The sequence below is a fragment of the Pseudomonas sp. WS 5532 genome (assembly GCF_012985445.1).
GTDB lineage: Bacteria > Pseudomonadota > Gammaproteobacteria > Pseudomonadales > Pseudomonadaceae > Aquipseudomonas > Aquipseudomonas edaphica.
Window position 1 is genome coordinate 1 of the sequence record NZ_JAAQWK010000005.1, and the last position, 55614, is coordinate 55614.

The following is a 55614-nucleotide window of genomic DNA, read 5'->3' on the forward strand; positions in this document are numbered from 1 at the left end:
TCCCGAACTCAGTAGTGAAACGATGCATCGCCGATGGTAGTGTGGGGTTTCCCCATGTGAGAGTAGGTCATCGTCAAGATTAAATTCCGAAACCCCTGATTGCTAACGCAATCAGGGGTTTTGTTTTTGGCGCTCGTTTAGGCGTAAATCTCGCTCACGAGTGGCGTTAATCACAACGCGTTCAGGCTGAGATGCCACGTAAGCCTGCTTTGCAGCCGCCTCCAGTGCTAAATCCTGTCCTTTCTATGCAATGACCTTGCGCATGGCTATCATGCGTGCCTCATTGTGAGGCGATGCTTGCATGCTGACGTTGTTAACACTTCTCAAAGATGGTCGATTCCACTCCGGAGAGGCGCTCGGTGCTGCCCTGGGTGTCAGCCGCAGTGCTGTTTGGAAGCAGCTCCAGCATCTGGAGTCTGAATTGAACCTGCCCATTCATAAAATTCGCGGCAGGGGGTACCAGCTAGCATCTCCATTGGTGTTCTTGAGTGCTGAAGAAATTCAAGAGCGCGCTCCTGCTTTGGCGTGGCCTGTTTACATCTCTGACTCCATAGACTCCACCAATGCCGAGGCTTTGCGCCTCGTCGGCACAGGTTGCGCGGCGCCATTTCTGGTGCTTGCGGAGCAGCAAACGGCGGGAAGAGGGAGGCGGGGCCGCAAGTGGGTCAGTCCGTTTGCTCAAAACCTGTATTACAGCCTCGTATTGCGCATTGACGGCGGGCTGAGGCAGTTGGAAGGGCTTAGCCTTGTCGTCGGATTGGCAGTCATGCAGGCCCTGCGTGAGTTGGGTGTCCAGGGCGCCGCCTTGAAATGGCCGAATGACGTCCTGGTTGGGCAGAAAAAAATTGCCGGTATCTTGCTGGAATTGGTTGGAGATCCCGCTGATGTTTGCCATGTTGTGCTCGGTATAGGGATCAACGTAAATATGCAGAAGGCGGCAGAGGTCGATCAGCAGTGGACGTCGGCGCAGTTGGAGACGGGCTCCCCTGTCGACCGAAATCACTTGGTCGCACGCCTTGGACTGCAGTTGCAAAGTCACCTGGAGCGACATAAGGCTTTCGGTTTTGCTGCGCTTCAGGAAGAGTGGGAGCGAAATCATTTGTGGCAGGGTAAGGCCGTATCTCTTATCGCGGGTGTTAACCAGATTGATGGTGTGGTGCTGGGTGTTGATCACCAGGGCGCGCTGCGGCTGAGTGTCGAGGGTGTCGAGAAAATATACAGCGGCGGTGAGTTAAGCCTGAGGTTGCGTGATGATTCTTGAGCTCGACTGTGGGAATAGCTTTATCAAGTGGCGTGTGCTCGATTCGCCTATGGCCAGGGCGTCCGCTGAGGGTGTTGTCGGCTCGGACCTTGAGTTGATCGAGGGCCTGAAGGCAATCCCGGGGTTGTCATTGACGCGCTGCCGCCTGGTAAGTGTTCGGGCCTCCGAAGAGACCGGGCAGTTGGTTGAGGCATTGCAGGGGGCATTTGGGGTTGTTGTGTCTTGTGCTGTCTCAGCGAGGGAGGCGGCGGGTGTACGTAACGGCTACGAAGAGTTTGAGCGTCTTGGGCTGGATCGTTGGTTGGCAATGCTCGGTGGTTTCAAGCTGGCATCAGGTGCCTGCCTGGTACTCGATTTCGGTACCGCAGCCACTGCAGACTTTATTGCTGCCGATGGTGAGCACCTTGGCGGCTTCATTTGCCCGGGAATGCCCCTCATGCGCAGCCAGTTGCGAACGCACACGCGCAAAATCCGCTACGACGATATTGCGGCAGAGCAGGCCCTGGCACGCCTCTCGCCGGGGCGGACGACTGTGGAAGCCGTTGAGCGGGGTTGTACGCTGATGCTCAGAGGGTTTGTTTTGACACAGCTTGAGTTGGCTCGGAGCTATTGGGGGAATGACTTCACGGTTTTTCTGACTGGCGGGGATGCTGACCTGGTCTCCGATGCCGTGCCTCACGCTCGTTTTGTTCCTGATCTGGTTTTTGTTGGTCTGGCGATGGCGTGCCCTTTGTCCTGAGGTATTTATGCGTTGGCTGTTTTTGCTTTTGCTCGTTCTCAATGCCTTCTATTACATCTGGCATCAACAGGAAGCCCCATTGCGTGCTAAAGATGTAACGCCACTGAGTCTCTATAAGGGCTCTCAGCAGGATATTCGCCTATTGAGTGAATCCTCTGACCCCATGGTTCGGCGCGACCGGGCAAAAGCGCCTGACGCACAAAGTACGTGTCTATACATCGGTGGTTTCGCTGATCAGCGCCAGGCCCAGTCGGTAGAGCAGCGCCTCATAAGCCTGGATATAAAGGTCAAAGTGCTTCTCCTCAATACGCCTGATGCCTCCGGCTATTGGCTTCGTGTCGCCCCTGAAAGCAGGAGGTTGGCTGAGGATCTGCCGTTTGAAAACCTTGCTAAGGAATTCAATGAGTTAAAACATAAAATAATGTTGTGCGAAGGCGTTGCAACTGTCGAATAGTTTGCATAGAATGGCGCCCGCTTCGCAGTGAAGACCTTTACGGTCTACAGCGTGAAGCGGAGGTCAACGCAGCTAACCTCATATTTTTAATGAGAAAATGCTTGACAGAAGGCCGGCGTGATGTAGAATGCCGGCTCGCTTAGGAGGGGTTCCCGAGCGGCCAAAGGGATCAGACTGTAAATCTGACGTCTACGACTTCGAAGGTTCGAATCCTTCCCCCTCCACCATTTTTAGCGTGAGCTGCAAGCTCCGCGGGTATAGTTTAGTGGTAGAACCTCAGCCTTCCAAGCTGATGATGCGGGTTCGATTCCCGCTACCCGCTCCAAGTTTGCAGGTTGTGCAATGTGTTTTGCTCTTGTAGCTCAGTTGGTAGAGCACACCCTTGGTAAGGGTGAGGTCAGCGGTTCAAATCCGCTCAAGAGCTCCATATAACAAGGCAGATATGAAAATATCTGCCTTTGTTTTAACAGCTGCCTCGGCTTGTTGGTGTTGCATTTGGCTTTGTTGCCAGGTGATTTCAGGTCTAGTGGGGTTGGTTGTTGTAAAGTCTTTTTCAGGCCTGCATAATGGTCGGCCTGATTTTGTTTTAGGTCAGTAGCTCAATTGGCAGAGCGACGGTCTCCAAAACCGTAGGTTGGGGGTTCGATTCCCTCCTGACCTGCCAGATTCACGTGGTGTGTCTGGCTTTCTTTTCACAGGATCTTCATAGATGACTCCTAAGGCTGAAGCTCAAAGCTCTCGTTTCGATCTCGTCAAGTGGCTCGCTGTGGTCGCGTTGGTGGTCGTAGGCGTTGTTGGCAATCAGTACTACTCTGCTTCGCCGATCCTGTACCGCGTACTCGCTTTGCTCGCTCTTGCTGCTGTAGCTGCCTTTGTAGGCCTGCAGACTGCCAAAGGCAAGTCTTTCGCGGTCCTGGTAAAGGAAGCTCGCACCGAAATTCGTAAAGTCGTTTGGCCGACTCGCCAAGAAACCACGCAGACCACATTGATTGTTGTGGCTGTTGTTCTGGTTATGGCGTTGCTGTTGTGGGGGCTTGATTCCCTGCTCGGCTGGCTTGTTTCCTTGATTGTTGGCTAAGGGTGTCCCGTGGCTAAGCGTTGGTACGTTGTGCATGCTTACTCGGGTTACGAGAAGCATGTTATGCGCTCTTTGCTAGAGCGCGTAAAGCTTGCAGGCATGGAAGATGGCTTCGGCGAAATTCTGGTTCCCACTGAAGAAGTGGTTGAAATGCGGAATGGTCAGAAGCGCAAAAGCGAACGCAAGTTCTTCCCTGGCTACGTGCTGGTTCAGATGGACATGAATGAAGGTACTTGGCACTTGGTCAAGGACACTCCTCGTGTCATGGGTTTCATCGGCGGTACTGCTGATAAGCCTGCTCCGATCACCGACAAAGAGGCGGAAGCAATTCTGCGTCGCGTTGCTGACGGTAGCGACAAGCCTAAGCCGAAGACGTTGTTCGAGCCGGGTGAGGTTGTTCGTGTCACAGATGGTCCGTTTGCTGATTTCAACGGCACCGTCGAAGAAGTTAACTACGAAAAGAGCCGGATCCAAGTGGCAGTGCTCATTTTCGGTCGCTCTACTCCGGTAGAGTTGGAGTTCAGCCAGGTCGAGAAGGTCTAGCTGAGCAAGCATCCCAACCCCGCAGCCTTAGGCTGTGGGGTTTTGTCGTCACTGGGATAAACGCGCAAGTAACCGGGGAGCCTTTCGAGGCGTTTGAACCCGTAATTGGAGTGCCTCATGGCCAAGAAGATTACCGCTTACATCAAGCTGCAAGTGAAGGCCGCTCAGGCCAACCCAAGTCCACCTGTCGGCCCGGCTCTGGGTCAGCACGGCGTGAACATCATGGAATTCTGCAAGGCCTTCAACGCCCGTACTCAGGGTCTTGAGCCAGGTCTGCCGACTCCAGTGATCATCACTGTATACAGCGACCGTAGCTTCACTTTCGAAACCAAGTCGACCCCGGCTTCGGTTTTGCTGAAGAAAGCTGCTGGTCTGACTAGCGGTTCCGCTCGTCCTAACACCGTTAAGGTTGGCACCGTAACTCGTGCTCAGCTGGAAGAAATCGCGAAAACCAAAAACGCGGATCTGACTGCAGCTGATATGGATGCAGCCGTGCGTACCATCGCCGGTTCTGCTCGTAGCATGGGCCTTAACGTGGAGGGTGTGTAATGGCTAAGCTGACCAAGCGCCAAAAGGCTATCGCCGGCAAAATCGAAGCAGGCAAGGCCTACAACTTTGTAGACGCCGCTGCCCTGCTGACCGAGCTGTCGACTGTCAAGTTCAGCGAGTCCGTTGACGTTGCTGTAAACCTGGGTGTTGACCCACGTAAATCCGACCAGGTCGTTCGTAGCGCTACTGTGCTGCCACACGGTACTGGCAAGACTGTACGTGTTGCTGTCTTCACCCAAGGCCCGGCAGCTGAAGCTGCTCTGGCCGCCGGCGCTGATCGCGTTGGCATGGACGACCTGGCTGCCGAAATGAAAGGCGGCGACCTGAACTACGACGTAGTTATTGCTTCCCCGGATGCAATGCGCGTTGTAGGTCAGTTGGGTCAGATCCTCGGTCCACGTGGTCTGATGCCTAACCCTAAAGTCGGCACCGTAACCCCAGACGTAGCTACCGCGGTTAAAAACGCCAAGGCTGGTCAGGTTCGTTATCGCACTGACAAAAACGGCATCATTCACACCTCCGTTGGCAAAGTCGGCTTCGATGCCGTCAAGCTGAAGGAAAACGTTGAAGCCCTGATCGCTGATCTGAAGCGTATCAAGCCAGCTTCCTCGAAAGGTATCTACGTCAAGCGCGTTACCCTGAGCACCACTATGGGCCCAGGTCTGGTCATCGACCAAGGCTCGCTGGACGTATAAGAAATACGTTGGTGCGAGAGATCGCGCCAATTGAAAAAATTGGGGTCCCTGCCTGGCGGGGGCTATCCAAGACCGTAGGCGGCGCAAGCCTTAAACCTCAAGCCTACGCAGATGGTGCTCCCGGTTCCTTACCGAATCAGACACCAAAACGACATCCGGCTTCGGCCAGATGAAACGGTAACAAGCAGGAGTTAAACCCGTGGCAATTAATCTCGAAGACAAGAAGGCCATCGTCGCTGAAGTCAACGAGGCTGCCAAAGCTGCTCTGTCCGCTGTCGTGGCTGATGCCCGTGGTGTGACAGTAGGCGCTATGACCGGACTCCGTAAAGAGGCTCGTGAAGCTGGCGTATACGTACGTGTTGTACGTAACACCCTGCTCAAGCGCGCTGTTGCTGACACTGAATACAGTGTTCTCAACGACGTGTTCACCGGCCCGACTCTGATCGCGTTCTCCAAAGATCACCCGGGTGCTGCTGCCCGTTTGTTCAAGGAATTCGCCAAGAGTCAGGATAAGTTCGAGATCAAGGCAGCTGCGTTCGAGGGCAAGTTCCTCGCAGCTAACCAAATCGACGTACTGGCAACACTGCCGACCCGTAACGAAGCTATTTCTCAGCTGATGAGCGTGATTCAAGGCGCTACCAGCAAGTTGGCTCGTACTCTGGCCGCAGTTCGCGAGCAAAAAGAAGCTGCCGCAGCCTAAGGCTGAGCACCTCCTTTCGCGTATTTTTGTTTATTTCGATGGCCGCGTAGGCCGTCCCCCAATTCAGGAAATACAGTAATGTCTATCTCCCAAGAAGATATCCTCAACGCCGTAGCTGAAATGTCGGTTCTGCAGGTTGTTGAGCTGATCAAAGCTTTCGAAGAAAAATTCGGCGTTTCCGCTGCCGCTGCTTCCGCTGGCCCAGCTGTTGCTGCTGTTGCTGCTGAAGAGCAAACCGAATTCAACGTCATGCTGCTGGAAGCTGGCGAGAAGAAAGTAAACGTGATCAAGGCAGTTCGTGAACTGACCGGTCTGGGCCTGAAAGAAGCCAAGGCTGTAGTTGACGGCGCTCCTGCCCAGGTTCTGGAAGCAGTGTCGAAAGACGCCGCTGACAAAGCTAAAGCAGTGCTGGAAGAAGCAGGCGCTAAAGTCGAGCTGAAGTAAGCATCGACCTTGCGTCTCCAGCCCAAGCGTTAAGCTGAAGGCTGATGGCTGGTGGCTCTTGCCACCGGCCTTTTTCCGTTCTTGGCTGTCGACTCGGTCGCCGCCAATTACGCGCTGTAACCACCCGATGCGGTGGTGCAAACCATGGGGTTTGCAAGATTTTCTGGCTGCTCCCGTCGGAGGGGCCAAACAAGCAGGTGACCAAGCTGGGGAACGCTGATGGCTTACTCATATACTGAGAAAAAACGTATCCGCAAGGACTTTAGCAAGTTGCCGGACGTCATGGATGTCCCGTACCTTCTGGCTATCCAGCTGGATTCGTATCGTGAATTCTTGCAGGCGGGAGCGACCAAAGATCAGTTCCGCGACGTGGGCCTGCATGCGGCCTTCAAATCCGTTTTCCCGATCATCAGCTACTCCGGCAATGCTGCGCTGGAGTACGTGGGTTATCGCCTGGGCGAACCGGCATTTGATGTCAAAGAATGCGTGTTGCGCGGTGTTACGTACGCCGTACCTTTGCGGGTAAAAGTCCGCCTGATCATTTTCGACAAAGAATCGTCGAACAAAGCGATCAAGGACATCAAAGAGCAAGAAGTCTACATGGGCGAAATCCCACTGATGACTGAAAACGGTACCTTCGTAATCAACGGTACCGAGCGTGTTATTGTTTCCCAGCTGCACCGTTCCCCGGGCGTGTTCTTCGACCACGACCGCGGCAAGACGCACAGCTCCGGTAAACTCCTGTACTCCGCGCGGATCATTCCGTACCGCGGTTCGTGGTTGGACTTCGAGTTCGACCCGAAAGACTGCGTGTTCGTGCGTATCGACCGTCGTCGCAAGCTGCCGGCCTCGGTACTGCTGCGCGCGCTCGGTTACACCACTGAGCAGGTGCTGGACGCTTTCTACACCACCAACGTATTCAGCCTGAAGGATGAAACCCTCAGCCTGGAGCTGATTGCTTCGCGTCTGCGTGGTGAAATTGCCGTTCTGGACATTCAGGACGAAAACGGCAAAGTGATCGTTGAAGCGGGTCGTCGTATTACTGCGCGCCACATCAACCAGATCGAAAAAGCCGGCATCAAGTCGCTGGAAGTGCCTCTGGACTACGTCCTGGGTCGCACCACCGCCAAGGTTATCGTTCACCCGGCTACAGGCGAAATCCTGGCTGAGTGCAACACCGAGCTGAACACCGAAATCCTGGCAAAAATCGCCAAGGCCCAGGTTGTTCGCATCGAGACCCTGTACACCAACGACATCGACTGCGGTCCGTTCATCTCCGACACACTGAAGATCGACTCCACCAGCAACCAATTGGAAGCGCTGGTCGAGATCTATCGCATGATGCGTCCTGGTGAGCCACCGACCAAAGACGCTGCCGAGACCCTGTTCAACAACCTGTTCTTCAGCCCTGAGCGTTATGACCTGTCTGCGGTCGGCCGGATGAAGTTCAACCGTCGTATCGGTCGTACCGAGATCGAAGGTTCGGGCGTGCTGTGCAAGGAAGATATCGTCGCGGTACTGAAGACTCTGGTCGACATCCGTAACGGTAAAGGCATCGTCGATGACATCGACCACCTGGGTAACCGTCGTGTTCGCTGCGTAGGCGAAATGGCCGAAAACCAGTTCCGCGTTGGCCTTGTGCGTGTTGAGCGTGCGGTCAAAGAGCGTCTGTCGATGGCTGAAAGCGAAGGCCTGATGCCGCAAGACCTGATCAACGCCAAGCCAGTGGCTGCGGCAGTGAAAGAGTTCTTCGGTTCCAGCCAGCTTTCCCAGTTCATGGACCAGAACAACCCGCTCTCCGAGATCACCCACAAGCGCCGTGTTTCTGCACTGGGCCCGGGCGGTCTGACCCGTGAGCGTGCTGGCTTTGAAGTTCGTGACGTACACCCGACGCACTACGGTCGTGTTTGCCCGATCGAAACGCCGGAAGGTCCGAACATCGGTCTGATCAACTCCCTGGCCGCTTATGCGCGCACCAACCAGTACGGCTTCCTCGAGAGCCCGTACCGCGTGGTGAAAGACGCTCTGGTCACCGACGAGATCGTATTCCTGTCCGCCATCGAAGAAGCTGATCACGTGATCGCTCAGGCTTCGGCCACGATGAACGACAAGAAAGTCCTGATCGACGAGCTGGTAGCTGTTCGTCACTTGAACGAGTTCACCGTCAAGGCGCCGGAAGACGTCACCTTGATGGACGTTTCGCCGAAGCAGGTAGTTTCGGTTGCAGCGTCGCTGATCCCGTTCCTGGAACACGATGACGCCAACCGTGCGTTGATGGGTTCCAACATGCAGCGTCAAGCTGTACCAACCCTGCGCGCTGACAAGCCGCTGGTAGGTACCGGCATGGAGCGTAACGTAGCCCGTGACTCCGGCGTTTGCGTCGTAGCCCGTCGTGGCGGCGTGATCGACTCCGTTGATGCCAGCCGTATCGTGGTTCGTGTTGCCGATGATGAAGTTGAAACTGGCGAAGCCGGTGTCGACATCTACAACCTGACCAAATACACCCGCTCGAACCAGAACACCTGCATCAACCAGCGTCCGCTGGTGAGCAAGGGTGACCGCGTTCAGCGTAGCGACATCATGGCCGACGGCCCGTCCACCGACATGGGTGAACTGGCTCTGGGTCAGAACATGCGCATCGCGTTCATGGCATGGAACGGCTTCAACTTCGAAGACTCCATCTGCCTGTCCGAGCGTGTTGTTCAAGAAGACCGTTTCACCACGATCCACATTCAGGAACTGACCTGTGTGGCACGTGATACCAAGCTTGGGCCAGAGGAAATCACTGCAGACATCCCGAACGTGGGTGAGGCTGCACTGAACAAGCTGGACGAAGCCGGTATCGTTTACGTAGGTGCTGAAGTTGGCGCAGGCGACATCCTGGTAGGTAAGGTCACTCCGAAAGGCGAGACCCAACTGACTCCGGAAGAGAAGCTGCTGCGTGCCATCTTCGGTGAAAAAGCCAGCGACGTTAAAGACACCTCCCTGCGTGTACCTACCGGTACCAAGGGTACTGTTATCGACGTACAGGTCTTCACCCGTGACGGCGTTGAGCGTGATGCTCGTGCACTGTCCATCGAGAAGACTCAACTCGACGAGATCCGCAAGGACCTGAACGAAGAGTTCCGTATCGTTGAAGGCGCGACCTTCGAACGTCTGCGTTCCGCTCTGGTAGGCCACAAGGCTGAAGGCGGCGCAGGTCTGAAGAAAGGTCAAGACATCACCGACGAAGTACTCGACGGTCTTGAGCACGGCCAGTGGTTCAAACTGCGCATGGCTGAAGATGCTCTGAACGAGCAGCTCGAGAAGGCCCAGGCCTACATCGTTGATCGCCGCCGTCTGCTGGACGACAAGTTCGAAGACAAGAAGCGCAAACTGCAGCAGGGCGATGACCTGGCTCCAGGCGTGCTGAAAATCGTCAAGGTTTACCTGGCAATCCGTCGCCGCATCCAGCCGGGCGACAAGATGGCCGGTCGTCACGGTAACAAAGGTGTGGTCTCCGTGATCATGCCGGTTGAAGACATGCCGCACGATGCCAATGGCACCCCGGTCGACGTCGTCCTCAACCCGTTGGGCGTACCTTCGCGTATGAACGTTGGTCAGATCCTCGAAACCCACCTGGGCCTCGCGGCCAAAGGTCTGGGCGAGAAGATCAACCGTATGATCGAAGAGCAGCGCAAGGTTGCTGACCTGCGTAAGTTCCTGCACGAGATCTACAACGAGATCGGCGGTCGCAACGAAGAGCTGGACACCTTCTCCGACCAGGAAATCCTGGACCTGGCGAAGAACCTGCGCGGCGGCGTTCCAATGGCTACCCCGGTGTTCGACGGTGCCAAGGAAAGCGAAATCAAGGCCATGCTGAAACTGGCAGACCTGCCGGAAAGCGGCCAGATGCAGCTGTTCGACGGCCGTACCGGCAACAAGTTTGAGCGCCCGGTTACTGTTGGCTACATGTACATGCTGAAGCTGAACCACTTGGTAGACGACAAGATGCACGCTCGTTCTACCGGTTCGTACAGCCTGGTTACCCAGCAGCCGCTGGGTGGTAAGGCTCAGTTCGGTGGTCAGCGTTTCGGGGAGATGGAGGTCTGGGCACTGGAAGCATACGGTGCTGCATACACTCTGCAAGAAATGCTCACAGTGAAGTCGGACGATGTGAACGGTCGGACCAAGATGTACAAAAACATCGTGGACGGCGATCACCGTATGGAGCCGGGCATGCCCGAGTCCTTCAACGTGTTGATCAAAGAAATTCGTTCCCTCGGCATCGATATCGATCTGGAAACCGAATAACACGTGACGCGAATCGAGAGCGGGGTTGTTTAGCCCGCTCTCTGCTCCGCCAGGAGGAAAGGCCTTGAAAGACCTACTGAATTTGCTGAAAAACCAGGGTCAAGTCGAAGAGTTCGACGCCATCCGTATTGGGTTGGCATCGCCTGAGATGATCCGTTCGTGGTCGTTCGGTGAAGTTAAAAAGCCGGAAACCATCAACTACCGTACGTTCAAACCTGAGCGTGACGGCCTGTTCTGCGCCAAGATCTTTGGCCCGGTAAAGGATTACGAGTGCCTGTGCGGTAAGTACAAGCGCTTGAAGCACCGTGGTGTGATCTGCGAGAAGTGCGGCGTTGAAGTTGCACTGGCCAAGGTTCGTCGTGAGCGCATGGCGCACATCGAACTGGCTTCGCCGGTTGCCCACATCTGGTTCCTGAAATCGCTGCCGTCCCGTATCGGCTTGCTGATGGACATGACCCTGCGTGATATCGAACGCGTTCTCTACTTCGAGAGCTATGTCGTTATCGATCCAGGCATGACCACCCTTGAAAAAGGTCAGCTGCTGAACGACGAGCAGTACTTCGAAGCGCTGGAAGAATTCGGCGACGACTTTGATGCCCGTATGGGTGCCGAGGCTGTCCGCGAACTGCTGCACGCTATCGACCTGGAGCACGAGATTGGCCGTCTGCGCGAAGAAATTCCGCAAACCAACTCCGAAACCAAGATCAAAAAGCTGTCCAAGCGTCTGAAGTTGATGGAAGCCTTCCAGGGTTCCGGCAACTTGCCAGAGTGGATGGTGCTGACCGTTCTGCCGGTTCTGCCGCCAGACCTGCGTCCGCTGGTACCGTTGGACGGTGGTCGTTTCGCGACGTCCGACCTCAACGACCTGTACCGCCGCGTGATCAACCGTAACAACCGCTTGAAGCGTCTGCTCGATCTGTCCGCTCCGGACATCATCGTGCGCAACGAAAAGCGTATGTTGCAAGAAGCTGTCGATGCCTTGCTCGACAACGGCCGTCGTGGCCGCGCTATCACCGGTTCCAACAAGCGTCCTCTGAAATCCTTGGCTGACATGATCAAGGGTAAGCAAGGTCGTTTCCGTCAGAACTTGCTCGGTAAGCGTGTTGACTACTCCGGTCGTTCGGTAATTACCGTAGGCCCGACCCTGCGTCTGCACCAGTGCGGTCTGCCCAAGAAGATGGCACTTGAGCTGTTCAAGCCATTCATCTTCGGCAAGCTGGAAATGCGTGGTCTCGCGACCACCATCAAAGCGGCCAAGAAAATGGTCGAGCGCGAACTGCCAGAGGTTTGGGACGTTCTCGCTGAAGTGATTCGCGAACACCCGGTTCTCCTCAACCGTGCACCGACCCTTCACCGTCTGGGTATCCAGGCGTTTGAACCAGTACTGATCGAAGGTAAGGCTATCCAGCTGCACCCTCTGGTCTGTGCTGCGTACAACGCCGACTTCGACGGCGACCAAATGGCCGTGCACGTACCGCTGACACTGGAAGCCCAGTTGGAAGCGCGCGCGTTGATGATGTCGACCAACAACATTCTGTCGCCAGCCAACGGTGAGCCAATCATCGTTCCGTCGCAGGACGTTGTATTGGGTCTGTACTACATGACTCGTGAAGCGATCAACGCCAAAGGTGAAGGTCGTGTGTTCGCTGACCTGCAAGAAGTTGACCGTGTGTTCCGTGCCGGCGAAGCCGCACTGCACGCCAAGGTCAAAGTGCGGATCAACGAAACCGTCAACGACCGTGATGGCGGCAGCGTGAGCGGCACCCGTATTGTCGACACCACTGTCGGCCGTGCCTTGCTGTATCAAGTTGTGCCAAAAGGCCTGTCGTACGACGTCGTCAACTTGCCGATGAAGAAAAAGGCGATCTCCAAGCTGATCAACCAGTGCTACCGCGTGGTTGGTTTGAAAGAGACCGTGATCTTCGCTGACCAGCTGATGTACACCGGCTTTGCTTATTCGACCATTTCCGGCGTTTCCATCGGTGTTAACGACTTCGTTATCCCGGATGAAAAAGCCCAGATCATCAATGCTGCAACTGATGAAGTGAAAGAAATCGAAAGCCAGTACGCCTCCGGCCTGGTAACCCAGGGCGAGAAGTACAACAAAGTGATCGACCTTTGGTCCAAGGCCAACGACGAAGTGTCGAAGGCGATGATGGCTAACCTCTCGAAAGAGAAGGTTATCGACCGTCATGGCGTAGAAGTCGATCAAGAGTCGTTCAACTCGATGTACATGATGGCCGACTCGGGTGCACGGGGTTCTGCTGCGCAGATCCGTCAGCTCGCCGGTATGCGTGGCCTGATGGCCAAGCCGGACGGCTCCATCATCGAAACGCCGATTACTGCGAACTTCCGTGAAGGTTTGAGCGTACTTCAGTACTTCATCTCCACTCACGGTGCTCGTAAGGGTCTTGCGGATACCGCGTTGAAAACGGCTAACTCCGGTTACCTGACTCGTCGTCTGGTAGACGTTGCGCAAGACTTGGTTGTGACTGAAGTTGACTGCGGCACCGAACACGGTCTGCTGATGACTCCGCACATCGAAGGCGGCGACGTTGTAGAACCGTTGGGTGAGCGCGTACTGGGTCGAGTAATTGCCCGTGACGTATTCAAGCCAGGTACCGAGGAAGTTATCGTTCCTGCTGGCACCCTGGTGGATGAAAAGTGGGTCGAGTTCATCGAACTCAACAGCATCGACGAAGTGATTGTTCGCTCGCCGATCAGCTGCGAAACCCGCTACGGCATTTGCGCCAAGTGCTACGGCCGTGACTTGGCTCGTGGTCACCAGGTGAACATCGGTGAAGCGGTTGGCGTAATTGCTGCCCAGTCCATCGGTGAGCCGGGTACCCAGCTGACCATGCGTACGTTCCACATCGGTGGTGCGGCAAGCCGGACCTCCGCAGCTGATAGCGTTCAGGTGAAGAACGGCGGTACTGTCCGTCTGCACAACCTGAAACACGTTGAGCGAGTGGATGGTTGCCTGGTTGCTGTGTCCCGTTCCGGTGAGCTGGCAATCGCTGATGACTACGGTCGTGAGCGCGAGCGTTACAAGCTGCCGTACGGTGCTGTGATCTCGGTTAAAGAAGGTGACAAGGTCGACGCTGGCGCAATCGTGGCCAAGTGGGATCCGCACACTCACCCAATCGTTACCGAAATGAAAGGTACCGTGACCTACGTGGGCATGGAAGAAGGCATCACGATCAAGCGTCAGACTGACGAATTGACCGGTATGACCAACATTGAAGTACTCGACGCGAAAGATCGTCCAGCTGCCGGTAAGGACATCCGTCCTGCCGTTAAGATGGTTGACGACAACGGCAAGGACTTGTTGCTGCCAGGCACTGACGTAATCGCTCAGTACTTCCTGCCAGCCAACGCCCTGGTCGGTGTAGCGGATGGTGCGAAGATCGCGATCGGTGATGTTATCGCGCGTATCCCGCAAGAAACTTCGAAGACTCGCGACATCACCGGTGGTCTGCCGCGTGTTGCCGACTTGTTCGAAGCTCGTCGTCCGAAAGAAGCGTCGATTCTGGCTGAAGTCAGCGGCACCATCGCGTTCGGTAAAGAGACCAAAGGCAAGCGCCGTCTGGTCATTACCCCGAACGATGGTACTGATCCGTACGAAGAGCTGATTCCGAAGTGGCGTCACCTGAACGTCTTCGAAGGCGAACAGGTAAACCGCGGCGAAGTTATCTCCGACGGCCCGAGCGATCCACACGACATCCTGCGTCTGCTGGGTGTGAGTGCGCTGGCCAAGTACATCGTTAACGAGATCCAGGACGTTTACCGTCTGCAAGGCGTGAAGATCAACGATAAGCACATCGAGACCATCCTGCGTCAGATGCTGCGTAAAGTTGAAATCGCTGAATCCGGCGATTCCAGTTTCATCAAGGGCGACCAGATGGAACTGACTCACGTACTGGTAGAAAACGAACGTCTGGGCGCGGAAGACAAATTTGTCTCCAAGTTCACTCGTGTGTTGCTGGGTATCACCAAGGCGTCGTTGTCCACTGAGTCGTTCATCTCGGCGGCCTCCTTCCAGGAGACCACTCGCGTACTGACCGAAGCAGCGGTAACCGGCAAGCGCGATTACCTGCGCGGCCTGAAAGAAAACGTAGTCGTGGGTCGTTTGATCCCGGCAGGTACCGGTTTGGCTTACCACAGCGAGCGCAAGCGCCGCCGTGATGCTGACAAGCCGCTGCGCGTAAGCGCCAGTGAAGTGGAAGCTGCACTGACCGAAGCGCTGAACTCAAGCGGTAACTGAGTTCTGCGATAAATAAGTCTGGGCCCTGGCAGCCCCATTCGTCGGATCGAGGCATTTTTGTCCCGGTTCGATGAGAGGGGAGGTCGGGGCCTTGCCTTGACTGGGGGCAAGATCCTCTTTAGACTCTTGTACCCCTAAATTTGGCGGGAATTCGTTCCTGCCATTTTGCTTTTCTTGCAAGACAATAGCGTCGCAAGACAACAGTGGAGCTAGTAGATGGCAACTATCAACCAGCTGGTACGTCAGCCGCGTAAGCGTATCGTCGAGAAATCCGACGTACCTGCGCTGCAGAACTGCCCGCAACGTCGTGGCGTATGCACTCGTGTGTATACCACCACGCCGAAAAAACCTAACTCGGCACTGCGTAAAGTATGCCGTGTGCGTCTGACCAACGGTTTCGAGGTTTCCTCGTACATCGGCGGTGAAGGCCACAACCTGCAAGAGCACAGCGTGGTACTGATCCGCGGCGGTCGTGTAAAAGACTTGCCAGGTGTTCGTTACCACACCGTACGCGGCTCCTTGGATACTTCCGGCGTTAAAGGTCGTAACCAGGGTCGTTCGAAGTACGGTACCAAGAAGCCTAAGTAGTAGCGGCTTTTTGTAAAACTGAATCATCTTATTTTCTGAGTCGATAAGAGTAAGGTCGGAGGCGTCCCGAAAGGGCACCGATTCCGAGCGAACCTGAAGACCGTTTGAGGGCTTATCCATGCCAAGAAGACGCGTAGCAGCCAAGCGCGAAGTGCTTGACGATCCAAAATACGGAAGCCAAATTCTGGCCAAGTTCATGAACCACGTGATGGAAAGCGGCAAGAAAGCCGTTGCCGAGCGTATCGTTTATGGCGCGCTGGAAAAGGTTAAAGAACGCAAGAACAGCGACCCCCTGGAAATCTTCGAGAAAGCTCTCGACGCCATCGCTCCGCTGGTCGAAGTGAAGTCGCGCCGTGTAGGCGGTGCTACTTACCAGGTTCCGGTCGAAGTTCGTCCGTCCCGTCGTAACGCTCTGGCAATGCGCTGGTTGGTAGACTTCGCCCGTAAGCGCGGCGAGAAGTCTATGGCTCTGCGTTTGGCCGGCGAGCTGTTGGACGCCGCTGAAGGTAAAGGTGCTGCTGTTAAGAAGCGTGAAGACGTGCACCGTATGGCTGAAGCTAACAAAGCTTTCTCGCACTACCGCTTCTAATCTTAGCTTCACTAATTTTGCGAGGGCTTTATGGCTCGTACTACTCCGATTAGCCGCTACCGTAACATCGGTATCGTTGCTCACGTGGATGCTGGTAAAACCACCACCACCGAGCGCGTACTGTTTTACACCGGCAAAAGTCACAAAATGGGCGAGGTGCATGACGGCGCCGCGACCACAGACTGGATGGTTCAGGAGCAGGAGCGTGGTATTACCATTACTTCTGCTGCTATTACCGCCTTCTGGAAAGGTTCCGAGAAGCAGTACAAAGACGAGCATCGCTTCAACGTAATCGATACACCAGGCCACGTAGACTTCACCATTGAAGTTGAGCGTTCCCTGCGCGTACTCGACGGCGCTGTCGTTGTGTTCTGCGGTACCTCGGGTGTTGAGCCTCAGTCGGAAACCGTATGGCGTCAAGCCAACAAGTACGGCGTTCCACGTCTTGTTTACGTAAACAAGATGGACCGTGCTGGTGCCAACTTCCTGCGCGTGATCGGTCAGATCAAACAGCGCCTGGGTCACACTCCGGTGCCAATTCAATTGGCAATCGGTTCCGAAGACAACTTCCAGGGTCAGATCGATCTGATCAACATGGAAGCTGTTTACTGGAATGACTCCGACAAAGGTATGGTTCCTGTTCGTAAGCCTATCCCTGCAGAACTGCAGGAACTGGCTGACGAGTGGCGCAACAACATGGTTGAGGCTGCGGCCGAAGCCAGCGAAGAGCTGATGAACAAGTACCTCGAGGGTGAAGAACTCACCAACGTGGAAATCAAGGCCGCTCTGCGTCAGCGTACTATCGCTGGTGAGATCGTCTTGGCTGTTTGCGGTTCCTCGTTCAAGAACAAGGGCGTTCCCCTGGTTCTCGATGCTGTGATCGACTACCTGCCTGCTCCAACCGATATTCCTGCTATCAAGGGTACCAACCCTGATAACGAGGAAGAAGAAATGGAGCGTCATGCAGACGACAGCGAGCCGTTCTCGGCCTTGGCGTTCAAGATCGCTACCGACCCATTCGTGGGTACTTTGACCTTCGTCCGTGTTTACTCGGGCGTGTTGGCATCCGGCGACGGCGTGATCAACTCGGTTAAAGGTAAGAAAGAGCGCGTGGGTCGTATGGTGCAAATGCACGCAAACGCCCGTGAAGAGATCAAGGAAGTACGCGCTGGTGACATCGCGGCCCTGATCGGCATGAAGGACGTCACCACTGGTGAGACTTTGTGCGACGCTGCCAAGCCAATCATCCTGGTTCGCATGGACTTCCCGGAGCCGGTTATTTCGGTTGCCGTAGAGCCTAAGACCAAGGATGACCAGGAAAAAATGGGTATCGCTTTGGGCAAACTTGCTCAGGAAGATCCATCTTTCCGCGTCAAGACTGATGAAGAGACTGGTCAAACGATCATCTCCGGCATGGGCGAGCTGCACCTGGACATCCTGGTTGACCGGATGCGCCGTGAGTTCAACGTCGAAGCCAACATCGGTAAGCCTCAGGTTTCCTATCGTGAGCGCATCACGAAGAACTGTGAAATCGAAGGCAAGTTCGTTCGTCAGTCCGGCGGTCGTGGTCAGTTCGGTCACTGCTGGATCCGTTTTGCTCCTGCTGACGAAGGTCAGGAAGGTCTGCAATTCGTGAACGAAGTAGTGGGTGGTGTTGTTCCTAAGGAATACATCCCTGCTATCCAGAAGGGTATCGAAGAGCAGATGAAGAACGGTGTTGTTGCCGGCTATCCGCTGATCGGCCTGAAAGCAACCGTTTTTGACGGTTCTTACCACGACGTCGACTCCAACGAGATGGCGTTTAAGGTGGCTGCTTCCATGGCAACCAAGCAACTGGCCCAGAAGGGCGGTGGTGAGTTGCTTGAGCCAATCATGGCGGTAGAAGTTGTTACACCTGAAGACTATATGGGTGATGTCATGGGCGACCTTAACCGTCGTCGCGGCATGATCTTGGGTATGGAAGACACGGTTTCCGGCAAAGTGATTCGCGCCGAGGTTCCGTTGGGTGAGATGTTCGGTTATGCGACCGACGTTCGCTCCATGTCCCAGGGTCGCGCAAGCTACTCTATGGAATTCAAAAAATACAACACAGCTCCGGCGCACATCGCTGAAACTGTATCCAAAAAACAAGGCTGATTCAGTCCTTTAGGCAAGGAGTTAATTGTCGTGGCTAAAGAAAAATTTGATCGTTCCCTACCGCACGTCAACGTTGGCACCATCGGTCACGTTGACCACGGTAAAACCACTCTGACTGCTGCTCTGACTCGCGTTTGCTCCGAAGTATTCGGTTCCGCAATCGTTGATTTCGATAAAATCGACAGCGCGCCAGAAGAAAAAGCTCGTGGTATCACCATCAACACCGCGCACGTTGAATACAACTCGCTGATCCGTCACTACGCTCACGTTGACTGCCCAGGTCACGCTGACTATGTGAAGAACATGATCACCGGTGCTGCCCAGATGGACGGCGCGATCCTGGTTTGCTCGGCCGCTGATGGTCCGATGCCACAAACCCGTGAGCACATCCTGCTGTCCCGTCAGGTAGGCGTTCCGTACATCGTGGTTTACCTGAACAAGGCCGACCTGGTAGACGACGCTGAGCTGCTGGAACTGGTTGAGATGGAAGTGCGCGATCTGCTGAGCACTTACGACTTCCCAGGCGACGACACTCCGATCATCATCGGTTCTGCTCGTATGGCTCTGGAAGGCAAAGACGACAACGAAATGGGCACCACGTCCGTTCGTAAACTGGTTGAGACTCTGGACAGCTACATCCCAGATCCAGTTCGTGTTATCGACAAGCCGTTCCTGATGCCAATCGAAGACGTATTCTCGATCTCCGGTCGCGGTACTGTTGTAACTGGTCGTATCGAGCGCGGTATCGTCAAGGTTCAAGATCCACTGGAAATCGTTGGTCTGCGTGACACTACCGTCACCACCTGCACCGGTGTTGAAATGTTCCGTAAACTGCTCGACGAAGGTCGTGCTGGCGAGAACTGCGGCGTTCTGCTGCGTGGTACCAAGCGTGACGACGTTGAGCGTGGCCAGGTTCTGGTTAAGCCAGGTTCGGTTAAGCCGCACACCAAGTTCGAAGCTGAAGTGTACGTGCTGAGCAAAGAAGAAGGCGGCCGTCACACTCCGTTCTTCAAAGGCTACCGTCCACAGTTCTACTTCCGTACTACCGACGTAACCGGTAACTGCGAACTGCCGGAAGGCGTAGAAATGGTAATGCCAGGCGACAACATCAAAATGGTTGTCACCCTGATCAAAACCATCGCTATGGAAGACGGTCTGCGTTTCGCAATCCGTGAAGGCGGCCGTACCGTTGGTGCTGGCGTTGTAGCTAAAATCATCGAGTAATTATCTCTTCTGAGATAGCTCTGATGTTTTGAAAAGGCCCCCGCTCAGCGGGGGCCTTTTTTATTGGGTTGACACCTATCAGGGCCGTCTATAGAATTGCGCCTCCTTTTAACGGGCGTATTGCGCTCGCTGGGAATAGCAGCCGGAGTCTGAAATCCAATGCAAAATCAGCAAATCCGTATCAGGTTGAAGGCTTTTGACCATCGCCTGATCGACCAATCCACCCAGGAAATCGTGGAAACCGCGAAACGTACTGGTGCTCAAGTGCGTGGTCCAATTCCACTGCCTACCCGTAAAGAGCGGTTCACCGTTCTGGTCTCCCCGCACGTCAACAAAGACGCGCGTGACCAGTACGAGATCCGTACTCATAAGCGCGTACTGGACATCGTCCAGCCAACGGATAAAACCGTTGATGCACTTATGAAGCTTGATCTGGCGGCCGGTGTGGAAGTACAGATCAGCCTCGGCTAAGACTTGGGTCTTAGTCGTGTAACGCTCTGAAATGGGCGGCCATAGCGGGTGAAAGCCCCGTACACTCATGAGGTTTACAACATGACTATTGGTGTAGTCGGTCGTAAATGCGGTATGACCCGTATTTTCACCGAAGAAGGTGTCTCCATTCCGGTCACGGTCATTGAGATCGAGCCGAATCGCGTCACCCAGTTCAAAACTGAAGAAACCGATGGCTATCGTGCAGTGCAAGTCACTGTCGGCGAGCGTCGTGCTTCGCGCGTGACTGCTGCTCAAGCAGGTCACTTCGCTAAAGCAAACGTTGCAGCTGGTCGCACTGTTATGGAGTTCCGTCTCGAAGACGGCGACTACCAGGCTGGCGATCTGATCAACGCTGAAATCTTCGCCGCTGGTCAACTGGTTGATGTAACCGGTCAGTCCAAGGGTAAAGGCTTCCAGGGTACGATCAAGCGTTGGAATTTCCGTGGCCAAGACAACACTCACGGTAACTCCGTTTCCCACCGCGTCCCGGGCTCTATTGGCCAGTGCCAGACTCCTGGTCGTGTATTCAAGGGCAAAAAAATGTCCGGTCATATGGGCGCTGAGCGCGTGACCGTGCAGTCCCTCGAAGTAGTGCGCGTCGACGCTGAACGCAATCTGTTGTTGGTCAAGGGTGCTGTTCCTGGCGCTACTGGCGGCAACCTGGTTGTACGTCCAGCGGCCAAGGCTCGCGGTTAAGGGGAAGCTGACATGCAATTAAATGTAAATGACGCTCAAGCGATCGAAGTTTCCGAACTGACATTTGGCGGCGAATTCAACGAGACGCTGGTTCACCAAGCAGTCGTGGCCTACATGGCCGGCGGCCGTCAAGGTAGCAAGCAGCAAAAGACCCGTTCCGACGTACGTGGTGGCGGTAAGCGCCCTTGGCGTCAGAAAGGTACTGGCCGTGCTCGTGCCGGTACTATCCGTAGCCCAATCTGGCGTGGCGGCGGTACCACTTTCGCAGCTCGTCCACAGGATCACACTCAGAAGCTCAACAAGAAGATGTATCGCGCAGCACTGCGCTCCATCCTTGCTGAACTCGTGCGTACTGATCGTCTGGTCGTGGTTCAAGACTTCGCTGTTGAAAGTCCAAAAACCAAAGATCTGCTGGGCAAACTGAACAACATGAGCCTGACCGACGTTTTGATCGTGTCGGAAGCTGTTGATCAGAACCTGTACCTGGCTGCTCGCAACCTGCCACACGTTGATGTACGTGACGTGCAAGGTTCCGATCCAGTTAGTCTGATCGCATACGACAAGGTGTTGATCACCGTGTCGGCCGTGAAGAAATTCGAGGAGCTGCTGGGATGAACCAGGAACGCGTATTTAAAGTTCTGCTTGGCCCGCACGTTTCCGAAAAGGCTACGGTTCTGGCTGACAAGAAAGGCCAGTTCGTTTTCAAGGTTGCAACTGACGCAACCAAGCTGGAAATCAAGAAGGCCGTCGAAAGCCTGTTCAGCGTGAAAGTAGAGCGTGTTACTACCCTGAATGTTCTGGGTAAGAGCAAGCGCACTGCTCGCGGTCTGGGCAAGCGTAATGACTGGAAGAAGGCAGTTATCTCCCTTCAGCCAGGCCAAGATCTCGATTTCAGCAGCAGTGCTGAGTAAGGAAGGGGTGCATCATGGCAATCGTTAAATGCAAACCGACTTCCCCTGGCCGCCGTTTTGTGGTCAAGGTGGTCAACCAGGAGCTGCATAAAGGCGCTCCTCACGCACCGCTGCTCGAGAAAAAATCGAAGACTGGTGGTCGTAACAACAATGGTCGTATTACCACTCGTCACATCGGTGGTGGCCATAAGCAGCATTATCGTCTGGTCGATTTCCGTCGCAACGACAAAGATGGCATCTCTGCCACTGTCGAGCGTATTGAATACGATCCAAACCGTACTGCTCACATCGCTCTGCTGCTGTACGCAGATGGCGAGCGTCGCTACATCATCGCCCCTAAAGGCGTGAGTGCTGGTGACCAGCTGATCGCAGGTGCTTTGGCACCGATCAAGCCGGGCAACGCTCTGCAACTGCGTAACATTCCAGTTGGTAGCACCGTACACGGCATCGAATTGAAGCCAGGTAAAGGCGCGCAAATCGCTCGTTCCGCTGGTGCTTCGGCTCAGCTGATCGCTCGTGAAGGTGTCTACGTGACCCTGCGTCTGCGTTCTGGTGAGATGCGTAAAGTGCTGGCTGAATGCCGCGCGACCTTGGGCGAAGTCTCGAACTCCGAGCACAGCCTGCGTTCGCTGGGTAAAGCTGGTGCCAAACGCTGGCGTGGCGTTCGCCCAACCGTTCGTGGTGTTGCCATGAACCCGGTTGACCACCCACACGGTGGTGGTGAAGGTCGTACCTCTGGTGGTCGTCATCCGGTATCGCCATGGGGCTTCCCGACTAAGGGCGCGAAGACTCGTGGTAATAAGCGTACCGACAAAATGATCGTCCGTCGTCGCAAGTAAATAGAGGGATACGACAGTGCCACGTTCTCTGAAAAAAGGTCCTTTTATTGATCTTCACCTACTGAAGAAGATCGAAGTGGCGGCGGAAAAGAACGATCGCAAACCAGTTAAGACCTGGTCGCGTCGTTCGATGATCCTGCCACAAATGGTCGGTCTGACCATCGCAGTACACAACGGTCGCCAACACGTCCCAGTTCTCGTTAACGAAGACATGGTCGGCCACAAACTGGGCGAGTTTGCCGGTACCCGCACTTATCGTGGGCACGTGGCAGACAAGAAAGCCAAGCGTTAAGGGGTTAGGAAATGGAAGTAGCCGCTAAGTTGTCGGGCGCTCGAATCTCCGCCCAGAAAGCCCGCTTGGTCGCCGACCAGATCCGCGGGAAGAAGGTGGGCGAAGCGCTCAACCTGTTGGCTTTCAGCAGTAAGAAAGCCGCCGAGATCATGAAGAAAGTGCTGGAGTCGGCCGTAGCCAACGCCGAGCATAACGAAGGCGCAGACGTTGATGACCTGAAGGTCAGCACCGTTTTCGTCAACGAAGGGCGTTCGCTGAAGCGCATCATGCCACGTGCCAAAGGCCGTGCTGATCGCATCGTCAAGCGGTCTTGCCATATCACTGTCAAGGTTGCTGACAAGTAACGGAGTCGAAGAGATGGGTCAGAAAGTACATCCCATTGGCATTCGCCTGGGAATCGTCAAGGAGCACACCTCCGTCTGGTACGCAGACGGTCGGACTTATGCGGACTATTTGTTCGCTGATCTGAAGGTGCGTGAGTATCTCCAAGACAAACTAAAAAGCGCGTCCGTAAGCCGTATCGATATCCATCGTCCGGCACAAACTGCACGTATCACCATCCACACCGCTCGTCCAGGTATCGTTATCGGGAAGAAAGGTGAAGATGTTGAGAAACTGCGTCAGGACCTGACCAAGCAAATGGGTGTGCCTGTGCACATCAATATCGAAGAGATCCGTAAGCCGGAGCTCGACGGTATGCTGGTTGCGCAGAGCGTAGCTCAGCAGCTGGAGCGTCGTGTAATGTTCCGTCGCGCTATGAAGCGCGCTGTACAGAACGCCATGCGCATTGGTGCCAAAGGCATCAAAATCCAAGTGAGCGGTCGTCTCGGCGGTGCTGAAATTGCACGTACTGAATGGTATCGCGAAGGTCGTGTGCCACTGCACACCCTGCGTGCCGACATCGACTATGCCAACTACGAAGCTCACACCACTTACGGTGTGATCGGTGTAAAGGTTTGGATCTTCAAGGGCGAAGTAATTGGTGGTCGCCAAGAAGAACTGAAACCACAAGCACCAGCGCCTCGTAAAAAAGCTGCTAAGTAAGGGGTACGCCAAATGTTGCAACCTAAGCGTACGAAGTTCCGCAAGCAGATGACAGGCCACAACCGTGGTCTGGCTCAGCGCGGTAGCAAAGTCAGCTTCGGCGAGTTCGCGCTGAAGTCTGTAGCTCGTGGTCGTCTCACCGCTCGTCAGATCGAGTCAGCGCGTCGTGCACTGACCCGTCACGTAAAACGTGGCGGCAAGATCTGGATCCGTGTATTCCCGGATAAGCCGATCTCCAAAAAGCCTCTCGAGGTTCGGATGGGTAAAGGTAAGGGTAACGTGGAATACTGGGTAGCCCAGATTCAGCCAGGCAAAGTCCTGTATGAAATCGAGGGTGTAACTGAAGAGCTGGCGCGTGAGGCTTTTGCCCTGGCTGCTGCAAAGCTGCCGCTCGCCACCGCCTTTGTTAAACGGACGGTGATGTGATGAAAGCGAATGAACTTCGTGAAAAATCCGCACAGCAGCTGAACGAGCAACTGCTCGGCCTGCTGCGCGACCAGTTCAATCTGCGTATGCAGAAAGCAACTGGCCAGTTGGGGCAGTCTCATCTGCTCTCGCAAGTTAAGCGTGACATCGCTCGCGTGAAGACTGTGCTCAACCAGCAGGCAGGTAAGTGATCATGGCTGAAGCCGAAAAGACTGTCCGTACGCTGACTGGCCGTGTTGTCAGCGACAAGATGGACAAAACCATCACCGTACTGATCGAGCGTCGCGTTAAGCACCCGATCTACGGTAAATATGTTAAGCGTTCGACTAAGCTGCACGCGCACGACGAAACCAACCAGTGCCACATCGGCGACAAAGTCACTATTCGTGAAACTCGTCCGCTGGCCAAGACCAAGTCTTGGGCACTGGTTGATGTTCTCGAACGCGCTGTGGAAGTCTAAGGACTAGGGGTCGGAGAAATTATATGATTCAGACTCAATCCATGCTCGATGTGGCCGATAACAGCGGCGCTCGCCGTGTTATGTGCATCAAGGTGCTGGGTGGCTCCCATCGTCGTTACGCTGGTATCGGTGACATCATCAAAGTTACCGTGAAGGAAGCAATTCCTCGCGGTAAAGTGAAAAAAGGCCAAGTGATGACTGCTGTTGTAGTCCGCACTCGTCACGGCGTACGCCGTGCTGATGGCTCCATTATCCGCTTTGATGGCAACGCTGCTGTTCTTCTGAACAACAAGCAAGAGCCGATCGGCACCCGTATCTTTGGGCCAGTGACCCGTGAACTTCGTACTGAGAAGTTCATGAAGATCGTCTCGCTCGCCCCAGAAGTGCTGTAAGGAGATCCGACATGCAAAAGATTCGTCGTGACGACGAGATCATCGTGATCGCCGGCAAAGACAAAGGTAAGCGCGGTAAGGTGCTTAAGGTTCTCGCTAATAACCGTCTGGTTATCGGCGGTCTGAACCTGGTTAAGCGTCATACCAAGCCTAACCCGATGTCGGGCGTACAAGGCGGTATCGTCGAAAAAGAAGCTCCACTGGACGCTTCTAACGTCGCCATTTTCAACGGCGAAACCAACAAGGCTGACCGCGTTGGTTTCAAAGTAGAAGACGGCAAGAAAATTCGTGTCTTCAAGTCGACCCAAAAAGCGGTTGATGCTTGAACACTGCTAGGTAGAAGACCATGGCACGACTAAAAGAGATTTACTGGAAAGAAATCGCACCGAAACTTAAGGAAGAACTTAAGCTTTCGAACGTGATGGAAGTTCCACGCGTTACCAAAATCACCCTGAACATGGGTCTGGGCGAAGCGGTCGGTGACAAAAAAGTCATCGAGCACGCTGTTGCTGACCTGGAAAAGATCACCGGTCAAAAAGTCGTTGTGACTTACGCTCGGAAATCCATCGCTGGCTTTAAAGTCCGTGAAGGTTGGCCGATCGGCGTCAAAGTGACTCTGCGCCGTGAGCGTATGTATGAATTCCTGGATCGTCTGCTGTCGATCTCCCTGCCTCGGGTTCGCGACTTCCGCGGCCTGAATGCCAAGTCCTTCGATGGTCGTGGTAACTACAGCATGGGCGTGAAAGAGCAGATTATCTTCCCGGAAATCGACTACGACAAGATCGATGCTCTTCGCGGTCTGGACATCACCCTGACCACCACTGCCAAGAACGATGATGAAGGTCGCGCCCTGTTGCGTGCTTTCAAATTCCCGTTCCGCAACTGATTGGAGTAGGACCATGGCCAAGATGAGCATGAAAAACCGCGAGCTGAAGCGTCAGCTCACGGTTGCCAAGTACGCCAAGAAGCGTGCAGCACTGAAAGCAATCATCGTTGATCTGAACGCAAGTCCAGAAGCGCGCTGGGAAGCTACAGTTGCTCTGCAGAAGCAGCCACGTGACGCAAGCGCTTCGCGCATGCGTAACCGCTGCCGCCTGACCGGTCGTCCACACGGCGTTTACCGCAAGTTCGGCCTCGGCCGTAACAAACTGCGTGAAGCGGCAATGCGTGGTGACGTACCAGGTCTGGTTAAAGCCAGCTGGTAAGTACTTTCAACGTCCAGGTGGGCAGAATCGCAAGATACTGACCGCCGGTGACCTTGAATCTGGATCAAGCCCCTTTTGGGGCTTGTTTCATTTCCGGAGTATGTCTAAAATACGCGGCTCGCCTGAGCCCGTGTTTTTTATGGCCGGAGATTCTCGGCGACATATGTAGCCGCAAGGCTAATTTTTTTGTATTAGGAGCGTCTAGCCCATGAGTATGCAGGACCCGTTAGCGGACATGCTAACTCGTATCCGTAATGCCCAGATGGCTGAAAAGTCCGTCGTAAGCATGCCATCTTCCAAGTTGAAGGTAGCTGTTGCCAAAGTCCTGAAAGACGAAGGCTACATTGCGGGTTATCAGATCAGCAGCGAAACCAAGCCACTGCTGTCCATCGAGCTGAAGTACTTCGAAGGCCGTTCGGTCATTGAAGAAGTGAAGCGCGTTAGCCGTCCAGGCCTGCGTCAGTACAAGTCCGCTGAAGATCTGCCGAAAGTTCGTGGCGGTCTGGGCGTGTCTATCGTCTCCACCAACAAAGGTGTGATGACGGATCGTGCTGCGCGCGCTGCCGGTGTCGGCGGCGAAGTTCTTTGCACTGTGTTCTAAGGGGGGATAAGCATGTCTCGCGTCGCTAAGAACCCCGTTAAGCTGCCAGCCGGTGTCGAAGTAAAATTCGCAGGCCAACAGCTTTCGGTGAAGGGTGCCAAGGGCACTCTTGAACTGAACATCCATTCGTCCGTTGAGATCGTTGAAGAAGCTGGTGAGCTGCGTTTCGCTGCTCGCAATGGCGATCAACAAACTCGCGCAATGGCCGGTACCACGCGTGCGTTGGTAAACAACATGGTCCAAGGCGTAAGCCAAGGCTTCGAGCGTAAGCTCCAGCTGGTCGGTGTTGGTTACAAAGCGCAAGCAAAAGGCACGGTTTTGAACCTGGCCCTTGGCTTCTCGCACCCAGTGGATTACGAACTGCCGGAAGGCATCACCGCTGAGACCCCTAGCCAAACCGATATCCTGATCAAGGGTATTGATAAGCAGCTGGTAGGTCAGGTGGCCGCTGAGATCCGCGACTTCCGTCCACCAGAGCCGTACAAAGGCAAAGGTGTGCGCTACGCGGACGAAGTCGTCCGTCGTAAAGAAGCCAAGAAGAAGTAGGGCATAGCAAATGACCGACAAAAAAGTTACTCGACTGCGTCGCGCTCGCAAAGCACGCCTGAAAATGCACGAACTCGAAGTCGTGCGTCTCTGCGTGTACCGCTCGTCGCAGCACATCTACGCCCAGGTCATCTCGGCCGACGGCAACAAAGTCCTGGCCAGCGCCTCGACTTTGGATAAAGAACTGCGTGATGGTGCCACCGGCAACATCGACGCGGCCACAAAGGTTGGCCAGCTGGTCGCTACACGTGCTAAGGCCGTGGGCGTCTCGCAAGTGGCTTTCGACCGCTCTGGCTTCAAGTACCACGGTCGCGTGAAAGCGCTGGCTGATGCTGCTCGTGAAGCTGGGCTGGAGTTCTAAGTTATGTCAAATAACGACCAAAAGCGCGACGAAGGCTACATTGAGAAGCTGGTTCAAGTTAACCGCGTAGCCAAAACCGTTAAAGGCGGCCGTATCTTCACTTTCACCGCGTTGACCGTGGTAGGTGATGGTAAAGGGCGTGTTGGCTTCGGCCGTGGCAAGTCACGTGAAGTGCCTGCCGCGATCCAGAAGGCAATGGAAGCTGCTCGTCGCAACATGATCCAAGTTGATCTGAACGGCACCACGCTGCAGTACGCAATGAAGTCCGCTCACGGCGCTTCGAAGGTGTACATGCAGCCTGCTTCTGAAGGTACCGGTATCATCGCTGGCGGCGCTATGCGTGCTGTCCTCGAGGTTGCTGGCGTTCAGAACGTTCTGGCCAAGTGCTACGGCTCGACTAACCCGGTAAACGTGGTTCACGCCACTTTCAAGGGTTTGAAAGCTATGCAATCTCCTGAGTCCATCGCTGCCAAGCGTGGTCTGACTGTCAAGGAGATCTTCTGATCATGGCTACCGTTAAAGTAACGCTGATCAAAAGCATGACCGGCCGCATCCCTAACCACAAACTGTGTGTTAAAGGTTTGGGTCTGCGTCGCATCGGTCACACTGTAGAAGTCCAGGATACTCCCGAGAATCGCGGGATGATCAACAAGGCTTACTACATGCTGCGTGTAGAGGGTTAATCGATGAAACTCAATGATCTGAGTCCAGCGCCGGGTTCCCGTCGCGAAAAGCATCGTCCGGGCCGTGGTATCGGTAGCGGTTTGGGTAAGACTGGTGGCCGTGGCCACAAAGGTCAAACCTCCCGCTCCGGTGGCACCATTGCTCCTGGCTTTGAAGGCGGTCAACAGCCGCTGCATCGTCGCCTGCCTAAGTTCGGTTTCGTATCCCTGAAAGCCATGGATCGCGCAGAAGTGCGTCTGTCCGAGCTGGCTAAAGTGGAAGGCGACATCGTTACTGTGCAGACCCTGAAAGATGCCAACGTGATCAACGTCAACGTACAACGTGTGAAAATCATGTTGTCCGGTGAAGTGACTCGCGCTGTCACTATCGGCAAGGGAATCGGCGCCACCAAAGGTGCGCGTTCGGCTATCGAAGCAGCTGGCGGCAAGTTCGAGGAATAAATGGCTAAGCAAGGTGCTCTCTCAGCGCTCGGCAAAGGCGGTATGTCTGAACTTTGGGCTCGTCTGCGTTTTCTGTTCCTGGCGATTATCGTCTACCGAATAGGCGCACACATCCCGGTTCCAGGTATCAACCCGGACCGACTCGCAGACCTGTTTCGACAGAATGAGGGGACCATTCTTAGCTTGTTCAACATGTTTTCCGGCGGCGCGCTGGAACGGATGAGCATCTTTGCATTGGGGATCATGCCGTACATTTCGGCATCGATCATCATGCAGTTGATGACCGCCGTGAGCCCGCAGCTGGAGCAGTTGAAGAAGGAAGGTGAAGCTGGCCGTCGCAAGATTAGCCAGTACACCCGCTACGGCACTGTCGTTCTCGCCCTGGTTCAAGCTATCGGCATGTCCGTTGGCCTGGCGGGGCAGGGCGTTGCGTTCACTGGTGACTTTGGCTTCTATTTCGTCGCGGTATCCACGTTTGTGGCTGGCGCGATGTTCATGATGTGGCTGGGTGAGCAGATTACTGAGCGTGGTGTTGGCAACGGTATCTCGATGTTGATTTTCGCAGGTATCGTCGCCGGTCTTCCGAGAGCAATCGGGCAGTCTTTCGAGTCTGCACGTCAGGGTGATATCAATATCTTCGCCCTGGTTGCCATCGGTGTGCTGGCAGTAGCGATTATCGGTTTTGTGGTGTTCATTGAGCGTGGCCAGCGTCGTATTGCTGTTCACTACGCCAAGCGTCAGCAGGGCCGTAAGGTCTTTGCTGCGCAGACCAGCCACTTGCCGCTGAAAGTGAATATGGCCGGTGTTATTCCGGCAATTTTCGCGAGCAGCATTTTGCTGTTTCCGGCTTCGTTGGGTACCTGGTTTGGTCAGTCTGAAAATATGGGCTGGCTGCAGGACCTCTCTCAGTCGATCGCTCCTGGTCAGCCGTTGAATATTCTGCTGTTTAGTGCAGGGATTATTTTCTTCTGCTTCTTCTATACGGCGTTGATGTTCAATCCGAAAGACGTAGCGGAAAACCTGAAGAAGTCCGGTGCCTTTATTCCGGGTATCCGTCCAGGTGAGCAGTCGGCACGCTACATTGATGGCGTTCTGACTCGTTTGACCCTGTTCGGTGCTCTATATATGACGGCCGTGTGCTTGCTTCCCCAGTTCCTGGTGGTTGCAGCAAACGTTCCGTTCTACCTTGGCGGGACCTCGTTGCTGATCGTGGTCGTGGTTGTGATGGACTTCATGTCCCAAGTACAATCGCACCTCGTTTCGCACCAGTACGAATCCCTGATGAAGAAAGCCAACCTGAAGGGCTACGGCAGCGGCATGTTGCGCTGAGTACCCCATAAGGTTCGAGGAGTTGGTGATGAAAGTTCGTGCATCGGTGAAAAAGCTGTGCCGTAACTGCAAGATTATTCGCCGCGAAGGTGTTGTTCGAGTAATTTGCAGCGCGGAACCGCGTCACAAACAGCGCCAAGGCTGAGTGTGATCCGCTTGAAGCCCGGCAGCTAGTGCGCTGCCGGGTTGATTATTTGTTATTACAGCGATATTATCTCGCGCCCTATTTCTTGGCTTCCGGGGCGTAGGTAGCTGTCAATTGGAGTCCCACTGAATGGCCCGTATTGCAGGCGTTAACATTCCAGATAACAAGCACACTGTTATCTCGCTGACCTACATCTATGGTGTTGGTCGCACTACTGCGCAGAAAATTTGCGCAGACACTGGGGTAAACCCAGCCGCAAAGATCAAAGATCTGAGCGACGAGCAGATTGAGCTGTTGCGTGGCGAAGTGGCGAAGTTCACCACTGAAGGTGACCTGCGTCGCGAAATCAACATGAAAATCAAGCGTTTGATGGACCTCGGTTGCTACCGTGGTCTGCGTCATCGTCGTGGTCTTCCAGTACGCGGTCAGCGTACCAAGACTAACGCGCGTACCCGTAAAGGTCCGCGTAAGCCGATCCGCAAGTAATCGCCCACGCGAATCGACAGGAAAATTATCATGGCAAAACCTGCTGCTCGTCCTCGTAAAAAAGTTAAAAAGACAGTGGTTGATGGCATCGCCCACATCCATGCATCTTTTAACAACACCATCGTGACCATCACCGACCGTCAAGGTAACGCGCTGTCTTGGGCTACCTCTGGTGGTTCGGGTTTCCGCGGTTCCCGCAAGTCCACCCCGTTTGCTGCTCAAGTAGCTGCTGAACGTGCTGGTCAAGCTGCGCTGGAATACGGCCTGAAAAACCTCGACGTTAACGTCAAAGGTCCAGGTCCAGGTCGTGAGTCTGCTGTCCGTGCTTTGAACGGCTGTGGCTATAAGATCGCCAGCATCACCGACGTGACGCCAATCCCGCACAACGGGTGCCGTCCGCCGAAGAAGCGCCGCGTGTAATCCAGGAGATTGTAAAGAATGGCTCGTTACATTGGTCCAAAATGCAAACTCGCTCGTCGCGAAGGCACCGATCTCTTCTTGAAGAGCGGCGTGCGCGCGATCGAATCGAAGTGCAACATTGAAGCAGCACCTGGTATCCACGGCCAACGCCGCGGTCGCCAGTCCGATTACGGCACCCAACTGCGTGAAAAGCAGAAGGTCCGTCGTATTTACGGCGTTCTCGAGCGTCAGTTCAGCGGCTACTACAAAGAAGCTGCTGGCAAGAAAGGTGCAACCGGTGAAAACCTGCTGCAACTGCTCGAATGCCGTCTGGACAACGTTGTATACCGTATGGGCTTTGGTTCGACTCGTGCCGAATCCCGTCAGCTGGTATCGCACAAATCCGTCAGCGTAAACGGCCAAACCGTTAACGTTCCGTCCTACCAGGTTCGTGCTGGTGACGTGGTCGCGATTCGCGAGAAAGCAAAAAACCAACTTCGCATTGTCCAAGCTCTCGATCTGTGTGCCCAACGTGGCCGCGTAGAATGGGTAGAAGTAGACACTGAGAAGAAGTCGGGCGTTTTCAAGAACGTTCCTGCTCGCAGTGATCTGTCCGCCGACATCAACGAAAGCCTGATTGTCGAGCTCTACTCCAAGTAAGGGCTAGAAAATAGGTGCATCCATGCAGATTTCGGTAAATGAGTTCCTGACACCCCGCCACATTGATGTGCAGGTTGTCAGTCCAACCCGCGCCAAGATCACTCTCGAGCCTCTCGAGCGTGGTTTTGGCCACACCCTGGGCAACGCGCTGCGCCGCATCCTGTTGTCCTCAATGCCCGGCTGTGCAGTAGTCGAGGCCGAGATTGACGGTGTGCTCCACGAGTACAGCGCCATCGAAGGTGTACAGGAAGACGTAATTGAAATCCTGTTGAACCTTAAAGGTCTGGCTATCAAGCTGCACGGCCGTGACGAAGTTACGCTGACCTTGTCGAAGAAGGGTTCGGGGGTGGTTACCGCTGCCGATATTCAGCTGGATCATGATGTCGAGATCGTTAATCCCGATCACGTAATCGCTAACCTGGCGTCTAACGGCGCCCTGAACATGAAGCTCACTGTAGCTCGTGGTCGTGGTTATGAACCGGCCGACTCGCGTCAGAGCGATGAAGACGAAAGCCGCAGCATTGGTCGCTTGCAGCTTGACTCTTCGTTCAGCCCGGTTCGCCGTATCGCATACGTGGTGGAAAACGCCCGTGTCGAGCAGCGTACTAACCTGGACAAGCTGGTTATTGATCTGGAAACCAACGGTACTCTGGATCCTGAAGAGGCTATCCGCCGCGCTGCAACCATTCTGCAACAGCAGTTGGCTGCGTTCGTCGACCTCAAAGGTGACAGCGAACCAGTGGTAATCGAGCAGGAAGACGAGATCGATCCGATCCTGCTTCGCCCGGTTGACGATCTGGAACTGACTGTACGTTCGGCTAACTGCCTTAAGGCGGAAAACATTTACTACATCGGCGACCTGATTCAGCGTACCGAAGTAGAACTGTTGAAGACTCCGAACCTGGGCAAGAAATCCTTGACTGAAATCAAGGACGTTCTGGCCTCCCGCGGTCTGTCCCTCGGCATGCGCCTCGACAACTGGCCGCCTGCAAGTCTTAAGAAGGACGACAAGGCGACTGCCTGATCGTCGTAATCACCGAACGTGAGTTTGGTAAGGAATGAACCATGCGTCATCGTAAAAGTGGTCGTCACCTGAGCCGTACCAGCTCGCACCGCAAGGCCATGTTTCAAAACATGGCGGTGTCGCTGTTCGAGCACGAGCTGATCAAAACTACCCTGCCGAAAGCTAAAGAACTGCGTCGCGTTGCTGAGCCGCTGATCACTTTGGCCAAGACAGACAGCCTGGCTAACCGCCGTTTGGTTTTCGACCGTACTCGTTCGAAAGCTATCGTTGGTAAGCTCTTCAACGACCTGGGCAAGCGTTACGCTACCCGTGAGGGTGGCTACCTGCGCATCCTCAAGTGCGGCTTCCGCACTGGCGACAACGCGCCTATGGCGTATGTCGAGTTGGTTGATCGTGCTACTGCCGGCGAAGCTGTAAGCGCCGAGTAAGACGACATGCTGCAACGAAGAACCGGGCCTAGTGCCCGGTTTTTTGTGGGCGATAGGAAAGTCGTCTATATTCCTCAAGTCGCTGCCGGTTCCCTTATTAATCCAAACTCTATTCGCCCTGACGGGTTATTAGTTATTTTCTATCAAAGTCCATAATTTAATGCATTTGATGGTGTCATCTTGATGGTCAATACTCCCTCCAGCCGATTAGCCGGCAGTTCTAAGCCTGACCTGAGGAAGATTGAGCATGAGTACAATTCTGACCACCGCCAGCGGCGCTCCCGTCGCAGATAACCAGAACTCCCGCACTGCCGGCCCGCGTGGGCCACTGCTCCTCGATGATTTTCATCTCATCGAGAAGCTTGCGCACTTCAACCGTGAGAACATTCCTGAGCGTCGTGTGCACGCCAAAGGCTCTGGTGCACACGGTACGTTTACAGTGACTCGGGATATTACCCAATACACCCGCGCCAAGCTGTTTGAGTCCGTAGGCAAGCAGACTCCAACGTTTCTGCGTTTTTCCACGGTGGGTGGTGAGCGTGGCTCGGCAGATACTGCGCGTGACCCGCGCGGCTTTGCCTTGAAGTTTTACACCGAGGAAGGTAACTGGGACATCGTTGGCAACAACACCCCGGTGTTCTTCATTCGCGACCCGCTCAAGTTTCCAGATTTTATCCACACCCAGAAACGGTTGCCGCAAACCAACCTCAAAAGTGCACAGATGGTCTGGGACTTCTGGTCATTGTCCCCAGAGGCGCTGCACCAGATCACCATTCTGTTCTCGGATCGTGGCACTCCAGACGGCTATCGTCACATGCACGGCTTCGGGAGCCATACCTACAGCCTTATCAACGCTAAAGGCGAGCGCCATTGGGTCAAGTGGCACTATAAAACCAAGCAAGGGATCAAAAACCTGACACCCGAGGAGGCGACACGTATCGCCGGTACCGATCCTGATTACGCGCAGCGTGACCTGTTTGATGCGATTGAGCGCGGTGACTTTCCGAAGTGGAGCGTCAACATCCAGATCATGACCGAGGCTCAGGCCGCTGCTCACTATGAAAACCCGTTCGACGTGACTAAGACCTGGTCGCAGCAGGAGTTTCCGTTGATCGAGGTGGGTGAGCTGGAGCTGAACCGTAATCCAGTGAATTACTTTGCTGAAGTCGAGCAGGCATGCTTCGGCCCAAGCAATATGGTTCCGGGTGTTGGTCTGTCGCCAGACCGTATGCTTCAAGGCCGTGTTTTCGCTTATGCGGACGCCCACCGCTATCGCGTCGGCACCAACCATCAGCAGTTGCCGATCAACTCCCCATTGAGTCCGGTCAATAACAACCAGCGCGATGGTTCCATGTCCTTTGGTTACGGTGGTGCGTCTCCTAACTATGAGCCCAACAGCGTGGCGGATACACCAAAGCAGGCGCCACAGTACGCTGAGCCGCCTCTGGCGCTGAACGGTGCTGCTGACCGTTATGATCAACGTGAAGACACGGACTACTACAGCCATGCCGGTGCGTTGTTCCGCCTGCAGGACGACGCTCAGAAAGCGCTGCTGATTAACAACATCGCCGGCGCGATGGCCGGCGTCAGCAGTGATGTGGTTCAGCGCCAGCTTCAGCACTTTTTCAAGGCTGACCCAGCTTACGGCCAGGGCATTGCAGCTGCATTGGGCGTAACGCTTAGCTGACTCTAAACGAGAAGCAGAACCGCCCTCATTCGGGCGGTTTTTGCGTTATTTTCGCTACTTTTCTCTGAATATCTTCGCTTTTCTGCCGTTTGTCCCGTGACCTTCGAGTCAGCATGGTTCAAACTACAGACTTTCAAGCAGGGAGATGTAGGGCGATGCAAGGTCACCCCGACGTAATCGATTACCTCAACACGTTGCTGACGGGCGAACTGGCAGCTCGTGACCAATATTTCATCCATTCGCGTATGTACGAAGACTGGGGCTTTACCGAGCTCTACGAGCGTATCAACCACGAAATGGAAGAAGAGGCACAGCACGCCGACGCGCTGATGCGCCGTATCCTGATGCTCGAAGGCACGCCGCGCATGCGTCCCGACGACCTGGACGTGGGCACCACGGTACCTGACATGCTCGCTGCCGACCTTCGTCTCGAGTACAAGGTGCGTGCCGCGCTCTGCAAGGGCATCGAGCTCTGTGAGCAGCACAACGACTATGTCACTCGCGAAATTCTGCGCGTGCAGTTGAATGACACCGAAGAAGATCACACCTACTGGCTTGAAAAGCAGTTGGGGCTGATAAAGTTGGTCGGTCTGGAGAATTACCTGCAATCGCAGTTCTGATTTGCGGCTGCAAAAAGGCCCCTGTCACCGCAAAGTGACAGGGGCTTTTTCATGAGCCCGATAAATCAGGCTCTGTCGCGTGCCAGCAGTGGCTTCAAGTAGTAACCAGTATGCGACTGTGGCATCTCGGAGACCTGCTCCGGCGTGCCCACCGCAATGATCTGGCCACCCTTGGAACCGCCTTCCGGTCCGAGGTCCACCAGCCAGTCGGCCGTTTTGATCACATCCAGGTTGTGTTCGATGACTACCACCGTGTTGCCGTGGTCGCGCAAGCGGTGCAAAACGTCGAGCAATTGCTGAATGTCCGCGAAGTGCAGGCCCGTGGTTGGCTCATCGAGGATATACAGGGTCTTGCCCGTGTCGCGTTTGGACAGCTCACGAGACAACTTCACCCGTTGCGCCTCGCCACCCGACAGCGTGGTCGCTGACTGCCCCAGCTTGATGTACGACAGGCCCACATCCATCAACGTCTGCAGCTTGCGCGCCAATGCTGGAACTGCGTCGAAGAACACCCGCGCTTCCTCGATGGTCATCTCGAGGGTTTCGTGGATGCTCTTGCCCTTGTACTTGATCTCCAGGGTTTCGCGGTTGTAGCGCTTGCTCTTGCAGACATCGCACGGCACGTAGATGTCCGGCAGGAAGTGCATTTCCACTTTGATCAGGCCATCGCCCTGGCAAGCTTCGCAGCGGCCACCCTTGACGTTGAACGAGAACCGGCCAGGCCCATAGCCCCGTGAGCGCGACTCTGGCACGCCGGCAAACAGTTCGCGTATCGGCGTGAACAACCCGGTATAGGTCGCAGGGTTCGAGCGGGGTGTGCGGCCAATCGGGCTTTGGTCGATATCGACCACCTTGTCCAAGTGCTCCAGGCCCTTGATGCTGTCGTGTGCAGCCGCTTCCAGGGTAGTCGCGCCGTTCAGGGCGGTGGCGCTCAGTGGGAACAGCGTGTTGTTGATCAGCGTCGATTTGCCCGAGCCGGAAACACCGGTCACGCAGGTCAGCAAGCCCAGCGGAATCTCCAGGTCGACATTGCGCAGGTTATTTCCGCGCGCGCCCTTGAGGTGCAGCGCCATTTTTTTGTTACGCGGCGTGCGCTTGGCTGGCACTTCGATTTTCACGCGACCGGACAGGTACTTGCCGGTCAACGAGTCCGGGTGAGCCATCACTTCGGCAGGCGTGCCCTCGGCGACAATATGCCCGCCATGCACACCCGCACCAGGACCAATGTCGACCACATAATCGGCCAGGCGAATCGCGTCTTCGTCGTGCTCAACCACGATCACCGTGTTGCCGATATCGCGCAGGTGTTTCAGCGTACCCAGCAGGCGATCATTGTCACGTTGGTGCAGGCCGATCGACGGCTCGTCGAGGATGTACAGAACGCCCACCAGGCCGGCACCAATCTGGCTGGCCAGGCGAATCCGCTGGGCCTCACCACCGGACAAGGTATCCGCGCTGCGATCCAGCGACAGGTAGTCCAGGCCGACGTTGACCAGGAACTGCAAGCGCTCGCGAATTTCCTTGAGAATCTTGTCGGCAATTTCCCCACGGCGGCCGGTCAGCTTGAGTACACCGAAGTATTCACAGGCATCGCCGATCGGCAGGTTGGTTACTGCCGGCAACGTCTTCTCGCCTACCCATACGTGCCGCGCCTCACGACGCAGGCGCGTGCCGCGGCAGTCGGGGCACGGCTGGGTGCTGAGGAATTTCGCCAGCTCTTCGCGTACGCTCGCCGATTCGGTCTCGCGGTAGCGCCGCTCCAGGTTGGGCACGATGCCCTCGAACGGGTGCGAGCGTTTGACGATATCGCCGCGGTCGTTCAGGTATTTGAAATCGACATTCTGCGAGCCGCTACCGTGCAGGATGACTTTCTGCTGCTCGGCTGGCAGTTGGTTGAACGGCACTTCCAGGCTGAATTTATAGTGCGACGCCAGCGACCCCAGCATCTGGAAGTAATAGACGTTGCGCCTGTCCCAGCCGCGTATGGCACCTTCCGCCAAGGTCAGGTCACCGTTGACCAGGCGCTTGATGTCGAAGAACTGCTTCACCCCCAGGCCATCGCACGTCGGGCAGGCCCCGGCCGGGTTGTTGAAGGAAAACAGCTTGGGTTCCAGCTCGCTGATCGCATGGCCGCAGATCGGGCAGGCAAAACGTGCGGAGAAGATGATCTCTTCGCCCGGTTCGTCATCCATCGGTGCGACCAGGGCAATACCATCGGCCAGCTTCAGCGCGGTCTCGAACGATTCCGCCAAACGCTGCTGCAAGTCGGCGCGTACCTTGAAGCGGTCGACCACCACATCAATCGAATGCTTCTTCTGCTTGTCGAGCTTCGGCGCTTCGTCCAGCTCATACAGCTTGCCGTTGATGCGCGCCCGCACAAAGCCCTGGGCACGCAGCTCTTCGAACACCGACAGGTGCTCACCCTTGCGCTCGCGAATCACCGGCGCCAGCAGCATCAGCTTGGCGCCTTCCGGCTGGGCCAGCACCAGGTCGACCATCTGGCTGACGGTCTGGGCTTCCAGCGGAATGTCGTGGTCCGGGCAGCGTGGAATACCTACGCGCGCATACAGCAGGCGCAGGTAGTCGTAGATTTCAGTGATGGTGCCCACGGTGGAACGCGGGTTATGGGAGGTCGACTTCTGTTCGATGGAAATCGCCGGCGACAGGCCTTCAATGGTGTCGACGTCGGGTTTTTCCATCATTGACAGGAACTGTCGCGCATAGGCCGACAGCGATTCCACATAGCGGCGCTGGCCCTCGGCATACAGCGTGTCGAACGCCAGGGACGATTTGCCCGAGCCGGACAAGCCGGTGATGACGATCAGTTTGTCCCGGGGCAGGGTCAGGTCGATGTTCTTCAGGTTGTGGGTTCTAGCCCCACGAATCAGGATCTTGTCCAAGATGGCCTCGCACGGCGGGCGTAAATAATGCGGGAGTATACGGCTAAAGACTGGATGAATATACACTGCCAAAGTGCCGGGTGCAGCCTTACATGAAAGCTGCGCGGCAAAGCGCCGCATATACCCTCTCAATCGATGGGACTGGTAGAATCGCCGCCGGTTCACACGAGGTTTTTCCATGCACGATCCCCACAGCGAACGCATGAGTAGCGGCGAGACCCGAGCAGCAAGCGGTCTGGCCCTGGTGTTCGCGTTCCGTATGCTAGGCATGTTTATGGTGTTGCCGGTGCTGGCGACCTATGGAATGGATCTCGCAGGAGCGACCCCCGCACTGATCGGCCTGGCGATTGGCGCCTATGGCCTGACCCAGGCGCTTTTTCAGATCCCGTTCGGGATCATTTCCGACCGTATCGGCCGTCGTCCCATCATCTACCTGGGGCTGATCGTGTTCGCCCTCGGCAGCGTGCTCGCGGCCCAGTCTGATTCTATTTGGGGGGTGATTGCCGGGCGCGTCCTACAGGGCGCCGGGGCGATTTCCGCAGCGGTGATGGCGCTGCTCTCGGACCTGACCCGCGAACAACACCGCACCAAGGCCATGGCCATGATCGGCATGACCATCGGCCTTTCATTCGCCGTTGCGATGGTCGTCGGCCCCTTGCTGACCCGTGCCTTCGGTTTGCACGGGCTGTTCCTCGCCACCGGCGGCATGGCGTTGTTCGGCATCGTGATCGTGGCCTTCATGGTGCCGCGCTCCACCGGCACCTTGCAGCACCGTGAGTCCGGCGTCGCACGCAAGGCATTGTTGCCGACGCTCAAGCACCCGGACCTGCTGCGCCTGGATTTAGGTATCTTCGTGTTGCACGCAATGCTGATGTGCAGCTTCGTCGCGCTGCCCCTGGCACTGGTGCAAAAAGCCGGTTTGCCCAAGGAACAGCACTGGTGGGTGTACCTCACCGCACTACTGATTTCGTTCTTCGCCATGATCCCGTTCATCATCTATGGCGAGAAGAAACGCAAAATGAAACGAGTTTTGCTCGGCGCCGTCGCGACGCTGATGCTCACTGAGCTATTCTTCTGGAAGTTCGGCGACAGCCTGCGGGCGCTGGTAATCGGCACGGTGGTGTTCTTCACCGCGTTCAACCTGCTGGAGGCTTCGCTGCCTTCGCTGATCAGTAAAGTTTCACCGGCCGGCGGCAAGGGCACGGCGATGGGGGTGTATTCCACCAGCCAGTTCCTGGGTTCTGCGCTTGGCGGCATCATGGGCGGCTGGATGTTCCAGCATGGCGGTTTGTCGGTTGTGTTCCTCGGATGCGCCGGGCTGGCTGCACTTTGGTTGGCCTTTGCTGTTACCATGCGCGAACCTCCCTATGTGACGAGCCTGCGTTTGCCGTTATCGCCAGAAGCGATCCGCGAAGCCGGTCTGGTTGAGCGCCTCAAGGCCGTTACCGGGGTTACAGATGCCGTGGTTATTGCAGAAGAAGCCGCCATCTACATCAAATTAGACACCGAATTATTGGATCGCGCGACGCTCGAGCAACTGGTCAACCCAGTGCCGACAGCGCGCCCAGCCTAGGAGAACGTTATGGCCCGTGGGGTTAACAAAGTCATATTGGTCGGTACATGCGGCCAGGATCCCGAAGTTCGCTACTTGCCTAACGGTAACGCCGTGACCAACTTGAGTCTGGCGACCAGCGAACAGTGGACCGACAAGCAGACTGGCCAGAAGGTCGAGAAAACCGAATGGCACCGTGTGTCGATGTTCGGCAAGGTGGCAGAAATCGCCGGTGAATACCTGCGCAAAGGTTCGCAGGTCTACATCGAAGGCAAACTGCAAACCCGCGAGTGGGAAAAAGACGGCATCAAGCGTTACACCACCGAAATCGTGGTGGACATGCAAGGCACCATGCAACTGCTGGGCGGCCGTCCACAGCAGGGCGACCAACAGGGCGGGGGCAATAACTACCAGCAGTCCGCTCCGACCCCACGCCAGCAGGCTCCGCGCCCGCAGCAGTCGGCTCCGCAACAGTCGCGCCAGGCACCGCCTCCACAGCAGGCCGCTCCACAGCCGGCTCCGGATTTCGACAGCTTTGATGACGATATCCCGTTCTAAGGTCCAAGGCCCGGAACGAGCAAAACCCCCGCAGGCGAAAGCCTCGGGGGTTTTTTAATGCCTGCAATCAGGCGTCCGTCGCGGCCGCTGTGACCACCATCTCCTTGAACCTGCGCAAAACCGCCGAGCTGTCACCAATACGCGTGGCCAAATGCAACGGCGCCACCAGGCTCTGGCACTCGATCAGCTCGCGATAAATAATGCCATCGCCGCGCAGCCGCTGCATGGAGGCGGGCACGATGGAGACGCCAAGCCCCGCAGCCACAAGGCTCAAGGTCGCTGTCATGCGTGGCGCCTCCTGCACCACTTGCGGGCTGAACCCCGCTTCACGGCAGGCCACCAGAATGGCGTCATACAAACCCAGCCCCACGCGACGGCGATAGAGCACGAAGGCTTCATCCGCCAGCGCCGCCAAGGGTAGGGGGCCTCCAGCGTCGAGTGCCAGCGGGTGATCGGTCGGCAGCGCCAGCAGCATCGGCTCCACCAGGATCGGTTCGTCCTGCAACTGTTGCGTGCCACTGAGCGGTGAGCGGATAAACGCGGCATCCAGTTTTTCCTGCACCAGCGCGTCCAGCAGTTCGCCGGTTCCCGCTTCCTCCAGTACCACCGAGACCCCCACAAAGGCCTCGCGAAACCGCCGCAGCACGCTGGGCACAAACGGGTGCAACGCCGCCGAGCTGGTAAAGCCGATAGCGAGTCGGCCCCGTTCACCCCGGGCGGCACGGCGCACCACGTCGGCCACACCCTCGGCCCGCGCCAGGATGTCACGCGCCTCGTCCAGCAACGCGAGGCCGGCAGTGGTTGGGCGCACGCCGCGGGGCAGGCGCTCCATCAACACCACACCCAATTGCGTTTCAAGACTTTGCAGCAAGCGTGTCAACGGCGGTTGCTGCATGCCCAGGCGTTCTGCGGCGCGGGTGATGTAGCCTTCCTCGGCAATAGCCACGAAGGCTTTAAGCTGGCGAAGCTCCAACATAAGGATACTTTCAAGGTATGGGAGTTTGCCAATCCTGGCATTTGTTCTCATGGCTCACAAGACTTAGGCTGTGGTCACCGCTAACAAAGAAGGAAAGCCGCGATGACCTGGTCTGCCAAGCAATACACGATGTTTGAACAGCAACGCACCCGCCCGGTCCGTGACTTGGTCGCGGCCATTCCCAATACCGATGTGCGTAGCGCCGTCGACCTGGGGTGCGGCCCTGGCAATTCCACTGAAGTGGTGGCCGAGCGTTTCCCGCAGGCGCACGTTACGGGCATGGACAGCTCCGACGACATGCTGGTCGACGCCCGCAAGCGTTTGCCGAAACTGAGTTTCGAGCTGGCAGACATCGCCGCCTGGAACCCAGGCCAGAAGTTCGATGTGATCCTCGCCAACGCGTCCCTGCAATGGTTACCTGACCACGCCACGCTTTATCCGCATCTGCTCGACCAACTGACACCCGGCGGCACCCTCGCCGTACAAACCCCGGACAACCTCGACGAACCTGCCCACCGGCTGGCCCGCGAAGTGGCGGCAGATGGCTCGTGGGCGGCAAAGATCGGTGCGGTCAAACACAATGAGCGGCACACCGCCAGTTACTACTACGAGCTGCTGAGCAAACATTGCAGCACCGTCGACGTGTGGCGCACCACCTATCAACACCCGCTGGCCGATCACGGGGCGGTGGTGGAGTGGTTCAAGGCTTCTGCATTGCGGCCGTTTCTTGCACCGTTGACCGATAGCGAAAAAGCCGCATTCCTACAGCAATACCAGGCGCGTATTACCCAGGCTTACCCGGCCCTGGCTGACGGCACTGTATTACTGCCTTTTCCGCGTCTGTTCATCATCGCAACCCGCTGAGGGCCGCAAACAAGCGGTGGTCATTGCGCCGCCGCTTGCGCCTTCAAGTATTCATCCGTCGACACCACGCTGGCATACCCGAAAGCCAGCGATGCCATATAAGCGCCATGCACCTGCGCCGCCGCAATCACCTGGCCATTGAATACCTGGTCGCGGGTCGCGCAGGCGTCATGAATCAGCGTGACCTGGTAGCCCAGGTCTGCCGCAGCCCGCACCACGGCGTCGATGCACATATGGCTCATGTTGCCGACCACCACCACGTCAGTGATGGCGCGTTGTTCCAGCACGGTGCGCAGGTTTGTCCCGCGAAACGCGTTCACAAAGTGCTTAAGTACCACAGGCTCATTACCCTCGTTGAGTACCTTGGCATGCAGGTGCGCGCCCTCGGAGCCTGGCGTGAAGAAGGGCGCGTCTTCGCTGGTGAACTCATGGCGCACATGGACAACGGCGTTGCCCGCCTGGCGAAACGCCTGCAGCACCTGCGCGGCCTTGTCCGCCGCGGCTTCCACGCCATCGAGCGGCCACTTGCCCTCGGGGAAGTAATCGTTCTGGATATCGATGAGGATGAGCGCTTGCTTGGCCATGGGTGTCCTTATGATGGTTGGCAGTGCCTTGCATCTTAGCTGGCCCGTCGCCATCCACGCAGCTGCTTTGATGGCGGCGTCGTGCAGAACACCGTCCGTTTAAACCCCTGTCGTGCAGAATAAAACAGGCTTTGTGCCATCGCTGTGTCAGTAACTGTTTGATTTAACGGCCATCCTCCCCAGCCTTGCCTTGGCGTGATCCATGCAACCTTCCTCGCACACACATGGCAGGATCGCCAAGGGGGACGCATGACCCCGATTCAACGCAAAAAACGCGTAGTCGCCCACTCCACAAGAGAAGGGGCGCCGCAGCATGAAGTCGAAACCAATCGCGCCCTCGCGCGCTGGCTGGCGCAGATCCTTGGGCTTAAATTCGGCGGCAGCTATGACCCGCAGTTACACGCCGGTCTCGACTTGTATGTGTTACCCACCCAAACCCTGGTCGGTCCCGACCAAGCGCGGCCGCTCAATATCAAAGGGCCGGAAGATCTGTGGGGCGGTTATGTCGATCACGCATTCATCTGTACCAAAGCGATCACCCACGGCCTGCTGAGTCCTGACGCCACGGCGCCTGAAGGCTGGTCGCCAGCGTTCTGTGAGCGTGTGCGCACGGTTGTTCTCGACGGGCTCAGCGTGTTTGCCCTTGAAGACGCATTGCCTGCCGCCACGCGCTTGCTCTACAGCGGGCCGATTCGCATGAAACCGGTGCATGCCTGTGCCGGACGCGGCCAGGAAGTTATCCACAGCCTCGACGCATTCGAGGCTTTGCTGGCGCGACCCGAAGCGGCGCAGCTGTTCAACGACGGCGTAGTGCTGGAGCAGGATCTGCACGACGTCACCACCCACAGTGTGGGCCAGAGCTTTATCGGCGATCACGTGATCAGCTACTGCGGCGAGCAATACCTCACCCAGGACGGGCACGGTGAAGAGGTTTACGGCGGCTCGACCTTGCTGGTGGTGCCCGGTGGCTATGAAGATCTGCTTGAGCTCGATTTGCCCGACGATGTGCGCGAAGCCATCCAACAAGCCCAGGTCTTCGACAGTGCCGCCGATGAGGCCTACCCTGGTTTCTATGCCTCGCGGCGCAATTACGACATTGCCCAAGGCCTGGACAGTGACGGCCAACGCCGTAGTGGCGTGCTCGAACAATCCTGGCGCATGGGTGGGGCCAGCAGCGCGGAAGTCGCCGCGCTGCAAAGCTTTATCAATAACCCCGGCCTGCGGGCGATTCATGTGTCCTCGGTAGAGACCTATGTGGACCAACCGCTGCCGGCGCACGCTATTGAGGTGTATCGCGGCCCGGCCGAAAACAGCGACTTTCTTCTCAAGTATGTGACGGTTAAATCTTATGACGGCTAGAAGCGAAAGCATTGCGATCGATATCGACGACGAACAGATGAGCGGCACCTTCCTGAGCCCAAAATCCAAAGTCCCCGGCGTTTTGTTTGTGCACGGCTGGGGCGGTAGCCAGGAACGCGATCTTGAGCGCGCCAAGGGCATCGCCGGTTTAGGCTGCGTATGCCTGACTTTCGACCTGCGCGGCCACGCCGGCACCGGCATTCCCTTGTCCCGCGTCACCCGTGAAGACAACCTGCGCGATTTGCTGGCGGCCTATGATCGGCTGCTCTCACACCCCGCCATCGACACCTCGGCCGTGGCCGTGGTGGGCACCAGTTATGGCGGCTATCTGGCGGCGATTCTCACTTCATTGCGGCCGGTACGCTGGTTGGCGCTGCGCGTGCCGGCGTTGTATCGCGACCAGGAGTGGCTCAAGCCCAAGCGCGATCTGGATAAGGCCGACCTGATGGATTACCGCAGCACCCTGGTACACGCCGAGACCAATCGCGCCCTGCATGCCTGCGCCAAGTTCAGCGGTGATGTGTTGATCGTCGAGTCGGAAACCGACGACCATGTGCCCCATGCCACCATCATGAGTTACCGCGCGGCCTGCCAGAACACCCATTCGCTGACCCATCGGATCATCGATGGCGCCGATCATTCGTTGAGCGACCCGGTGTCGCAGCAGGCCTACACCTCGATCCTGGTGGACTGGATTACCGAGATGGTGGTGGGGGAGCGGTTGAGCATTATTCAGTCACGATAGTGGGGTGCCCTTTAGGGCCTCATCGCGGGCAAGCCCGGCTCCCACACTTGGAATGTATTGCAACCTGTGGGAGCGGGCTTGCCCGCGATGGCGATCGAACTGCCGACACCGTTCACGCCGGTGTTTTCTTGACCCGCAACGCCTTGGCCTTGGCCTCCACCGCCAGGTACATCACCAACGCCACCAGCAGCGGCAAAATAAAGTAGATCGCCCGGTAGGCAATCAGCCCTGCAAGCAAACTGCCCCGCGACGCCTCATGCTGCATCAGCCCGATAAACACTGCTTCCAGCACACCGAGCCCGGCGGGGATATGGGTGATCACCCCGGCAATCGCGCTGATCAGCAACACGCCCAATACCAGCGGGTAGTCCAGCTTGGCGGGCAGCAACGTAAAGATCACCGCCGCCATCAACGACCAATTCAACGCACCGAGTGCCAGTTGCAAACAAGCCATGCGCAACGACGGCAAGTTGATCTCGATGCCTTTGATCGACCACGCGCGTTTCTTTGCAAACTGGCAGGCCGCCAGATAACCCAGGCTGGCCAGCACCAACACCACGCCAATGCCTTGCAACGCGGCGCTGCTGACCTTCCAGCCCGGCGGCATGGTCACCAACCCACTGCTGAATACCCCTCCGGCCACAGCCATATAGCCAAACCAGTTGGTGGCCAGGCTCAGCCCAAGAATCTTGGCGATATTGCTGGTGCTCACCCCGAGCCGCGAGTACAGCCGATAGCGCATGGCAATGCCGCCGACCCACGCGCTCAGGTTGAGGTTAAAGGCATAGCTGATGATCCCGACCGGCAGGATCTGCTTCCAACGCAAATCCTGGCGAATGTAGGTGCGGCCGATCAGGTCGAAGCTGGCGTAGACAAGAAAGCTGCAGAGCGTCAGCCCACCGGCGATCAGCAGCGTGCGCAGCTTGAAGGCCGCCAGCGTTTGCAGCACTTCGCTCCAGTCGATGCGCCGCGCGAGCAGGATGAACAGCACAATCAGCAGCAGAAAAAACGCGAACGTCAGCGGTTTCTTCCAGCGCTTGAACCGCGAGCCGCCGCTTTCAGTGCTCATGGGCCTGGCTCTCGAATGGCTTGAGACGCGGTTTGTGTGCTGGCAGCCAGCCCGTCAGCGCGGGGAAGTGCCGCATGACATGGAACACCAAAAAGCCCACGGTCAATCGCCATAACCACAGGCGCGGCTTGCGGTTTTCCGGCATGGTCCGGCAATGATTGCGCGCCAGTGTTTCCAGGCTTTCGTACAGCTGTTGATTGAACGCGCGATCACGAATCAGCACGTTGGCTTCCAGGTTCAGCGACAGGCTCAATGGGTCCAGGTTGCTCGAACCCACAGTGCTCCAGTCGTCATCCACCAAGGCCACTTTGCCATGCAACGGGCGCTGGCAATACTCGTGAATCACTACGCCATCCTTGAGCAAATAGTCATACAGCATGCGCGCGGCGAGCTTGGCCAGCAGCACATCGGGTTGGCCCTGCATGATCAGTTGCACCTGTACGCCACGTCGCGCGGCATTGCGGATTTCACGCAGCAGGCGATAGCCTGGGAAGAAGTAGGCGTTGGCAATCACCACGCGTTTTTGCGCCTTGCTCAAGGCGTGTATATAGGCCTCTTCGATATCATCGCGATGTTGCAGGTTATCGCGATAAATCAGGCGCACCAGGCCGTCGTCGGTGTGCGTCGGCCACAGCGATGGCCGTTGCTGGCGCCGTCGCCAGCCGCGTCGCGTGCGCACCTGGCGGCCACTTTGGGCGAGGGCGAAATGATGCAGGTCCGCCACGGCCGGGCCGCTTACCTGCACGGCATAATCCTGCTTGGCTTCGGGGCCGAAATCACCCAAGTGGTCGGCAGAAAAATTGATCCCGCCGATAAACGCCACGGCGGCGTCCACCACCACAATCTTGCGGTGCAGGCGACGGAACCAGTTGGTGCGAATGCCCACTATCTTCGCTGCCGGGTCAAACATTTGCACCGTCACCCCGGCCTCGGCCAGCTCACTGAGAAAGGCAGGGCTCAGTTCGCCGCAGCCAAAGCCATCGAGGCTGACGATCACCTTTACGCCACGCTGCGCCGCCTCAATCAGGATGCCTTGCAGCTCATTGCCAACCTTGTCTTCGAACAGAATAAAGGTCTCCAGCAAGATCTCCCGCTGCGCCCGGCGCATGGCCTCGAAGACGGCGGGAAAGTACGCCTCGCCGTTCTCCAGCAGCTCAATGCGGTTGCCCGGTTGCCAGCCGTAATCCAGGTCGCGGGCCTTGGCATCATCCGGTGGCTGGTCGGTGGCAATGTGTTCCACGGCGACATTCATAGTTCGATCTCCACCGACAGCGGCACGTGGTCTGACAGGTGAGACCAGGGCCGCGTCGTCAGCGCCCTGGGGTTATGCACCTTCAGGTTACGCACATAGATGCGATCCAAAGGCAGCAATGGCAGGCGCGCCGGAAAGGTGCGCGCCGGTTTGCCATGGGCTTCGATAAACACTTCCCTGAGCCCGCTTTGGCTCAGGTCGGCCTTGTGGCGCCAGTCATTGAAATCACCGGCGACGATCAGCGCCGCGTCAGCCGGAATCTCGGCAATGCGCTGCTCCAGCAAACGCAATTGCTGCTGGCGATGCACCTCGCGCAGGCCCAGGTGCATGCAGATCGCATGCACCTCTTGGCCGCTGCCCGGCAAGCGCAGCACGCAATGCAGCAGGCCACGGCTTTCATGGCCGCTCTGGGAGATGTCGAGGTTGTCGTAGCGGATGATCTGGAATTTGGACAGCAGCGCGTTGCCGTGGTCGCCATGCGGGTAGACCGCGTTGCGGCCGTAGGCGAACTGCGGCCAGATGCTGTCGGCGAGGAACTCATACTGCGGCATCTTCGGCCAGTCGCTGTAACGCTGCGGGTGCCGCTCATGGGTGCCGTGGATTTCCTGCAGGAACACCATGTCGGCGCCCACGCTGCGCACCGCCTCACGCAACTCGGGCAGGATGAAGCGTCGGTTCAACGCGGTGAAACCCTTATGGATATTCACCGTCAGCACGGTGAAGCGGGTGATGGCGGTGCTGGGCGTAACGGGCACCCAGTCGGCAATCGCAGCCATGATCGCTCCTGTGGATAAGTAAAGGGTGAAGCCTGTGTTATTGGCTGATGTTATTGGCTGACTGCGGGTGTTGACGGAAAGTTTCGAGTGACCTACAGGCGGTGCTGTTAACCGATCGTTCCCACGCCCCGCGTGGTAACGCAGCCCGGGACGCTCCGCGTCCCATGGACGCAGAGCGTGGGAACGATCAGCGCTCAAACCCGTCAGTTCCTTACAGACCCTGCTGAAGGAGCCCGGTGTTTTGCTGAATCTAAAGACTGCATTACTGCTCGTCGCGCTGTTGGTGTGTGGCAATGGCGCGCTGCAAGCCGCGGCCGCGGCCCCTGCGGCAGCTGAGGCTCCAGCCAAGCCGGAGTTGCTGGTCGAAGGTGGCCTGCTCGGCGCCATCAGCTCCAGCATTGACGATGTGCAAGACAAACTCGACCTCAACCAGAACCTCATCGACGCCTGGCGCCTGCGCGCCGACCGTGCGGCGGATGAGGTCGGGCGGCTGGTCGATCAAACCGCGCAACGTTCGCCGTGGAGCGTGGCCGGGGACTTCCTGCTGCTGTCCGGGGTGTGGGTCGGCGCCTTTGCGGCGCTCACACTGCTGGGGCGCTTTAGCGTGCAACGCCTGGGTCGGCGGCGTTTCGTTGCACAGCGCGGGCGTCTGCAGGGCGTTCTTGGCTACGTGGTGCCCTACACGATTCCAGCCGTGATCTGCCTGCCGCTGACGCTTTACGTCAGCCACTTTTTACCCAGCTCCGTAGGCCGTGCGCTGGCGCTGTGTTTTGCCTATGCCACCAGCAGCGGCATCTTCTCGACGTCGATGCTGTTGTGCGTCATCGTCATGTTCAACGTCGGCCATAAACGCCCGGCCGTGCAGATCATTCGCAACTATTGCCCCAAGCCGCTGTTCCTGATCGGCTTTCTCGCCGCCCTCAGCGATGCCCTGACCAGCCCGCAGATCGCGCGCCAGTTGGGTGGCAATATCACCAGCAGCATCGCGGTGTTTACCGGCCTGTTCGCGGCGGTGATTTTCGGCGTGCTGGTGGTGCGCCTGCGCCGTCCGGTCGCGCATCTGATCCGCAATCGGCCGCTGGCCCAGCGCCTCAAACACCCGGCGCTGCAGCAATCGCTGCGAGTGTTTTCCGGGCTGTGGTATTGGCCGATTCTGTTGATGGTGCTGGTCTCGGCGATCAACCTGATCGGTGCCGGCGACGATAACCAGAAAGCTTTGCGTTGCGCGCTGTTCACCACGATTCTGTTGATCGGCACAGTGTTTCTCAGCACGGTGTTGCAACACCTGTTCAAGTCCCGCAGCCAGGTGGCGATCCAGCGCAGCAGCGCCTACAAAGAGCGCTTCCTCAGCCTGCTGCACGCAATACTGCGCATCGCCATGGCCATCGCGTTTATCGAAATTCTCGGGCGTATCTGGGGTGTATCGCTGTTCGAATTTGCCCAGCGTAACTCGGTAGGCCGGGCGATCAGCGATTCCCTCAGCAGCATTGGCCTGATCCTGCTGGTGACCTGGCTGTTCTGGGTGGTGCTCGACACGGCGATCCAGGAAGCCTTGAAGCCGCCGGTCAACAAGCGCTCCAGTCGCCAGCCCAGCACGCGAGTCAAAACCATCCTGCCGTTGTTGCGCAATGCGGTGAAGATCGTGCTGGTGGTGATCTGCGCGATCACCACCATGGCTAACCTGGGCATCAATGTCGCACCTCTGCTGGCCGGTGCCGGTGTGGTCGGTCTGGCCATCGGTTTTGGCTCCCAGCAGTTGGTGCAGGACGTGATCACCGGCCTGTTCATCATCATTGAAGACACGCTGTCGATCGGCGATTGGGTAGTGCTCGACTCCGGCCATGCCGGCACCGTGGAAGGCCTGACCATCCGCACCCTGCGCCTGCGAGACGGCAAGGGGTTTGTGCACTCGGTGCCGTTCGGGCAGATCAAGGCGGTCACCAACCAGTCGCGGCAGTTTGCCTATGCGTTCTTCTCGGTGCAGTTCACCTACGACACCGACGTGGACAAGGCTGTGGAGCTGATCCGTGAGGCGGGGCAGTCGATCCGCGACGATGTGTTCCTCAAGTACAACCTGCAAGGTCCGCTGGAAGTGTTCGGGGTCGACAAGATGGACCTCAACGGCGTGGTGCTGACGGCGCAGTTCCGTACCGTGTCGGGCGGGCAATATGCTGTGAGCCGCGCGTTTAACCAACGCCTGAAAAAACTTGTGGATAACTGTGATGAGGTGCACTTCGCGCAAACTTATCCACAGCAGGTTTGGCTGCCCAAGCGTTCGGCGCATGTGGATGAGGCGGGTGAGGAGGTGCCGGGTGCGGTGGTGGTGACCGAGCAGCACAGGCCTCAATGATGTAATGAATGTTCCGGCCTCATCGCAGGCAAGCCAGCTCCCACCGTTGGAATGCATTCCCCTGTGGGAGCCGGGCTTGCCCGCGATGAGGCCGGCAAGGTCAACAGAGGGTTCAGCGCCTGATCAACCTCTCCTGCACCGCCTGCAAATCCTCCTCCAGCAACACCTGCTGCTTACCCGCGACCATCACCGCCGCCGGCAAGCCATCGCGATACACAATCCGGTTACCACTCACCGCAGGCACTTTGCTGCCCGGTAGCAAGGTGCCCACCAGGTTCAACGGGTCCGCCCCGCACACCGCAATCAAACTGCCGTCATGTGGGCGACGGCGTACCTCGCGTAACAGGGGAATCGCCTCCGGCAACGCAAACTGTTCCCCCGCCAAACCACTCACAAACCGCCCGCCGCGAATCTCACCCCGCGCTTCCAGGCGATGGAAGGTGCGCAGCAATTCGCGCCAGCTTGGCAGCCAGTCGGGCTCCCGCTCCAGCAACCGCCAGAATACCACGCCATAACGGCGCAGCAGGGTCATCGCCACATGCTCCAGGGTCTCGGCCGAATGCGGGCCGGCGGCGCTGGGCGAGCGGCGCAACAAGGCCCAGCGCCCGGCGTCGTCCATGCCGCCAATAAACGCCCCGCGCCCACGCCGGCTACTGCGGGCCTGGCGTTTGCTGGCGGGCGTGGTCAAGGCTCGCAGCCCGGCAAAGCTGTCGGCATTCACCAGCCCTGCGCCCACCAGTTCCTGCAAGGCGGTTTCCAGTTCGCTGCGCATCAGATGGGCTTCGTGCACCAGTTCGTCGAAAAACAGCGCGCCGTGTTCACGCAGCGCCAGGTGGACTTTTTGCGCCTTGGGCGACAGCGTGGTGCTGTCGGTCGGTTCGGTCAGCCCGCTCCACAACGGCACTTGGCTGCGCGGCAGCAACACCACCGGCGTACTGCGCAGTGCCAGGGCACCGGCCTTGTTGCTCAGGCGCGTCCATACCAGTTTGCCGCTGCGGCACAGCTCGTCGAGCCAGGTGGAGGAATAGTTCTTGAGCCGCGCACTGAGCAAGTCGCTGTCCCAGGCCGAGGTGGCGGCGGCGTAACCTTCGAACTGCCCGACAATCTGCGGCAACATTGCGCTGCCCTGGCCACGGGTGCCGTCGGACAGGTGCTGCCAATCGAACAGAAAGCGCATGAAGTCCTGCAGCGCCACCGGCTCGATTTCCCGGCGCAGACGCTTGACTGTGTAGCGATGGATACGCGCGAGCAAATGCCGCTCGCACCATTGTTCCTGGGTGGCGCCGGGGCTGAAATGGCCGCGCAGCACATAGCCTTCCTGCTCCAGACGCGCGAGTGCCTGGCTGATATCCGCGACCGGCAGCGCCAACGGCGTGGCGATCTCGACCAGGCTCAATGGGCCGAAACCGCCGAGGCGCGCGCGCAGCACTTCGGCCAGTGCATCGTCAAAGGTCCAGGGCTCATCGAAGCCCGGCAACAACGGCAAGTCATTCGGATAGATCGCTTGCAGGCAACTCAGGCGTTCCACCGCTACCCACAGGCCATTGTCCAGTTGATGGGCGCGCCCGCCCTTGGCCAAGGCATGCAACCACTCGGCCCATTGCGGCGTGACTTCGTTGTCGGCGATACAGGCCAGGCTCATCAGCGCTTCATGCATTTCATCCAGGCCATTGGGCGCGGGCCAGGCTTCTTCACGCACGCCGGCAATAGCCTCGGCGTCCAGCGCGCCGAGGTCGTCGGTACTGCGAGGGTCGCTCCAGCGACGGTTGAGCACGGCCTGGGTGCGGCGCTCTTCCAATGGCGCGTCGTCGAGAAAGGTGTAGGGCCGCGCGCTGAGAATTTCGGCGGCCATGGGCGAGGGCGCAGGCAGGTCGCGGCTGATCAGGCGCACTTCGCCGCGCTCCATGCGCCGCAACAGCGTCAGCCAACCTTCGCTGTCCATGGCTTCGTGCAGGCAGTCGTCGAGGGTTTGCTCAACCAGCGGGTGTTCGGGTACTTCGCGTTCACCGGCGAGGTTTTCCAGGCAGGCAATCTGGTCGGGAAACACGCTGGCGATCAGGTCTTCGCTTTTCATGCGCTGGATCTGCGGCGCCACCTTGCGCCCGCCGGTGTAGCGCGGCAACGCCAGGGCCACACCGGCATTCCAGCGCCAGCGCACGCCAAACAGCGGTGCATCCAATACGGCCTGAATCAGCAGGTGTTCGGCGCTGTTGCTGTTCACATAGCGCCACACTTCATCCAGCTCAAAACTGTGGCTGGTGGACAGCGACAGCACGATTGCATTCTCACTGGCGGCTGCCTGCAATTCAAAGTTGAACGTGCGGCAAAAACGCTTGCGCAGCGCCAGACCCCACGCACGGTTGATGCGGCTGCCGAACGGCGTGTGGATGATCAACTGAGTGCCGCCGGACTCATCGAAAAACCGTTCCATGATCAATGTGTCCTGGGACGGTAATGCGCTCAGCGCCAGGCGCGCACGGGCCAGGTAATCAAGGATCTGCTCGGCGCTGGCGCGGTTCAGGCCAAGGCTGGCGGTGAGCCAGTCTTGCGCGGGTTGCAGGTCACCGGGCGTGGTGCTGAGCAGAGCGTCCAACTGCCCCTGAAAACGTGCGACTGCCGACGACAACTCGTTGCTGCGCCCCGGTGCTTCACCCAGCCAGAAGGGGATGGTCGGCGGCTGGCCGTGGGCATCTTCGACGCGCACCTTGCCGCTTTCTACCCGCAGGATTCTATAGGACGTATTACCGAGCTGAAAGATATCCCCGGCGATGCTCTCCACCGCGAAGTCTTCGTTGACGCTGCCGATGTTCAGGCTCTGAGGCTCCAGCAATACGCTGTAGTCGGCGTTGTCGGGGATGGTGCCACCGCTGGTCACGGCGGTGAGTTTGGCGCCACGGCGGGCGCGCAGGGTGTGGGTCACGGCGTCACGGTGCAGGTAGGCACTGCGGATGCCCTGGCGGCCGTTATAGCCGTCGGCGAGCATGTGCAGCAGCGCCTGGTAGTGGCGTTCATCGAGTGCGGCGTAGGGTGAGGCGCGACGGATGAGGTCCAGCAATGCCTGTTCCGGCCATTCGCGGGCGCTGACTTCGGCGATGATTTGTTGGGCCAGCACGTCCAGCGGGGCGATGGGGATGTGCAAGGTGTCCAGTTCGCCGCGCCGCACGCAGTCGAGCAGGGCGGCGCATTCGATCAAATCATCACGGGTGGTGGCGAACAGTCGCCCCTTGGGCGTGCCGCCGACCTGGTGACCGGAACGCCCGACCCTTTGCAGAAAACCGTTGATGGAACCGGGCGAGCCGATCTGGCACACCAGGTCGACCTCACCGATATCAATCCCCAACTCCAGCGACGCGGTGGCGATCAGCACTTGCAGTTCACCGGCCTTGAGCCGTTGCTCGGCGTCCAGGCGCAGCTCTTTGGCCAGGCTGCCGTGGTGCGCGGCCACAGCGGTCTTGCCCAAACGCTCGCTCAAGTGCCGGGCCAAGCGTTCGGCCAGGCGCCGGGTGTTGACAAACACCAGCGTAGTGCGGTGTTCGCGGGCCAGCGTGGCGAGGCGGTCGTAAACCAATTCCCACACATCGTTGGCCATCACCGCCGAGAGCGGCACTGGTGGTACTTCGATATCCAGGTCGCGGGGGCGCGCGTGGCCGATATCGACGATGGCGCACTCACGCCCGCTGCCGACCAAAAATCGCGACACCGCCTCGATAGGCTTTTGCGTGGCCGACAGGCCGACGCGGGTCAATGGCTCGCTGCATAACCCTTGCAGGCGCTCCAGGCTCAGAGCCAGGTGGCTGCCGCGCTTGCCGGCGGCGATGGCGTGGATTTCGTCGACGATCACCGTGCGCGTGCTGGCCAGCATCTGCCGACCGGAGTCCGAGCCCAGCAGCACGTAGAGCGATTCCGGTGTGGTGACGAGGATATGCGGCGGCCGTTTGCGCATGAGTGCGCGGTCTTTTTGCGGGGTGTCGCCGGTACGCACGGCGGTGCGGATAGTCAGCGGTGGCAAACCCAGCGCCTGCAATTGCGCGGTGATGCCGGCCAGCGGGTTTTGCAGGTTGATCTGGATATCGTTGGACAGCGCCTTGAGCGGCGACACGTACACCACCAGCGTTTCGTCCGGCAGTTGCCCACCGTTGGCCAAGCTTTGATGCACCAGGTCATCGAGCACCGCCAGGAACGCGGTCAGGGTTTTGCCGGAGCCTGTGGGCGCGGCGATCAAGGTTGATCGGCGTTGGCGGATCAGCGGCCACGCCTGGGCCTGGGCGCCGGTCACCGAGGGAAAAGTGTTGCCAAACCAGGCACTGACGGCGGGGTGGAAGCCGTCCAATACCGTGTCGGTTGATTCGGGAAGGTTCATCTATTGATTGATACTGCCCATTCCAACAAGTTGCAATCAGGTACTTTGTCCGTGACGGTTGCGCTACAAACCCGCAAAATGCAACGATTCTGGCAACAACCTACGGCAAGGCGCACACGCCTGCCGATAATAACCATCGTTCCAAACAGACCGGGCCTGCTCAATCTATGCGAATGCGCCTTATGTTACTGGGCGGCGGGAATGCCCTCGGGCAGGCGCTGATTCGCCTCGGTGCAGAGGAAGACATCGGTTTCCTCGCACCTAAACCGCCCCAAGACGGCTGGGATGCCGCGAGCCTCACCCAATTGCTCGACGACACCCGTCCCGATGCGCTGATCAACCTCGCCTACTATTTCGACTGGTTCCAGGCCGAAGCGGTCAGCGAAACACGTTTGGCCGCCCAGGAGTTCGCCATCGAACGCCTGGCCGAACTGTGCCAGCACCACAACATCACCTTGCTGCAACCGTCCAGCTACCGCGTGTTCGATGGCTCCCGCGCCACCGCCTACAGCGAAAAAGACGAGCCGGTGCCCCTGGGCCTGCGC

The 55614-nt window shown here is 57.3% G+C and carries 59 protein-coding genes and 4 tRNA genes (1 of these 63 only partly in view); 56 read left to right on the forward strand and 7 right to left on the reverse strand.

Going from position 1 to position 55614, the window contains the following annotated elements; genetic code table 11:
• The first annotated feature begins 301 nt into the window (after positions 1-301).
• From birA to bfr, 49 genes are all read left to right on the forward strand, one after another.
• Complete coding sequence (birA, locus tag HBO23_RS10485) at positions 302-1261, forward strand: bifunctional biotin--[acetyl-CoA-carboxylase] ligase/biotin operon repressor BirA (protein ID WP_017135958.1); 960 nt, start codon at positions 302-304, stop codon at positions 1259-1261.
• Complete coding sequence (locus tag HBO23_RS10490) at positions 1251-2000, forward strand: pantothenate kinase (protein WP_017135959.1); 750 nt, start codon at positions 1251-1253, stop codon at positions 1998-2000. Before birA ends, HBO23_RS10490 begins: the two co-directional genes overlap by 11 nt.
• A gap of 7 nt (positions 2001-2007) precedes the next feature.
• Positions 2008-2454, forward strand: a complete 447-nt coding sequence (locus tag HBO23_RS10495; RefSeq protein ID WP_017135960.1) for a hypothetical protein — start codon at positions 2008-2010, stop codon at positions 2452-2454.
• A 142-nt stretch (positions 2455-2596) separates the two neighbouring features.
• Positions 2597-2681 (forward strand) — tRNA-Tyr (locus HBO23_RS10500).
• Positions 2682-2705: 24 nt separating this feature from the next.
• A tRNA-Gly gene (locus tag HBO23_RS10505) sits at positions 2706-2779 on the forward strand.
• Between the two features lie 26 nt (positions 2780-2805).
• A tRNA-Thr gene (locus tag HBO23_RS10510) sits at positions 2806-2881 on the forward strand.
• A gap of 161 nt (positions 2882-3042) precedes the next feature.
• Positions 3043-3118, forward strand: a tRNA-Trp gene (locus HBO23_RS10515).
• A gap of 45 nt (positions 3119-3163) precedes the next feature.
• Complete coding sequence (gene secE / locus HBO23_RS10520; RefSeq protein ID WP_003194658.1) at positions 3164-3532, forward strand: preprotein translocase subunit SecE; 369 nt, start codon at positions 3164-3166, stop codon at positions 3530-3532.
• Positions 3533-3541: 9 nt separating this feature from the next.
• Positions 3542-4075 (forward strand): transcription termination/antitermination protein NusG, encoded by a 534-nt coding sequence (gene nusG, locus HBO23_RS10525; RefSeq protein WP_003176436.1) that lies wholly within the window; start codon positions 3542-3544, stop codon positions 4073-4075.
• 117 nt (positions 4076-4192) lie between these two features.
• Positions 4193-4624 (forward strand): 50S ribosomal protein L11, encoded by a 432-nt coding sequence (rplK, locus tag HBO23_RS10530; RefSeq protein WP_003176435.1) that lies wholly within the window; start codon positions 4193-4195, stop codon positions 4622-4624.
• The gene (gene rplA / locus HBO23_RS10535) at positions 4624-5319 is read left to right on the forward strand and encodes a 50S ribosomal protein L1 (RefSeq protein WP_003232403.1); all 696 of its coding nucleotides are present in this window, start codon (positions 4624-4626) and stop codon (positions 5317-5319) included. Before rplK ends, rplA begins: the two co-directional genes overlap by 1 nt.
• A gap of 199 nt (positions 5320-5518) precedes the next feature.
• Positions 5519-6019 carry a 50S ribosomal protein L10 gene (rplJ, locus tag HBO23_RS10540; RefSeq protein WP_003176433.1) on the forward strand — a complete coding sequence of 167 codons (501 nt, stop codon included), beginning with the start codon at positions 5519-5521 and terminating at the stop codon, positions 6017-6019.
• A 78-nt stretch (positions 6020-6097) separates the two neighbouring features.
• Positions 6098-6463 carry a 50S ribosomal protein L7/L12 gene (gene rplL / locus HBO23_RS10545; RefSeq protein WP_010566858.1) on the forward strand — a complete coding sequence of 122 codons (366 nt, stop codon included), beginning with the start codon at positions 6098-6100 and terminating at the stop codon, positions 6461-6463.
• Positions 6464-6682: 219 nt separating this feature from the next.
• Complete coding sequence (rpoB, locus tag HBO23_RS10550; RefSeq protein ID WP_017135961.1) at positions 6683-10756, forward strand: DNA-directed RNA polymerase subunit beta; 4074 nt, start codon at positions 6683-6685, stop codon at positions 10754-10756.
• A gap of 64 nt (positions 10757-10820) precedes the next feature.
• On the forward strand, positions 10821-15020 hold the full coding sequence (rpoC, locus tag HBO23_RS10555; RefSeq protein WP_017135962.1) for a DNA-directed RNA polymerase subunit beta': 4200 nt from the start codon (positions 10821-10823) through the stop codon (positions 15018-15020).
• A 216-nt stretch (positions 15021-15236) separates the two neighbouring features.
• The gene (gene rpsL / locus HBO23_RS10560; protein ID WP_002555494.1) at positions 15237-15608 is read left to right on the forward strand and encodes a 30S ribosomal protein S12; all 372 of its coding nucleotides are present in this window, start codon (positions 15237-15239) and stop codon (positions 15606-15608) included.
• 118 nt (positions 15609-15726) lie between these two features.
• Positions 15727-16197: a 30S ribosomal protein S7 gene (gene rpsG / locus HBO23_RS10565; protein WP_002555493.1), complete on the forward strand. Its 471-nt coding sequence runs from the start codon at positions 15727-15729 to the stop codon at positions 16195-16197.
• 30 nt (positions 16198-16227) lie between these two features.
• Positions 16228-18333, forward strand: a complete 2106-nt coding sequence (gene fusA, locus HBO23_RS10570; RefSeq protein WP_010206921.1) for an elongation factor G — start codon at positions 16228-16230, stop codon at positions 18331-18333.
• 30 nt (positions 18334-18363) lie between these two features.
• Positions 18364-19557: an elongation factor Tu gene (tuf, locus tag HBO23_RS10575; protein ID WP_003176426.1), complete on the forward strand. Its 1194-nt coding sequence runs from the start codon at positions 18364-18366 to the stop codon at positions 19555-19557.
• A gap of 159 nt (positions 19558-19716) precedes the next feature.
• Positions 19717-20028, forward strand: a complete 312-nt coding sequence (gene rpsJ / locus HBO23_RS10580) for a 30S ribosomal protein S10 (RefSeq protein ID WP_003186070.1) — start codon at positions 19717-19719, stop codon at positions 20026-20028.
• A gap of 81 nt (positions 20029-20109) precedes the next feature.
• Positions 20110-20745: a 50S ribosomal protein L3 gene (rplC, locus tag HBO23_RS10585; RefSeq protein ID WP_003194649.1), complete on the forward strand. Its 636-nt coding sequence runs from the start codon at positions 20110-20112 to the stop codon at positions 20743-20745.
• Positions 20746-20757: 12 nt separating this feature from the next.
• Entirely contained in the window at positions 20758-21360 is a 603-nt protein-coding gene (gene rplD / locus HBO23_RS10590; protein WP_017135963.1) for a 50S ribosomal protein L4, read from the forward strand.
• A complete protein-coding gene (gene rplW / locus HBO23_RS10595) occupies positions 21357-21656 on the forward strand; it encodes a 50S ribosomal protein L23 (RefSeq protein WP_002555488.1) in 300 nt (99 codons plus the stop codon). Before rplD ends, rplW begins: the two co-directional genes overlap by 4 nt.
• A 14-nt stretch (positions 21657-21670) precedes the next feature.
• The gene (gene rplB, locus HBO23_RS10600) at positions 21671-22495 is read left to right on the forward strand and encodes a 50S ribosomal protein L2 (RefSeq protein ID WP_003176423.1); all 825 of its coding nucleotides are present in this window, start codon (positions 21671-21673) and stop codon (positions 22493-22495) included.
• 16 nt (positions 22496-22511) lie between these two features.
• Entirely contained in the window at positions 22512-22787 is a 276-nt protein-coding gene (gene rpsS / locus HBO23_RS10605; RefSeq protein ID WP_002555486.1) for a 30S ribosomal protein S19, read from the forward strand.
• Between the two features lie 11 nt (positions 22788-22798).
• Positions 22799-23131 carry a 50S ribosomal protein L22 gene (gene rplV, locus HBO23_RS10610; RefSeq protein WP_003103908.1) on the forward strand — a complete coding sequence of 111 codons (333 nt, stop codon included), beginning with the start codon at positions 22799-22801 and terminating at the stop codon, positions 23129-23131.
• A gap of 13 nt (positions 23132-23144) precedes the next feature.
• Positions 23145-23831, forward strand: a complete 687-nt coding sequence (gene rpsC, locus HBO23_RS10615; protein ID WP_003176422.1) for a 30S ribosomal protein S3 — start codon at positions 23145-23147, stop codon at positions 23829-23831.
• A gap of 12 nt (positions 23832-23843) precedes the next feature.
• Positions 23844-24257: a 50S ribosomal protein L16 gene (rplP, locus tag HBO23_RS10620; RefSeq protein ID WP_003232424.1), complete on the forward strand. Its 414-nt coding sequence runs from the start codon at positions 23844-23846 to the stop codon at positions 24255-24257.
• Entirely contained in the window at positions 24257-24448 is a 192-nt protein-coding gene (gene rpmC / locus HBO23_RS10625; protein WP_002555481.1) for a 50S ribosomal protein L29, read from the forward strand. Before rplP ends, rpmC begins: the two co-directional genes overlap by 1 nt.
• Before the next feature lie 2 nt (positions 24449-24450).
• Positions 24451-24717, forward strand: a complete 267-nt coding sequence (rpsQ, locus tag HBO23_RS10630; RefSeq protein WP_003176419.1) for a 30S ribosomal protein S17 — start codon at positions 24451-24453, stop codon at positions 24715-24717.
• A 23-nt stretch (positions 24718-24740) separates the two neighbouring features.
• Positions 24741-25109 (forward strand): 50S ribosomal protein L14, encoded by a 369-nt coding sequence (rplN, locus tag HBO23_RS10635; RefSeq protein ID WP_002555479.1) that lies wholly within the window; start codon positions 24741-24743, stop codon positions 25107-25109.
• 11 nt (positions 25110-25120) lie between these two features.
• Positions 25121-25435, forward strand: coding sequence for a 50S ribosomal protein L24 (rplX, locus tag HBO23_RS10640; RefSeq protein WP_003176416.1), 315 nt, complete (start codon positions 25121-25123; stop codon positions 25433-25435).
• A gap of 20 nt (positions 25436-25455) precedes the next feature.
• Complete coding sequence (rplE, locus tag HBO23_RS10645; RefSeq protein WP_003176415.1) at positions 25456-25995, forward strand: 50S ribosomal protein L5; 540 nt, start codon at positions 25456-25458, stop codon at positions 25993-25995.
• A gap of 13 nt (positions 25996-26008) precedes the next feature.
• A complete protein-coding gene (gene rpsN, locus HBO23_RS10650) occupies positions 26009-26314 on the forward strand; it encodes a 30S ribosomal protein S14 (protein WP_003176414.1) in 306 nt (101 codons plus the stop codon).
• A gap of 208 nt (positions 26315-26522) precedes the next feature.
• A complete protein-coding gene (gene rpsH / locus HBO23_RS10655; protein ID WP_010566853.1) occupies positions 26523-26915 on the forward strand; it encodes a 30S ribosomal protein S8 in 393 nt (130 codons plus the stop codon).
• Between the two features lie 12 nt (positions 26916-26927).
• Positions 26928-27461: a 50S ribosomal protein L6 gene (gene rplF, locus HBO23_RS10660; protein WP_003176412.1), complete on the forward strand. Its 534-nt coding sequence runs from the start codon at positions 26928-26930 to the stop codon at positions 27459-27461.
• A 10-nt stretch (positions 27462-27471) separates the two neighbouring features.
• Positions 27472-27822 (forward strand): 50S ribosomal protein L18, encoded by a 351-nt coding sequence (gene rplR, locus HBO23_RS10665; RefSeq protein ID WP_017135964.1) that lies wholly within the window; start codon positions 27472-27474, stop codon positions 27820-27822.
• Between the two features lie 3 nt (positions 27823-27825).
• Positions 27826-28326, forward strand: coding sequence for a 30S ribosomal protein S5 (gene rpsE, locus HBO23_RS10670; RefSeq protein ID WP_003176409.1), 501 nt, complete (start codon positions 27826-27828; stop codon positions 28324-28326).
• Positions 28327-28328: 2 nt separating this feature from the next.
• The gene (rpmD, locus tag HBO23_RS10675; protein ID WP_003176408.1) at positions 28329-28505 is read left to right on the forward strand and encodes a 50S ribosomal protein L30; all 177 of its coding nucleotides are present in this window, start codon (positions 28329-28331) and stop codon (positions 28503-28505) included.
• A gap of 3 nt (positions 28506-28508) precedes the next feature.
• On the forward strand, positions 28509-28946 hold the full coding sequence (gene rplO, locus HBO23_RS10680) for a 50S ribosomal protein L15 (RefSeq protein WP_003176407.1): 438 nt from the start codon (positions 28509-28511) through the stop codon (positions 28944-28946).
• Positions 28947-30275 carry a preprotein translocase subunit SecY gene (gene secY / locus HBO23_RS10685; protein ID WP_017135965.1) on the forward strand — a complete coding sequence of 443 codons (1329 nt, stop codon included), beginning with the start codon at positions 28947-28949 and terminating at the stop codon, positions 30273-30275.
• Between the two features lie 28 nt (positions 30276-30303).
• Positions 30304-30420, forward strand: coding sequence for a 50S ribosomal protein L36 (gene rpmJ / locus HBO23_RS10690; protein WP_002555468.1), 117 nt, complete (start codon positions 30304-30306; stop codon positions 30418-30420).
• Between the two features lie 129 nt (positions 30421-30549).
• Positions 30550-30906, forward strand: a complete 357-nt coding sequence (gene rpsM / locus HBO23_RS10695) for a 30S ribosomal protein S13 (protein WP_003210063.1) — start codon at positions 30550-30552, stop codon at positions 30904-30906.
• A 30-nt stretch (positions 30907-30936) separates the two neighbouring features.
• The gene (gene rpsK / locus HBO23_RS10700; RefSeq protein ID WP_002555466.1) at positions 30937-31326 is read left to right on the forward strand and encodes a 30S ribosomal protein S11; all 390 of its coding nucleotides are present in this window, start codon (positions 30937-30939) and stop codon (positions 31324-31326) included.
• Between the two features lie 18 nt (positions 31327-31344).
• Positions 31345-31965, forward strand: coding sequence for a 30S ribosomal protein S4 (gene rpsD / locus HBO23_RS10705; protein ID WP_003210056.1), 621 nt, complete (start codon positions 31345-31347; stop codon positions 31963-31965).
• A 22-nt stretch (positions 31966-31987) separates the two neighbouring features.
• Positions 31988-32989, forward strand: coding sequence for a DNA-directed RNA polymerase subunit alpha (gene rpoA / locus HBO23_RS10710; RefSeq protein ID WP_003176403.1), 1002 nt, complete (start codon positions 31988-31990; stop codon positions 32987-32989).
• A gap of 41 nt (positions 32990-33030) precedes the next feature.
• On the forward strand, positions 33031-33417 hold the full coding sequence (gene rplQ, locus HBO23_RS10715; RefSeq protein WP_017135967.1) for a 50S ribosomal protein L17: 387 nt from the start codon (positions 33031-33033) through the stop codon (positions 33415-33417).
• Between the two features lie 241 nt (positions 33418-33658).
• A complete protein-coding gene (locus HBO23_RS10720; protein ID WP_170038012.1) occupies positions 33659-35104 on the forward strand; it encodes a catalase in 1446 nt (481 codons plus the stop codon).
• 155 nt (positions 35105-35259) lie between these two features.
• Complete coding sequence (gene bfr / locus HBO23_RS10725; RefSeq protein WP_015886133.1) at positions 35260-35724, forward strand: bacterioferritin; 465 nt, start codon at positions 35260-35262, stop codon at positions 35722-35724.
• A gap of 65 nt (positions 35725-35789) precedes the next feature.
• Here bfr and uvrA read toward each other — a convergent pair whose 3' ends face one another.
• A complete protein-coding gene (uvrA, locus tag HBO23_RS10730; RefSeq protein ID WP_026013597.1) occupies positions 35790-38624 on the reverse strand; it encodes an excinuclease ABC subunit UvrA in 2835 nt (944 codons plus the stop codon).
• Positions 38625-38802: 178 nt separating this feature from the next.
• On the opposite strand from uvrA, the gene HBO23_RS10735 reads away from it, so the two are divergent.
• Both HBO23_RS10735 and HBO23_RS10740 read left to right on the forward strand, forming a co-directional pair.
• The gene (locus HBO23_RS10735; protein ID WP_170038014.1) at positions 38803-40197 is read left to right on the forward strand and encodes an MFS transporter; all 1395 of its coding nucleotides are present in this window, start codon (positions 38803-38805) and stop codon (positions 40195-40197) included.
• 9 nt (positions 40198-40206) lie between these two features.
• Entirely contained in the window at positions 40207-40734 is a 528-nt protein-coding gene (locus tag HBO23_RS10740; protein ID WP_017135971.1) for a single-stranded DNA-binding protein, read from the forward strand.
• 67 nt (positions 40735-40801) lie between these two features.
• Here HBO23_RS10740 and HBO23_RS10745 read toward each other — a convergent pair whose 3' ends face one another.
• Positions 40802-41710 (reverse strand): LysR family transcriptional regulator, encoded by a 909-nt coding sequence (locus HBO23_RS10745; protein WP_170038016.1) that lies wholly within the window; start codon positions 41708-41710, stop codon positions 40802-40804.
• A 102-nt stretch (positions 41711-41812) separates the two neighbouring features.
• On the opposite strand from HBO23_RS10745, the gene tam reads away from it, so the two are divergent.
• Positions 41813-42574 (forward strand): trans-aconitate 2-methyltransferase, encoded by a 762-nt coding sequence (tam, locus tag HBO23_RS10750; protein ID WP_170038018.1) that lies wholly within the window; start codon positions 41813-41815, stop codon positions 42572-42574.
• Positions 42575-42594: 20 nt separating this feature from the next.
• On the opposite strand, the gene HBO23_RS10755 is transcribed toward tam, so the two are convergent.
• Complete coding sequence (locus HBO23_RS10755) at positions 42595-43158, reverse strand: cysteine hydrolase family protein (RefSeq protein WP_099547544.1); 564 nt, start codon at positions 43156-43158, stop codon at positions 42595-42597.
• 249 nt (positions 43159-43407) lie between these two features.
• Here HBO23_RS10755 and HBO23_RS10760 point away from each other — a divergent pair, with 249 nt between their 5' ends.
• Positions 43408-44517: a DUF3182 family protein gene (locus tag HBO23_RS10760; protein ID WP_170038020.1), complete on the forward strand. Its 1110-nt coding sequence runs from the start codon at positions 43408-43410 to the stop codon at positions 44515-44517.
• Positions 44507-45262 carry an alpha/beta fold hydrolase gene (locus HBO23_RS10765; RefSeq protein ID WP_017135976.1) on the forward strand — a complete coding sequence of 252 codons (756 nt, stop codon included), beginning with the start codon at positions 44507-44509 and terminating at the stop codon, positions 45260-45262. Before HBO23_RS10760 ends, HBO23_RS10765 begins: the two co-directional genes overlap by 11 nt.
• A 112-nt stretch (positions 45263-45374) precedes the next feature.
• Here HBO23_RS10765 and HBO23_RS10770 read toward each other — a convergent pair whose 3' ends face one another.
• From HBO23_RS10770 to HBO23_RS10780, 3 genes are read right to left on the reverse strand one after another with little or no spacing between them, the layout of a single operon-like run.
• Complete coding sequence (locus tag HBO23_RS10770; RefSeq protein ID WP_170038022.1) at positions 45375-46331, reverse strand: lysylphosphatidylglycerol synthase domain-containing protein; 957 nt, start codon at positions 46329-46331, stop codon at positions 45375-45377.
• Complete coding sequence (clsB, locus tag HBO23_RS10775; RefSeq protein ID WP_169987436.1) at positions 46321-47583, reverse strand: cardiolipin synthase ClsB; 1263 nt, start codon at positions 47581-47583, stop codon at positions 46321-46323. Before clsB ends, HBO23_RS10770 begins: the two co-directional genes overlap by 11 nt.
• Positions 47580-48359 carry an endonuclease/exonuclease/phosphatase family protein gene (locus HBO23_RS10780; RefSeq protein WP_138449343.1) on the reverse strand — a complete coding sequence of 260 codons (780 nt, stop codon included), beginning with the start codon at positions 48357-48359 and terminating at the stop codon, positions 47580-47582. The genes clsB and HBO23_RS10780 overlap by 4 nt, the downstream gene beginning before the upstream one ends.
• A 241-nt stretch (positions 48360-48600) precedes the next feature.
• Between HBO23_RS10780 and HBO23_RS10785 the strand changes: the two genes are divergently transcribed.
• A complete protein-coding gene (locus HBO23_RS10785; RefSeq protein ID WP_056861905.1) occupies positions 48601-50709 on the forward strand; it encodes a mechanosensitive ion channel domain-containing protein in 2109 nt (702 codons plus the stop codon).
• Positions 50710-50821: 112 nt separating this feature from the next.
• Here the strand turns inward: HBO23_RS10785 and HBO23_RS10790 are convergent, their stop codons facing one another.
• Positions 50822-55069 carry a DEAD/DEAH box helicase gene (locus HBO23_RS10790; protein ID WP_170038024.1) on the reverse strand — a complete coding sequence of 1416 codons (4248 nt, stop codon included), beginning with the start codon at positions 55067-55069 and terminating at the stop codon, positions 50822-50824.
• Between the two features lie 167 nt (positions 55070-55236).
• On the opposite strand from HBO23_RS10790, the gene HBO23_RS10795 reads away from it, so the two are divergent.
• A protein-coding gene (locus tag HBO23_RS10795) for a sugar nucleotide-binding protein (protein WP_017135982.1) crosses the window boundary here: on the forward strand, positions 55237-55614 show its start. It continues 507 nt past the right edge of the window; only the first 378 of its 885 coding nucleotides appear in the window; the start codon lies at positions 55237-55239; its stop codon lies beyond the right edge, outside the window.

What these genes read in the sequence shown, in the direction of transcription:
- rplQ (WP_017135967.1), top strand. Translation starts at nt 33,031, where the DNA reads ATGCGTCATCGTAAAAGTGGTCGTCACCTGAGCCGTACCAGCTCGCAC.
- rpsJ (WP_003186070.1), top strand. Translation starts at nt 19,717, where the DNA reads ATGCAAAATCAGCAAATCCGTATCAGGTTGAAGGCTTTTGACCATCGC.
- rplB (WP_003176423.1), top strand. Translation starts at nt 21,671, where the DNA reads ATGGCAATCGTTAAATGCAAACCGACTTCCCCTGGCCGCCGTTTTGTG.
- rplN (WP_002555479.1), top strand. Translation starts at nt 24,741, where the DNA reads ATGATTCAGACTCAATCCATGCTCGATGTGGCCGATAACAGCGGCGCT.
- rplF (WP_003176412.1), top strand. Translation starts at nt 26,928, where the DNA reads ATGTCTCGCGTCGCTAAGAACCCCGTTAAGCTGCCAGCCGGTGTCGAA.
- rpsK (WP_002555466.1), top strand. Translation starts at nt 30,937, where the DNA reads ATGGCAAAACCTGCTGCTCGTCCTCGTAAAAAAGTTAAAAAGACAGTG.
- rplD (WP_017135963.1), top strand. Translation starts at nt 20,758, where the DNA reads ATGCAATTAAATGTAAATGACGCTCAAGCGATCGAAGTTTCCGAACTG.
- HBO23_RS10740 (WP_017135971.1), top strand. Translation starts at nt 40,207, where the DNA reads ATGGCCCGTGGGGTTAACAAAGTCATATTGGTCGGTACATGCGGCCAG.
- rplK (WP_003176435.1), top strand. Translation starts at nt 4,193, where the DNA reads ATGGCCAAGAAGATTACCGCTTACATCAAGCTGCAAGTGAAGGCCGCT.
- HBO23_RS10745 (WP_170038016.1), bottom strand. Translation starts at nt 41,710, where the DNA reads ATGTTGGAGCTTCGCCAGCTTAAAGCCTTCGTGGCTATTGCCGAGGAA.
- rpmD (WP_003176408.1), top strand. Translation starts at nt 28,329, where the DNA reads ATGGCTACCGTTAAAGTAACGCTGATCAAAAGCATGACCGGCCGCATC.
- rplA (WP_003232403.1), top strand. Translation starts at nt 4,624, where the DNA reads ATGGCTAAGCTGACCAAGCGCCAAAAGGCTATCGCCGGCAAAATCGAA.
- secE (WP_003194658.1), top strand. Translation starts at nt 3,164, where the DNA reads ATGACTCCTAAGGCTGAAGCTCAAAGCTCTCGTTTCGATCTCGTCAAG.
- rpmJ (WP_002555468.1), top strand. Translation starts at nt 30,304, where the DNA reads ATGAAAGTTCGTGCATCGGTGAAAAAGCTGTGCCGTAACTGCAAGATT.
- HBO23_RS10760 (WP_170038020.1), top strand. Translation starts at nt 43,408, where the DNA reads ATGACCCCGATTCAACGCAAAAAACGCGTAGTCGCCCACTCCACAAGA.
- rpsD (WP_003210056.1), top strand. Translation starts at nt 31,345, where the DNA reads ATGGCTCGTTACATTGGTCCAAAATGCAAACTCGCTCGTCGCGAAGGC.
- secY (WP_017135965.1), top strand. Translation starts at nt 28,947, where the DNA reads ATGGCTAAGCAAGGTGCTCTCTCAGCGCTCGGCAAAGGCGGTATGTCT.
- rpsL (WP_002555494.1), top strand. Translation starts at nt 15,237, where the DNA reads ATGGCAACTATCAACCAGCTGGTACGTCAGCCGCGTAAGCGTATCGTC.
- HBO23_RS10495 (WP_017135960.1), top strand. Translation starts at nt 2,008, where the DNA reads ATGCGTTGGCTGTTTTTGCTTTTGCTCGTTCTCAATGCCTTCTATTAC.
- HBO23_RS10780 (WP_138449343.1), bottom strand. Translation starts at nt 48,359, where the DNA reads ATGGCTGCGATTGCCGACTGGGTGCCCGTTACGCCCAGCACCGCCATC.
- rpsG (WP_002555493.1), top strand. Translation starts at nt 15,727, where the DNA reads ATGCCAAGAAGACGCGTAGCAGCCAAGCGCGAAGTGCTTGACGATCCA.
- rplV (WP_003103908.1), top strand. Translation starts at nt 22,799, where the DNA reads ATGGAAGTAGCCGCTAAGTTGTCGGGCGCTCGAATCTCCGCCCAGAAA.
- rpsN (WP_003176414.1), top strand. Translation starts at nt 26,009, where the DNA reads ATGGCCAAGATGAGCATGAAAAACCGCGAGCTGAAGCGTCAGCTCACG.
- rplR (WP_017135964.1), top strand. Translation starts at nt 27,472, where the DNA reads ATGACCGACAAAAAAGTTACTCGACTGCGTCGCGCTCGCAAAGCACGC.
- HBO23_RS10790 (WP_170038024.1), bottom strand. Translation starts at nt 55,069, where the DNA reads ATGAACCTTCCCGAATCAACCGACACGGTATTGGACGGCTTCCACCCC.
- HBO23_RS10755 (WP_099547544.1), bottom strand. Translation starts at nt 43,158, where the DNA reads ATGGCCAAGCAAGCGCTCATCCTCATCGATATCCAGAACGATTACTTC.
- rpsC (WP_003176422.1), top strand. Translation starts at nt 23,145, where the DNA reads ATGGGTCAGAAAGTACATCCCATTGGCATTCGCCTGGGAATCGTCAAG.
- rplC (WP_003194649.1), top strand. Translation starts at nt 20,110, where the DNA reads ATGACTATTGGTGTAGTCGGTCGTAAATGCGGTATGACCCGTATTTTC.
- rplX (WP_003176416.1), top strand. Translation starts at nt 25,121, where the DNA reads ATGCAAAAGATTCGTCGTGACGACGAGATCATCGTGATCGCCGGCAAA.
- rplL (WP_010566858.1), top strand. Translation starts at nt 6,098, where the DNA reads ATGTCTATCTCCCAAGAAGATATCCTCAACGCCGTAGCTGAAATGTCG.
- HBO23_RS10490 (WP_017135959.1), top strand. Translation starts at nt 1,251, where the DNA reads ATGATTCTTGAGCTCGACTGTGGGAATAGCTTTATCAAGTGGCGTGTG.
- bfr (WP_015886133.1), top strand. Translation starts at nt 35,260, where the DNA reads ATGCAAGGTCACCCCGACGTAATCGATTACCTCAACACGTTGCTGACG.
- rpoA (WP_003176403.1), top strand. Translation starts at nt 31,988, where the DNA reads ATGCAGATTTCGGTAAATGAGTTCCTGACACCCCGCCACATTGATGTG.
- birA (WP_017135958.1), top strand. Translation starts at nt 302, where the DNA reads ATGCTGACGTTGTTAACACTTCTCAAAGATGGTCGATTCCACTCCGGA.
- fusA (WP_010206921.1), top strand. Translation starts at nt 16,228, where the DNA reads ATGGCTCGTACTACTCCGATTAGCCGCTACCGTAACATCGGTATCGTT.
- rpmC (WP_002555481.1), top strand. Translation starts at nt 24,257, where the DNA reads ATGAAAGCGAATGAACTTCGTGAAAAATCCGCACAGCAGCTGAACGAG.
- clsB (WP_169987436.1), bottom strand. Translation starts at nt 47,583, where the DNA reads ATGAATGTCGCCGTGGAACACATTGCCACCGACCAGCCACCGGATGAT.
- tam (WP_170038018.1), top strand. Translation starts at nt 41,813, where the DNA reads ATGACCTGGTCTGCCAAGCAATACACGATGTTTGAACAGCAACGCACC.
- rplE (WP_003176415.1), top strand. Translation starts at nt 25,456, where the DNA reads ATGGCACGACTAAAAGAGATTTACTGGAAAGAAATCGCACCGAAACTT.
- HBO23_RS10770 (WP_170038022.1), bottom strand. Translation starts at nt 46,331, where the DNA reads ATGAGCACTGAAAGCGGCGGCTCGCGGTTCAAGCGCTGGAAGAAACCG.
- rplO (WP_003176407.1), top strand. Translation starts at nt 28,509, where the DNA reads ATGAAACTCAATGATCTGAGTCCAGCGCCGGGTTCCCGTCGCGAAAAG.
- rpsE (WP_003176409.1), top strand. Translation starts at nt 27,826, where the DNA reads ATGTCAAATAACGACCAAAAGCGCGACGAAGGCTACATTGAGAAGCTG.
- HBO23_RS10765 (WP_017135976.1), top strand. Translation starts at nt 44,507, where the DNA reads ATGACGGCTAGAAGCGAAAGCATTGCGATCGATATCGACGACGAACAG.
- rpsM (WP_003210063.1), top strand. Translation starts at nt 30,550, where the DNA reads ATGGCCCGTATTGCAGGCGTTAACATTCCAGATAACAAGCACACTGTT.
- rpoB (WP_017135961.1), top strand. Translation starts at nt 6,683, where the DNA reads ATGGCTTACTCATATACTGAGAAAAAACGTATCCGCAAGGACTTTAGC.
- rplW (WP_002555488.1), top strand. Translation starts at nt 21,357, where the DNA reads ATGAACCAGGAACGCGTATTTAAAGTTCTGCTTGGCCCGCACGTTTCC.
- HBO23_RS10735 (WP_170038014.1), top strand. Translation starts at nt 38,803, where the DNA reads ATGCACGATCCCCACAGCGAACGCATGAGTAGCGGCGAGACCCGAGCA.
- rpsH (WP_010566853.1), top strand. Translation starts at nt 26,523, where the DNA reads ATGAGTATGCAGGACCCGTTAGCGGACATGCTAACTCGTATCCGTAAT.
- rplP (WP_003232424.1), top strand. Translation starts at nt 23,844, where the DNA reads ATGTTGCAACCTAAGCGTACGAAGTTCCGCAAGCAGATGACAGGCCAC.
- rpsQ (WP_003176419.1), top strand. Translation starts at nt 24,451, where the DNA reads ATGGCTGAAGCCGAAAAGACTGTCCGTACGCTGACTGGCCGTGTTGTC.